The 56,245-nt window shown below is 65.5% G+C and carries 55 protein-coding genes (2 of these 55 only partly in view); 29 read left to right on the plus strand and 26 right to left on the minus strand.

Annotation, left to right across the window (positions count from 1 at the left end; translation table 11 throughout):
- The 11 genes from secY to MRBLAR12_RS09710 all read left to right on the plus strand — a co-directional run.
- Positions 1 to 1,118: the 3' portion of a preprotein translocase subunit SecY gene (secY, locus tag MRBLAR12_RS09660; RefSeq protein WP_229992790.1), read on the plus strand. 193 nt of this gene lie to the left of the window's left edge; only the last 1,118 of its 1,311 coding nucleotides appear in the window; its start codon lies off the left edge, out of view; it ends in the stop codon at positions 1,116 to 1,118.
- A gap of 5 nt (positions 1,119 to 1,123) precedes the next feature.
- Positions 1,124 to 1,693, plus strand: coding sequence for an adenylate kinase (locus MRBLAR12_RS09665; RefSeq protein WP_229992791.1), 570 nt, complete (start codon positions 1,124 to 1,126; stop codon positions 1,691 to 1,693).
- A 220-nt stretch (positions 1,694 to 1,913) separates the two neighbouring features.
- Positions 1,914 to 2,741: a type I methionyl aminopeptidase gene (gene map / locus MRBLAR12_RS09670; protein ID WP_229992792.1), complete on the plus strand. Its 828-nt coding sequence runs from the start codon at positions 1,914 to 1,916 to the stop codon at positions 2,739 to 2,741.
- A 187-nt stretch (positions 2,742 to 2,928) separates the two neighbouring features.
- Positions 2,929 to 3,894, plus strand: coding sequence for a P1 family peptidase (locus MRBLAR12_RS09675; protein ID WP_364745523.1), 966 nt, complete (start codon positions 2,929 to 2,931; stop codon positions 3,892 to 3,894).
- A 188-nt stretch (positions 3,895 to 4,082) separates the two neighbouring features.
- The gene (gene infA, locus MRBLAR12_RS09680; RefSeq protein WP_009358723.1) at positions 4,083 to 4,304 is read left to right on the plus strand and encodes a translation initiation factor IF-1; all 222 of its coding nucleotides are present in this window, start codon (positions 4,083 to 4,085) and stop codon (positions 4,302 to 4,304) included.
- A gap of 69 nt (positions 4,305 to 4,373) precedes the next feature.
- The gene (gene rpmJ / locus MRBLAR12_RS09685) at positions 4,374 to 4,487 is read left to right on the plus strand and encodes a 50S ribosomal protein L36 (protein WP_009358722.1); all 114 of its coding nucleotides are present in this window, start codon (positions 4,374 to 4,376) and stop codon (positions 4,485 to 4,487) included.
- A 174-nt stretch (positions 4,488 to 4,661) separates the two neighbouring features.
- Positions 4,662 to 5,036 carry a 30S ribosomal protein S13 gene (gene rpsM, locus MRBLAR12_RS09690; RefSeq protein WP_229992794.1) on the plus strand — a complete coding sequence of 125 codons (375 nt, stop codon included), beginning with the start codon at positions 4,662 to 4,664 and terminating at the stop codon, positions 5,034 to 5,036.
- Positions 5,037 to 5,088: 52 nt separating this feature from the next.
- Positions 5,089 to 5,490, plus strand: a complete 402-nt coding sequence (gene rpsK / locus MRBLAR12_RS09695) for a 30S ribosomal protein S11 (protein ID WP_018773682.1) — start codon at positions 5,089 to 5,091, stop codon at positions 5,488 to 5,490.
- A 133-nt stretch (positions 5,491 to 5,623) separates the two neighbouring features.
- Positions 5,624 to 6,634, plus strand: coding sequence for a DNA-directed RNA polymerase subunit alpha (locus tag MRBLAR12_RS09700; protein WP_018773683.1), 1,011 nt, complete (start codon positions 5,624 to 5,626; stop codon positions 6,632 to 6,634).
- Positions 6,635 to 6,711: 77 nt separating this feature from the next.
- Entirely contained in the window at positions 6,712 to 7,278 is a 567-nt protein-coding gene (gene rplQ, locus MRBLAR12_RS09705) for a 50S ribosomal protein L17 (RefSeq protein WP_229992795.1), read from the plus strand.
- A gap of 31 nt (positions 7,279 to 7,309) precedes the next feature.
- Positions 7,310 to 8,200 (plus strand): tRNA pseudouridine synthase A, encoded by an 891-nt coding sequence (locus MRBLAR12_RS09710; protein ID WP_364745528.1) that lies wholly within the window; start codon positions 7,310 to 7,312, stop codon positions 8,198 to 8,200.
- 19 nt (positions 8,201 to 8,219) lie between these two features.
- Here the strand turns inward: MRBLAR12_RS09710 and MRBLAR12_RS09715 are convergent, their stop codons facing one another.
- Entirely contained in the window at positions 8,220 to 9,542 is a 1,323-nt protein-coding gene (locus MRBLAR12_RS09715) for a sensor histidine kinase (RefSeq protein ID WP_364745530.1), read from the minus strand.
- Positions 9,543 to 9,752: 210 nt separating this feature from the next.
- Here MRBLAR12_RS09715 and MRBLAR12_RS09720 point away from each other — a divergent pair, with 210 nt between their 5' ends.
- Positions 9,753 to 10,523, plus strand: a complete 771-nt coding sequence (locus tag MRBLAR12_RS09720) for a response regulator transcription factor (protein ID WP_364745533.1) — start codon at positions 9,753 to 9,755, stop codon at positions 10,521 to 10,523.
- Here MRBLAR12_RS09720 and MRBLAR12_RS09725 read toward each other — a convergent pair.
- The 18 genes from MRBLAR12_RS09725 to MRBLAR12_RS09810 form a co-directional block, all read right to left on the minus strand.
- Complete coding sequence (locus tag MRBLAR12_RS09725; protein WP_229992799.1) at positions 10,520 to 10,981, minus strand: Hpt domain-containing protein; 462 nt, start codon at positions 10,979 to 10,981, stop codon at positions 10,520 to 10,522. The two genes, MRBLAR12_RS09720 and MRBLAR12_RS09725, sit on opposite strands and share 4 nt — an antisense overlap.
- Positions 10,982 to 11,099: 118 nt before the next feature.
- Positions 11,100 to 11,984, minus strand: coding sequence for a type II secretion system F family protein (locus tag MRBLAR12_RS09730; protein WP_364745536.1), 885 nt, complete (start codon positions 11,982 to 11,984; stop codon positions 11,100 to 11,102).
- A gap of 6 nt (positions 11,985 to 11,990) precedes the next feature.
- Positions 11,991 to 12,923 carry a type II secretion system F family protein gene (locus tag MRBLAR12_RS09735; RefSeq protein WP_229992801.1) on the minus strand — a complete coding sequence of 311 codons (933 nt, stop codon included), beginning with the start codon at positions 12,921 to 12,923 and terminating at the stop codon, positions 11,991 to 11,993.
- A 5-nt stretch (positions 12,924 to 12,928) separates the two neighbouring features.
- Positions 12,929 to 14,455, minus strand: coding sequence for a CpaF family protein (locus MRBLAR12_RS09740; RefSeq protein WP_364745979.1), 1,527 nt, complete (start codon positions 14,453 to 14,455; stop codon positions 12,929 to 12,931).
- The gene (locus MRBLAR12_RS09745; protein ID WP_229992802.1) at positions 14,456 to 15,649 is read right to left on the minus strand and encodes an AAA family ATPase; all 1,194 of its coding nucleotides are present in this window, start codon (positions 15,647 to 15,649) and stop codon (positions 14,456 to 14,458) included.
- The gene (gene cpaB, locus MRBLAR12_RS09750; RefSeq protein WP_364745540.1) at positions 15,646 to 16,419 is read right to left on the minus strand and encodes a Flp pilus assembly protein CpaB; all 774 of its coding nucleotides are present in this window, start codon (positions 16,417 to 16,419) and stop codon (positions 15,646 to 15,648) included. Before cpaB (MRBLAR12_RS09750) ends, MRBLAR12_RS09745 begins: the two co-directional genes overlap by 4 nt.
- 2 nt (positions 16,420 to 16,421) lie before the next feature.
- Entirely contained in the window at positions 16,422 to 17,390 is a 969-nt protein-coding gene (locus MRBLAR12_RS09755; RefSeq protein WP_364745543.1) for a pilus assembly protein TadG-related protein, read from the minus strand.
- Positions 17,378 to 17,797 carry a TadE/TadG family type IV pilus assembly protein gene (locus tag MRBLAR12_RS09760; RefSeq protein ID WP_414645481.1) on the minus strand — a complete coding sequence of 140 codons (420 nt, stop codon included), beginning with the start codon at positions 17,795 to 17,797 and terminating at the stop codon, positions 17,378 to 17,380. The genes MRBLAR12_RS09755 and MRBLAR12_RS09760 overlap by 13 nt, the downstream gene beginning before the upstream one ends.
- Before the next feature lie 103 nt (positions 17,798 to 17,900).
- Complete coding sequence (locus MRBLAR12_RS09765; RefSeq protein WP_364745549.1) at positions 17,901 to 18,137, minus strand: Flp family type IVb pilin; 237 nt, start codon at positions 18,135 to 18,137, stop codon at positions 17,901 to 17,903.
- 281 nt (positions 18,138 to 18,418) lie between these two features.
- Positions 18,419 to 19,297 carry a type II secretion system F family protein gene (locus MRBLAR12_RS09770; RefSeq protein WP_364745551.1) on the minus strand — a complete coding sequence of 293 codons (879 nt, stop codon included), beginning with the start codon at positions 19,295 to 19,297 and terminating at the stop codon, positions 18,419 to 18,421.
- Between the two features lie 12 nt (positions 19,298 to 19,309).
- Complete coding sequence (locus MRBLAR12_RS09775) at positions 19,310 to 20,263, minus strand: type II secretion system F family protein (RefSeq protein ID WP_364745554.1); 954 nt, start codon at positions 20,261 to 20,263, stop codon at positions 19,310 to 19,312.
- Positions 20,260 to 21,732, minus strand: a complete 1,473-nt coding sequence (locus tag MRBLAR12_RS09780) for a CpaF family protein (protein ID WP_414645482.1) — start codon at positions 21,730 to 21,732, stop codon at positions 20,260 to 20,262. Before MRBLAR12_RS09780 ends, MRBLAR12_RS09775 begins: the two co-directional genes overlap by 4 nt.
- Complete coding sequence (locus tag MRBLAR12_RS09785; protein WP_364745557.1) at positions 21,729 to 22,934, minus strand: AAA family ATPase; 1,206 nt, start codon at positions 22,932 to 22,934, stop codon at positions 21,729 to 21,731. Before MRBLAR12_RS09785 ends, MRBLAR12_RS09780 begins: the two co-directional genes overlap by 4 nt.
- Positions 22,931 to 23,713 (minus strand): Flp pilus assembly protein CpaB, encoded by a 783-nt coding sequence (cpaB, locus tag MRBLAR12_RS09790; protein WP_364745560.1) that lies wholly within the window; start codon positions 23,711 to 23,713, stop codon positions 22,931 to 22,933. Before cpaB (MRBLAR12_RS09790) ends, MRBLAR12_RS09785 begins: the two co-directional genes overlap by 4 nt.
- Before the next feature lie 30 nt (positions 23,714 to 23,743).
- A complete protein-coding gene (locus MRBLAR12_RS09795; protein ID WP_364745563.1) occupies positions 23,744 to 24,745 on the minus strand; it encodes a Tad domain-containing protein in 1,002 nt (333 codons plus the stop codon).
- Positions 24,724 to 25,116 carry a TadE family protein gene (locus MRBLAR12_RS09800; RefSeq protein ID WP_229992813.1) on the minus strand — a complete coding sequence of 131 codons (393 nt, stop codon included), beginning with the start codon at positions 25,114 to 25,116 and terminating at the stop codon, positions 24,724 to 24,726. The genes MRBLAR12_RS09795 and MRBLAR12_RS09800 overlap by 22 nt, the downstream gene beginning before the upstream one ends.
- A 103-nt stretch (positions 25,117 to 25,219) precedes the next feature.
- The gene (locus tag MRBLAR12_RS09805; protein ID WP_364745566.1) at positions 25,220 to 25,420 is read right to left on the minus strand and encodes a Flp family type IVb pilin; all 201 of its coding nucleotides are present in this window, start codon (positions 25,418 to 25,420) and stop codon (positions 25,220 to 25,222) included.
- Between the two features lie 270 nt (positions 25,421 to 25,690).
- Complete coding sequence (locus MRBLAR12_RS09810; RefSeq protein ID WP_364745568.1) at positions 25,691 to 26,392, minus strand: prepilin peptidase; 702 nt, start codon at positions 26,390 to 26,392, stop codon at positions 25,691 to 25,693.
- Between the two features lie 319 nt (positions 26,393 to 26,711).
- Here MRBLAR12_RS09810 and rplM point away from each other — a divergent pair, with 319 nt between their 5' ends.
- The 3 genes from rplM (at position 26,712) to glmM (ending at position 29,263) form a co-directional block, all read left to right on the plus strand.
- On the plus strand, positions 26,712 to 27,155 hold the full coding sequence (gene rplM, locus MRBLAR12_RS09815) for a 50S ribosomal protein L13 (protein WP_015937805.1): 444 nt from the start codon (positions 26,712 to 26,714) through the stop codon (positions 27,153 to 27,155).
- A 36-nt stretch (positions 27,156 to 27,191) separates the two neighbouring features.
- Complete coding sequence (rpsI, locus tag MRBLAR12_RS09820) at positions 27,192 to 27,701, plus strand: 30S ribosomal protein S9 (protein WP_018773707.1); 510 nt, start codon at positions 27,192 to 27,194, stop codon at positions 27,699 to 27,701.
- Between the two features lie 200 nt (positions 27,702 to 27,901).
- The gene (gene glmM, locus MRBLAR12_RS09825) at positions 27,902 to 29,263 is read left to right on the plus strand and encodes a phosphoglucosamine mutase (protein WP_364745572.1); all 1,362 of its coding nucleotides are present in this window, start codon (positions 27,902 to 27,904) and stop codon (positions 29,261 to 29,263) included.
- A gap of 156 nt (positions 29,264 to 29,419) precedes the next feature.
- Here glmM and MRBLAR12_RS09830 read toward each other — a convergent pair whose 3' ends face one another.
- Positions 29,420 to 30,358: a M15 family metallopeptidase gene (locus tag MRBLAR12_RS09830; RefSeq protein ID WP_364745575.1), complete on the minus strand. Its 939-nt coding sequence runs from the start codon at positions 30,356 to 30,358 to the stop codon at positions 29,420 to 29,422.
- Positions 30,359 to 30,363: 5 nt separating this feature from the next.
- Complete coding sequence (coaA, locus tag MRBLAR12_RS09835; RefSeq protein WP_229992818.1) at positions 30,364 to 31,329, minus strand: type I pantothenate kinase; 966 nt, start codon at positions 31,327 to 31,329, stop codon at positions 30,364 to 30,366.
- A gap of 146 nt (positions 31,330 to 31,475) precedes the next feature.
- Here coaA and glmS point away from each other — a divergent pair, with 146 nt between their 5' ends.
- From glmS to MRBLAR12_RS09875, 8 genes are all read left to right on the plus strand, one after another.
- A complete protein-coding gene (gene glmS / locus MRBLAR12_RS09840) occupies positions 31,476 to 33,368 on the plus strand; it encodes a glutamine--fructose-6-phosphate transaminase (isomerizing) (RefSeq protein ID WP_364745578.1) in 1,893 nt (630 codons plus the stop codon).
- Positions 33,369 to 33,372: 4 nt separating this feature from the next.
- Positions 33,373 to 33,720, plus strand: a complete 348-nt coding sequence (locus tag MRBLAR12_RS09845; RefSeq protein WP_364745581.1) for a holo-ACP synthase — start codon at positions 33,373 to 33,375, stop codon at positions 33,718 to 33,720.
- A 68-nt stretch (positions 33,721 to 33,788) separates the two neighbouring features.
- On the plus strand, positions 33,789 to 35,315 hold the full coding sequence (locus tag MRBLAR12_RS09850) for an NAD(P)H-hydrate epimerase (RefSeq protein WP_364745584.1): 1,527 nt from the start codon (positions 33,789 to 33,791) through the stop codon (positions 35,313 to 35,315).
- A gap of 92 nt (positions 35,316 to 35,407) precedes the next feature.
- Entirely contained in the window at positions 35,408 to 37,822 is a 2,415-nt protein-coding gene (gene glgX / locus MRBLAR12_RS09855) for a glycogen debranching protein GlgX (RefSeq protein WP_364745587.1), read from the plus strand.
- Positions 37,819 to 40,143 (plus strand): malto-oligosyltrehalose synthase, encoded by a 2,325-nt coding sequence (gene treY / locus MRBLAR12_RS09860; protein WP_364745590.1) that lies wholly within the window; start codon positions 37,819 to 37,821, stop codon positions 40,141 to 40,143. The genes glgX and treY overlap by 4 nt, the downstream gene beginning before the upstream one ends.
- Positions 40,144 to 40,185: 42 nt before the next feature.
- The gene (gene treZ, locus MRBLAR12_RS09865; RefSeq protein ID WP_364745593.1) at positions 40,186 to 41,991 is read left to right on the plus strand and encodes a malto-oligosyltrehalose trehalohydrolase; all 1,806 of its coding nucleotides are present in this window, start codon (positions 40,186 to 40,188) and stop codon (positions 41,989 to 41,991) included.
- 15 nt (positions 41,992 to 42,006) lie between these two features.
- Complete coding sequence (gene mgrA, locus MRBLAR12_RS09870; RefSeq protein WP_229992824.1) at positions 42,007 to 43,044, plus strand: L-glyceraldehyde 3-phosphate reductase; 1,038 nt, start codon at positions 42,007 to 42,009, stop codon at positions 43,042 to 43,044.
- A gap of 176 nt (positions 43,045 to 43,220) precedes the next feature.
- Entirely contained in the window at positions 43,221 to 44,306 is a 1,086-nt protein-coding gene (locus MRBLAR12_RS09875) for an inositol-3-phosphate synthase (protein WP_090575433.1), read from the plus strand.
- A gap of 85 nt (positions 44,307 to 44,391) precedes the next feature.
- Here the strand turns inward: MRBLAR12_RS09875 and MRBLAR12_RS09880 are convergent, their stop codons facing one another.
- The 3 genes from MRBLAR12_RS09880 to mshA all read right to left on the minus strand — a co-directional run bounded on the left by MRBLAR12_RS09880 (position 44,392) and on the right by mshA (position 48,509).
- Positions 44,392 to 45,309 carry a DUF559 domain-containing protein gene (locus MRBLAR12_RS09880; RefSeq protein WP_229992825.1) on the minus strand — a complete coding sequence of 306 codons (918 nt, stop codon included), beginning with the start codon at positions 45,307 to 45,309 and terminating at the stop codon, positions 44,392 to 44,394.
- 145 nt (positions 45,310 to 45,454) lie between these two features.
- Positions 45,455 to 47,167 carry a formate--tetrahydrofolate ligase gene (locus MRBLAR12_RS09885; protein ID WP_364745598.1) on the minus strand — a complete coding sequence of 571 codons (1,713 nt, stop codon included), beginning with the start codon at positions 47,165 to 47,167 and terminating at the stop codon, positions 45,455 to 45,457.
- A gap of 76 nt (positions 47,168 to 47,243) precedes the next feature.
- Positions 47,244 to 48,509: a D-inositol-3-phosphate glycosyltransferase gene (gene mshA / locus MRBLAR12_RS09890; RefSeq protein ID WP_364745985.1), complete on the minus strand. Its 1,266-nt coding sequence runs from the start codon at positions 48,507 to 48,509 to the stop codon at positions 47,244 to 47,246.
- 123 nt (positions 48,510 to 48,632) lie between these two features.
- On the opposite strand from mshA, the gene MRBLAR12_RS09895 reads away from it, so the two are divergent.
- Positions 48,633 to 49,196, plus strand: a complete 564-nt coding sequence (locus MRBLAR12_RS09895; protein ID WP_414645483.1) for a GNAT family N-acetyltransferase — start codon at positions 48,633 to 48,635, stop codon at positions 49,194 to 49,196.
- A gap of 75 nt (positions 49,197 to 49,271) precedes the next feature.
- Here MRBLAR12_RS09895 and MRBLAR12_RS09900 read toward each other — a convergent pair whose 3' ends face one another.
- The gene (locus tag MRBLAR12_RS09900; protein WP_364745604.1) at positions 49,272 to 50,696 is read right to left on the minus strand and encodes a 6-phospho-beta-glucosidase; all 1,425 of its coding nucleotides are present in this window, start codon (positions 50,694 to 50,696) and stop codon (positions 49,272 to 49,274) included.
- 80 nt (positions 50,697 to 50,776) lie between these two features.
- Here MRBLAR12_RS09900 and MRBLAR12_RS09905 point away from each other — a divergent pair, with 80 nt between their 5' ends.
- Positions 50,777 to 51,868, plus strand: a complete 1,092-nt coding sequence (locus MRBLAR12_RS09905) for a carbohydrate kinase family protein (RefSeq protein ID WP_229994812.1) — start codon at positions 50,777 to 50,779, stop codon at positions 51,866 to 51,868.
- A gap of 221 nt (positions 51,869 to 52,089) precedes the next feature.
- Here MRBLAR12_RS09905 and MRBLAR12_RS09910 read toward each other — a convergent pair whose 3' ends face one another.
- Positions 52,090 to 52,431 carry a YciI family protein gene (locus MRBLAR12_RS09910; protein ID WP_364745987.1) on the minus strand — a complete coding sequence of 114 codons (342 nt, stop codon included), beginning with the start codon at positions 52,429 to 52,431 and terminating at the stop codon, positions 52,090 to 52,092.
- A gap of 311 nt (positions 52,432 to 52,742) precedes the next feature.
- On the opposite strand from MRBLAR12_RS09910, the gene MRBLAR12_RS09915 reads away from it, so the two are divergent.
- The 4 genes from MRBLAR12_RS09915 to tsaE all read left to right on the plus strand — a co-directional run.
- On the plus strand, positions 52,743 to 53,207 hold the full coding sequence (locus MRBLAR12_RS09915) for a phage tail protein (RefSeq protein WP_364745607.1): 465 nt from the start codon (positions 52,743 to 52,745) through the stop codon (positions 53,205 to 53,207).
- 236 nt (positions 53,208 to 53,443) lie between these two features.
- The gene (locus MRBLAR12_RS09920) at positions 53,444 to 53,887 is read left to right on the plus strand and encodes a VOC family protein (RefSeq protein ID WP_364745610.1); all 444 of its coding nucleotides are present in this window, start codon (positions 53,444 to 53,446) and stop codon (positions 53,885 to 53,887) included.
- 390 nt (positions 53,888 to 54,277) lie between these two features.
- A complete protein-coding gene (alr, locus tag MRBLAR12_RS09925) occupies positions 54,278 to 55,498 on the plus strand; it encodes an alanine racemase (RefSeq protein ID WP_364745612.1) in 1,221 nt (406 codons plus the stop codon).
- Positions 55,495 to 56,245, plus strand: the 5' portion of a protein-coding gene (gene tsaE / locus MRBLAR12_RS09930) for a tRNA (adenosine(37)-N6)-threonylcarbamoyltransferase complex ATPase subunit type 1 TsaE (RefSeq protein ID WP_414645484.1). Its footprint extends 23 nt past the window's final position; the window shows 751 of its 774 coding nt (coding positions 1-751); it begins with the start codon at positions 55,495 to 55,497; its stop codon lies beyond the right edge, outside the window. The genes alr and tsaE overlap by 4 nt, the downstream gene beginning before the upstream one ends.

A 56,245-nucleotide genomic window follows, 5' to 3' on the forward strand; every position in this document is an offset into this window, starting at 1 on the left:
GCGGCGGTGCATTGCTGCAGGTATCCATCTTTGCCCTGGGCATCATGCCCTACATCACCGCCAGCATCATCGTCCAGCTGCTCCGGGTGGTCATTCCCCGCTTCCAGCAGCTGTATGAGGAGGGCGCATCCGGGCAGTCGAAGCTGACCCAGTACACCCGGTACCTCACGATCGCGCTCGGCCTGCTCAACGCCACGACACTGGTGTCGCTGGCACGGTCCGGCCAGCTGCTGCCAAACTGCCAGCTGCCGATCATCCCGGACACCTCCATCGTCACCACGGTCCTGATCATCATCACGCTCACGGCCGGTACCGGCCTGATCATGTGGATGGGCGAGCTCGTGACGGAGAAGGGCGTCGGCAACGGCATGTCCCTGCTCATCTTCACGTCCATCGCGGCAGGCTTCCCGGGCTCGCTCGGTGCGATCTGGAAGGCCCAGGGCCCCGGTACCTTCTTCCTGGTCCTGGTTATCGGCCTGCTCACCGTGGCCCTCGTGGTCTTCGTGGAGCAGTCCCAGCGCCGTATCCCGGTGCAGTACGCCAAGCGCATGATCGGCCGCCGCACCGTCGGCGGGACCAGCACGTACATCCCGATCAAGGTGAACATGGCCGGCGTAGTGCCCGTCATCTTTGCCTCATCCATGCTGTACCTGCCGGGGCTGATCTCTCAGTTCAACCAGCCGAAGGCCGGCGAGCCGATGCAGCCCTGGGTTGAGTGGATCAACAACAACCTGACCAAGGGCGACCACCCGATCTATATGGCACTGTATTTCGCCATGATTGTGTTTTTCACCTACTTCTATGTTGCGATTACATTCAACCCCGAAGAGGTCTCGGACAACATGAAGAAGTACGGCGGCTTCATTCCGGGCATCCGCGCCGGCAAGCCGACCGCGGATTATCTTCAGTACGTCCTATCCCGGATCACCCTGCCCGGAGCCTTCTACCTCGGCTTCGTGGCATTGATCCCGCTGGTTGCACTTGTCCTGATCAACGCGAACCAGAACTTCCCGTTCGGCGGCACCTCGATCCTGATCATGGTGGGCGTCGGTCTGGAGACCGTGAAGCAGATTGATGCGCAACTACAGCAACGTCACTACGAAGGGCTTTTGCGATGACGAGAATGTTGATTATCGGACCTCCCGGCTCCGGCAAGGGAACGCAGGCGGAACGCATTTCGGAACGCCTCGGCGTCGTTGCGATCTCCACCGGAGATATCTTCCGCGCCAACGTCAAGGGTGAGACTCCGCTCGGCGTCGAAGCCAAGAAGTACATGGACGCGGGCGACTTCGTCCCGGACAGCGTCACCAACAAGATGGTGCGCGACCGGCTCAGCGAAGACGACGTCGAGGCAGGCTTCCTGCTGGACGGCTACCCCCGCACCACCGCACAGGTGGATTACCTCGATGAGATCCTCGCCGGCGCCGACCAGAAGCTCGACGTCGTGCTTCAGCTCACCGCGGACGACGAGGAACTGGTCACCCGCCTCCTGGGCCGTGCCAAGGAAACCGGGCGCAGCGACGACAACGAAGGCGTTATCCGTCACCGGCTGGACCTGTACCACGAGCAGACCGAACCCGTCGTGGCCAAGTATGCCGAGCGCGGCATCCTGACCCAGGTGGACGGCATCGGCGGCATCGACGAAGTCACCGAGCGTGTCATGGAAGCGATCAAGTCGGCCCAGGCCGCCTGAACCACGCTTGTGCACTGCAACTGAAGCAGTACAGAAGGGCGTGTTCCGTACCATCGTGTACGGGACGCGCCCTTCGCTGTTGGGCGGGCCCGCCCAACAGCCCGTTCCTGGCCACTGTGCCGGTGCGGGAGAATAGAGCTTGAAGACTTGGGTTGATGACCCATGGTGGAGGCCCGGGTTGAAGCGCCACCGGACCGCGAGAGAAAACATTGAGGTACAGATGGCATTCGGCCAGGCACGCATTGAATACAAGACCAACGCCCAGATGCGCACGATGCACGAGGCCGGGCTTGTCCTGAGCCGGGCACTGGACGCAGCGGTGGCCGCCGCGGCCCCGGGCGTCACCACGGCCCGGCTGGACGAGGTCTTCGCCGCCGTGCTCCAGGACGCCGGCGCCAAGTCCAACTTCCTCGGCTACCACGGATTCCCGGCCACGATCTGCACCTCGGTGAATGAAGAAGTGGTCCACGGCATCCCCGGCGGCCGGGTGCTGCAGGACGGCGACATCATCTCGATCGACGGCGGCGCGATCGTGGACGGCTGGCACTCCGATTCTGCGCGGACCGTGATTGTCGGCACCGCCGATCCCGAGGACGTGCGCCTGTCCGAGGTCACCGAGGAAGCCATGTGGCGAGGCATCGCAGCCCTGGCCACCGGAAAATTCGTGGGCGACGTCGGCAACGCGGTGGACGACTACGTCTCCTCCGTTCCCGGCAAGCCGCTGGGCATCCTGGAGGACTACGTGGGCCACGGCATCGGCTCCGAGATGCACATGGCCCCGGACGTGCTGAACTACCGCACCAGCCACCGCGGACCGAAAATCCGCCCGGGGCTGTGCCTTGCAATCGAGCCCATGCTGGTCCGCGGGAGCATCGACACCGCCGTCCTCGACGACGACTGGACCGTTGTCACCACTGACGGCAAGCGCTCCTGCCAGTGGGAGCACTCCGTCGCCGTGCACGAGAAGGGGATCTGGGTCCTCTCGGCGCCGGACGGGGGAGCGGCGAAACTGGCGCCCCTCGGCGTCGTGCCCGTCCCGATCCCCTAGGCCCATTGCACACGGCGACTCGCAAGTTTTCTGGAGACACGAAAAATCCCTGGCGACACCGGAATACCGGTAGCGCCAGGGATTTTGCGTGTCGCCAGCAAAGCTCAGGAACGTGGCGGCTGCGAGCTGGACTTCCTTGCTGACAGGGATGCGGGCAGTGGCCCGCACCCGGGCGCACAATAGAGCCATGGGAGCAACAGGAGCGATCACCGACGTCGCCGGGATCCGGATAGGACATGTCCAGAAATCCGGCGACGGCTGGCTGAGCGGCGTGACGGTGGTCCTCCCGCCGCCGGGCACGGTGGGCTCGGTCGACGTCCGGGGCGGCGGGCCCGCGACGCATGAGACGGACGCGCTGGATCCCACCACGCTGTCCTCGAGAGTGGACGCCGTCGTCCTGACCGGGGGCAGCGCCTTTGGCCTCGCCGCGGCGCACGGTGCCCAGCGCTGGTGCGAGGAGAACGGCCGCGGCTTTCCCGTCCCCGGCGGGCTCGTTCCGATCGTGCCGGCGGCCGCAATTTTCGATCTGGGCCGCGGCGGTGATTTCTCCGCCCGCCCCGACGAGGCGATGGGCTACGCGGCGACCGCCGCCGCCGCCGCGCAGCCGGAAGGGCACGACGTCGAACGCGGCAATGTCGGCGCCGGCACGGGAGCAGCAATCGGCCGGGGAACCTACAAAGGGGGAGTAGGCACCGCAGCCATCACCCTGGAAAACGGGGTGACCGTTGGCGCCATTGCGGTAGTCAATGCGCTGGGACTCCCATTTGGCACTTCGCCTGATGCGGCGAAAGCCGCGCAAGTCTCCGAGCCGGCGCCGTCGCAAGCACCGCCCCCGCTCAACACCACCCTCGTCGTCGTCGCCACCGATGCCGTCCTGGACAAGGCGGACTGTAAGCGGACGGCCTCGGCGGCCCATGCCGGACTGGCCCGGGCGCTGGCGCCTAGCCACACCCTCGCCGACGGCGACACCGTGTTCGCCCTGGCGACGGGCGCCGTCGCGCTGGACCGCAGCACCCAGACGGCCCGGCAGATCAGCCTCATTACACTGCAGAGCGCGGCCGCCGACGTCGTCCGGCTTGCCATCCTTGACGGGATCTCGCGGGCGGAGGCAGTGACGACGGCGGCCGGGACGTTAGGTGCGTACGGGCGCTGAGTGCGCTACGATAGGCGGATTTAACTCCGGATTTAACAATCGGACCGCAATGGCGTAGTGTTGTCTGTTGGTTGTCTGCCCCGTTGTGCCCTTTTGTGGTCGGGTGGCACCAACCAACCAATCAAAAACGTCCGCGGTCATGACCGGTGCAAACCGGGAGGCTGCGGCAACAACAGTTAGCGGAGGGTATGGCCAAGAAGGACGGGGTCATTGAGATCGAGGGCGTTGTGACCGAGGCGCTGCCTAACGCGATGTTTCGCGTTGAGCTCACCAACAAGCACATCGTTCTGGCACACATCTCTGGAAAGATGCGCCAGCACTACATCAGGATCCTCCCCGAGGACCGCGTAGTGGTGGAGCTGAGCCCTTACGACCTGACACGTGGTCGTATCGTCTACCGCTACAAATAAACACTGGGCGGCCAGAGCAACAGCCGAGGGCCGGTCCAGCTGACCAACTGCAACACGCAAAGGAACGCCATGAAGGTCAAGCCGAGCGTCAAGCAGATCTGCGAAAAGTGCAAAGTGATCCGCCGTAATGGCCGGGTCATGGTGATCTGCGAGAACCCGCGCCACAAGCAACGCCAGGGCTAATTTCCCTCACGGGAAACCCTGGGTTGCTAACCCACGCAAGTAAATAAAGGCAGCACAAGCTGAACTGGGACGTATTGAGCCCGGACAGCTAACCCCCGGTCGGAGGCTGGGGCCGCAGTGAAACTGCGGGTGTACTGCCTACGACCTCCGGTTTATACAAGGAGTACTGCCAATATGGCTCGTCTCGCTGGCGTAGACATTCCCCGCGAAAAGCGGTTGGAAATTGCGCTTACTTACATCTACGGCGTGGGCAAGACCCGTGCACACGAAACCCTGACTGCCACCGGCATCAGTGCTGACGTTCGGGTCAAGGACCTGACCGACGCACAGCTGGTTGAGCTGCGTGACTACATTGAAGGCAACTACAAGGTTGAGGGTGACCTTCGCCGCGAAGTGGCCGCTGATATCCGCCGCAAGGTTGAAATCGGCAGCTACGAAGGTATTCGCCACCGCAAGGGCCTGCCAGTGCGCGGACAGCGTACGAAGACGAACGCACGTACCCGCAAGGGTCCGAAGCGCACCGTCGCAGGCAAGAAGAAGGCCCGTTAATCCCTGAGGGATTAACGAGGCTTTCCCCCAATAACTTTCTGTAGGAGAAAAAATGCCCCCGAAGACTCGTGGCGCGGTTCGCAAGCCGCGTAAGAAGGACAAGAAGAATATCGCGCTGGGCCAGGCGCACATCAAGAGCACCTTTAACAACACCATCGTGTCCATCACGGACCCGAACGGTGCTGTCATCTCCTGGGCTTCGTCCGGTGAGGTTGGCTTCAAGGGCTCGCGTAAGTCCACCCCGTTCGCTGCCCAGATGGCCGCCGAAGCCGCCGCAAAGCGTGCACAGGAGCACGGCATGCGCAAGGTTGACGTGTTCGTCAAGGGACCGGGTTCCGGACGCGAAACCGCCATCCGCTCGCTGCAGGCCGCTGGCCTCGAGGTTGGCTCCATCCAGGACGTCACCCCCAGCGCCCACAACGGCTGCCGTCCGCCGAAGCGCCGCCGCGTCTAAGGCTTTCCAGCGCCCAGGAGCTTGCCCGGACCCTCACCGGTCCGGGCAAGCCCGGCCGCGTTAAGTCTTCAGACCGATCTTTCCACCACCTGTGTTGCGTCATATAGCGGATGCTCGCCGAAAGGAAACCTAAGTGCTCATTGCACAGCGCCCCACCCTCTCCGAAGAGGTCGTCTCCGAAAACCGCTCCCGGTTCATCATCGAACCGCTGGAGCCGGGCTTTGGTTACACCCTCGGAAACTCCCTCCGCCGTACCCTGCTCTCCTCCATCCCCGGTGCCTCTGTAACGAGCATCCGGATCGATGGCGTGCTGCACGAGTTCACCACGGTTCCGGGTGTCAAGGAAGATGTCACCGAGATCATCCTGAACATCAAGAACCTGTCGGTTTCCTCCGAGCACGACGAGCCGGTTGTTGCTTACCTGCGCAAGCAGGGCCCGGGAGTCGTCACCGCCGCGGACATCGCTCCGCCGGCCGGCGTCGAATTCCACAACCCGGATCTGCACATTGCCACGCTGAACTCGAAGGGCAAGTTCGAACTCGAACTGACCATCGAGCGCGGTCGCGGCTACGTTTCGGCAGCTCAGAACAAGTCCGGCGACTCCGAGATCGGCCGCATCCCGGTCGACTCGATCTACTCGCCGGTCCTGAAGGTTACTTTCCGCGTGGAAGCTACCCGTGTTGAGCAGCGCACTGACTTCGACAAGCTCATTGTCGACGTCGAGACCAAGCAGGCAATCGCCCCGCGCGACGCCGTTGCTTCGGCAGGTACCACCCTGGTGGAACTGTTCGGTCTGGCCCGCGAGCTGAACACCGCAGCTGAAGGTATCGAGATCGGCCCGTCGCCGACGGACGCTGCCCTGGCAGCCGACATGGCCCTGCCGATCGAGGATCTGGACCTGACGGTCCGTTCCTACAACTGCCTCAAGCGTGAGGGCATCCACACCGTGGGTGAACTCGTTGCCCGCTCCGAGGCTGACCTCATGGACATCCGCAACTTCGGTGCGAAGTCCATCGATGAGGTCAAGGCCAAGCTGGTCGAACTGGGCCTGTCCCTCAAGGACTCCCCTCCCGGTTTCGACCTCGCAGCACGTGCCGCAGCCATCGAAGAGGACGACGCCGCGTTCAGCGACGACGAGCTCTAACCAACAGATCTTGGCCGGCTGGCTGGATGCACCCTGGTGTGCGCAGCCCAACGGCTTCCATATGAGGAGAAACTATAATGCCTACCCCCGCTAAGGGTCCGCGCCTCGGAGGCGGAGCGGCTCACGAGCGTCTTATGCTCGCGAACCTGTCCGCCGCACTTTTCGAGCACAAGCGGATCACCACCACGGTGACCAAGGCCAAGCGCCTGAAGCCGTACGCCGAGCGCCTGGTGACTTTCGCCAAGCGTGGCGACCTCGCTTCCCGCCGTCGTGTACTCGGCCTGATCAGCAACAAGGGCGTCGTCCACGAGCTGTTCACCGACATTGCACAGGCAGTGGAGAACCGCGATGGCGGCTACACCCGCATCACCAAGATCGGCAACCGCAAGGGCGACAACGCTCCCATGGCCGTCATCGAACTGGTTCTCGAGCCGGTTTCCGCCAAGCAGGCAGTCGTAGCCGAGGCTACCTCCGCCGCCAAGCGCGACGCTGACAAGAAGGACGCCGAGAAGGCCGAAGCAGCTCCGGTTGCCGAGACCGAAGAGGCTCCCGAGGCTGAGGTCACTGAGACTGAAGCTGCAGCTACCGAAGAGGCTCCGGCCGCTGAGGAAGCAGCCGCTGAGTCCGAGAAGGACGCGAAGTAATTCGCTAAAACCTTCTTATAGACTTAAGTCTATGAACGAGCTCAAACCCGCTGCCCCCGTCTTGGGGGGCGGCGGGTTTTTGCGTATCCGGATGGATGTGGCCTACGACGGCGGACCGTTTAGCGGGTGGGCTGTCCAGCCGGGACTGCGCACCGTCCAGGGCGTCCTGGAGGAGGCCCTGGAACTGCTGATCCGCCGCCCCATCCGAGTCACGGTCGCCGGCCGCACCGATGCCGGCGTGCATGCCCGCGGCCAGGTGGTCCACCTCGACCTCCGCGAGGCGGAGTGGCTGGGCTTGAACCGGGGCGCTGAATTGGATCCCGCCGTTGCCCTGCTGCGCCGCATCCGTGGCGCCTTGAGCCGGGGCCTGGGCGAGCTAAGCGGGGCGATCGAGGTGCACAGCGTGAGTGTGGCCCCCGTTGGCTTCGACGCCCGCTTCTCCGCTCTCTGGCGCCGATATTCCTACCGGATCGCGGACGGCCCGGCGTTGTGGGATCCGCTGGGACGCGCCTCGACCTTGTGGCATAAGGAACGGCTCGATGTCGGGCTCCTCAACGAGGGCGCGGCACCGTTGCTCGGGCTGCAGGATTTCCGCTCGTACTGCAAGCCACGCGAGGGCGCCACGACCATCCGCGAACTGCAGCGCTTCGAATTCGCCCGCGGCAGCGATGGGGTAATTGTCGCCACCGTCCAGGCCGACGCGTTCTGCCACAACATGGTCCGCTCCCTGGTGGGCTCGGCGTTGTACGTGGGGGAGGGCGTGGAGGCCCCGGGCTGGCTCTATGAGCGGCTCCTCGCCCGGCAGCGCGACGCCCGCTCCGTGCTGGCAGCCCCGCATCCGCTGGTGCTTGAGGAAGTGGCTTACCCAACTGAGAGCGGCATGCTGGCCAGGGCCGAACTGACCCGGGCCATGCGCGCGTAGATCCAGAGCGGGAGTGCGGCTACGGGAATGCCTGCTGCGAGTAAGCCGGCGCGGCGCCTTCCGCGGGGAGCTCCAGCGTGAAGGTGCTTCCGGATCCCAGGTGCGTGTTGCAAGAGATGGAGCCGCCATGGCGCTCCACGATCGCCTTCGTGATCGACAACCCGAGCCCGGCCCCCGGGATGGAACCGTCCCGCACCGCCGGGCTTCGGAAGAACCGCGTGAAGACTTGTTCGGCGTCGGTGGCTGTCATCCCCAATCCGTCATCTTCCACGTGCAGCAGCACCCGGTCTCCCTCCGTGCTGGCGGAGACGCGCACACTGCCCCCGTTGGGGGAATATTTGATGGCGTTGGAAATGAGGTTATCCAGTGCCTGGCTGATCCGGAGCGGGTCCACGTGCGCCCATAGCGGCGCCGGCACTTCCATCGAGAGCGTGACCTGGGAAGCCTCGGCGTGGGCGTGGGCCGAACCGAGGCTCGCCTCCACAAGGCTCGCCAGATCGGTCCTCAGCGGATGGATGTGGACAGCCGAGTTGGCGGACATCAGCAGATCCGAGACAAGGGCGAGGAGCCGTTCGGCGTTTCGTTGCGCAACCTCGAGGCGGCGGAGGGCCTGGGCGGACAACTGTTCCGAGTCGCTGAGGGCTAGATCCAGATTGCCGATGATCGATGTGAGGGGGGTCCGGAACTCATGGGAGACGGTGGAGACCACGTCGTCCTTGGCCGCCAGGGCATCGATCAGACCGGACACCTCGTCATTGAGCAGCCGTTCGCGTTCACGGCCGGCGTGGAGCTGGGTTGCCAAGGGCCCAGCCAACTCCTGCCGCGCGAATCGCAGGACAACGGAGACGGCCAATGTGATGAACGGCAGGAGGACGGCGGCCGCGATTCGGTCCGGGGGGGAGCCGGCGTGGAGCAGCCACGGCAGGCCGGTCAGCAACGGCCCGAAGAAGCTGATCGAGAGGATGGCCGGACCGGACAAACGTGAGACTGTGATCCAGAGGACCGGAAGAACGGCCAGGATGCCGAGGTCCGGCAGGCCTTCGACGCTGTCAGTGCGGATGAGGCAGATCGCGGCCAAGTCGAGCACGGGGATTGCTAGCGGAGCGAGCAGCCCGAATCGCTGCCAGGGCAACAGAAGGCAGGCGATAAAGAGTGCCAGTTGGAGCGCCAAGGCAGCCCGCCACAGGCCGCTCTCGAAGAGGCCGGGCCAGCCCCAGGGCGCAGCAAGCACCACAGCAGTCATCGCCAGCGTGAGCGGGAGCTGGCATAGGGCCACCCGCACACGCCGCGGGAACCCCGCAAAGGTACCTTCCTGGTTCCGGACCAGTTGCTGTTTACTCAATGCAGCCGCGCCCCTTCCTCACTGCTCCAATTTAACGGCATTCGTCACGCTAACTTGACAAGTTACGAAATTATATTGCGGTGGCTGTGCCTAAACGGTCATTGGCGCTATAGCGTAGGTAATCTAGCAATGCTGGCGAATCATCATTGCACAGCAGTACCGACGCGGCAGCTATGGGGGTAGGTGCCGCATCAGATGTGAGGGGGGGCCATGACTGACTTGGGAGTCGCCGTCGTTGTGGAAGACGACGACGATGTGCGTCATCTCGTCGAAGCCGTGTTGAGCCAGGCGGGATTTGACGTCCACGGCGCAGCGAGCGGTCGCGAGGGGGTCGAGGTCGTACGGAATGAGAAGGCCAATGTTGTCACCTTGGACGTTGGCCTCAACGATATTGACGGCTTTGAAGTCCTGCGTCGAATTCGGCAGTTCAGCGATGCCTACGTGGTCATGCTGACGGCGAGGACGGACGAGTTGGACACATTGACCGCACTGCATACCGGTGCCGACGATTTCATGACCAAACCGTTCCGGCCGCGCGAGCTCCGAGCCCGGGTCTCTGCGATGATGCGCCGGCCCCGGCAGGACGGCCCCGATGCCACGTCCGTGGACCCGGGAACGGCTCCGTCGAAGGCCGTTGTCCTGTCCCACGATTCGGAATTCCGGCACAACGGCCTGGTATTGAACCCGCACACCCGTTCGGTCACCGTTGACGGCATTGCTGCCAGTCTCACGCGCAGTGAGTTCGATCTCCTGCATGCCCTGTTGAAAGGGGCAGGTGCCGTCCGGTCGAAGACCGATCTGGTGCGGGTGGTGCGGGGTGAGCACTACAGCGCGGATGCCTACATCAGTGAATCCGACGAGCGTGCCGTCGAAGTGCACATCGGCAACATGCGTCGCAAGCTGCGGGAGGATCCGCTGCACCCTCGTTGGCTCCAGACCGTCCGTGGCGTTGGGTACCGGCTCACGCCGGCCTCGGACTAGCTGTCCCCGAGGTTATGCCTGAGCTGCAGTTCGTCCACTGTGTCGTTTCCACTCTCTGCAACTTCACGCAGGAGCAACCGCGCCAGGCGAGCGTCGCGGACGCGGATGGCGTCCTCAAGCTCTCTGGCGAGCTCGGCCAGACGGACGCCGCCGACCATCGCTGAGGACGTCTTCAGGCTCAGGACTGCGTCCAGCGCGGCCGTCTCGTCACCGCTATCAAGGGACGTCGCGAGGGATTGATAGCGATGGTCCCACATCCTTGCATAGTCCCTCGCGAATACTTTGGCCACTGCAGGGCTGTCCAGCTGTGATCCGAGTTCCTTGAGGGCGGAGGGGTCCACGATCGGGCTCGCGACGTCTTCGGCCGCCGTTGCGGCCACGCCTGGACCGGACGGGGAGCTGTCGGCGGAGGAGCCAGTGTTTGCATCGCCGTCGTCTGGCGCACCTTGGAAGGACATGTGCCCACGCTACTGCCTGGTCTGGCCGATGCCCGGCGCACCGTGTGATCCTGCGGAAACCTTTCGGCTATCCCGATGGCTTCCTGAGGGTTTGCCGTGAAGGCGCCATGGGCCGGCGTTACTGGCCGCTGAACGTCTCGATCGTGTTGATGACGGCGGGACCCAGGATGGCAATGAAGAGGACCGGAAAGATGAAGAATAGGAGCGGAAACAGGATCATCACGGGCAGCTTCATGGCCTTCTCTTCTGCCCGCTGCCGGCGCTTGACGCGCATCACCTTGGCCTGGACGCGCAGGACGCGGCTAATGGCGATGCCGTACGTATCCGCCTGCACCACTGCCTGGACGAAGCTCCGGAGTTCGGGGATGTTGGTGCGTTCTGCGAGGGCGAGGTAGGACTCGCGGCGGCTGCGTCCCACCTGCATGTCCTGCAGGGTGCGCACGAGTTCCTCCGCCAGCGGCCCTTTGCCGTTCTCGCCGGCGCGGGCCATGGCACCCTCGAAGCCGAGGCCGGCTTCCACAGAGATCAGCATCTGGTCCAGGGTGTTGGCGAGCTCCAGCTGCATGGCCTTCTGCCGTTCCTGCCCCTTGCTGTAGAGCATCAGATCGGGGATGAAGTAGCCCAGGAACACTACGAACACCCCGACCAGCTTGATGATCGGCGTCGACCCAATGGAACTGAGGAACAATCCGAGCAATCCGCCCACAACACCCAGGGCAGGTTTGGCTGCCAGCAGCCGGCCCAGGGGCATGTTTGCAGGGCGGCCAGCCAGGGACAGCAGATGATCGAGTTTGAGCACGTAGGCGGCTGGCGTGAGGCGGTAGCCGATCTTCTCGACGAAGCCTGTACTGGACTTCTTCTCCTCCTCCGCACGGTGGGTTCCCCTGGACAGGATGTCCCGGGCCACCCTCTCGCCCTTCCTGTCGGCGGACAGCAGGGTCCACACCAGGTAGCCGAGCGGCAGACAGATCAGGAGGAGGGCGAGGACAATCAAGGGATCCATGGCCGGTCAGAACTTCAGGTCGATAATCTTGCGCATCCAGAGACCGCCAATGGTCATCAGGATGACGGACGCCACAACCATGATTCCGCCAAGAAGTGTGGTGAACATCTTGTCCATGTACCCGGGGCTGACCAACATCAGCATGGCCACAATGCCGAGCGGGAGGGCCATCAGGATGTAGGCAGAGAACTTGCCCTCCGCGGCCAGGGACTTGATGTGGCCCTTGATCTCGCTGCGTTCGCGGATGGTTTCGTTCACCTGGTCCATCACCTCGGCCAGGTTGCCGCCCACTTCGCGGTTGATCTGGATGGCCTGGGAGATCCAGACGAAGTCCTCGTTCTTCATCCGCTCCGCCGTGTCGTTGAGCGAGGCCAGCAGGTCACGCCCCAGGCTCGTCTCCGAGATGACCCGGCGCATCTCCTCGGAGGTGGGGGCCTGGGATTCATTGGCGGCGGCGTCGATGGCGCGAAGAATACTGTGCCCGGCGCGGAGGCTGCCGGAGAGCAGCTGCAAAGTATCGCCCAGCTGGGCATCGAATTTGGCGCGCCTCTTACCCGCCAGGAAACCCAGGACGAGGTGCCCCAGGAAAGGCGCAGCGAGCATCAGGAGTATCGCCAGAAGGGGGCCTGCCACCACGAGGCCCACGAGTCCGCCCACGAAGGAACCGATGATCACCAGGAACAGGAAATCCGCCTGGCTCAGGCGCAGGCCTGCGTTCTCGAGGGCTTCCCGGTTGAAGAACCGGACGTTCCGCTTTGCCAGGAAGCGCTCGATCAGCTCGACGGCGGAACCCGCGAAACGGGTCAGTTGCGAGTCCGATTCGGTCCGGTAGGGCCGACGGCGATCCAGCGGTACGGTGGGGGTGCGGGGGATGAGTACTGTCGCTCCGGCCAGGGCGGCTGCCGCGACCACGAGTATGACGCTTATTATCAGGACCATGAGCGTCAGTGCCTTCCGCTGGAGGCCACGGGCGCCCCGAAGACGCCGGCCGAAACGTGGATGCCCAGATCTTCGAAGCGGTCGATAAACCGTGGACGGATTCCGGTGGGAACCGGAGTCCCAAGGAAACGTCCGTGCTGGTCAACACCTGCGGAATAGTCGAAGACAAAGGCATCCTGGAGGGTGACGATGTCACCTTCCATGCCCTGGACTTCCGTGACGTGCGTGATGCGGCGGGTGCCGTCCCGGAGCCGGGAAATCTGGATGATCAGGTTGACGGCGGACGCGATCTGTTCGCGGATGGCCCGCAGCGGCAGATCCATGCCCGCCATGAGCACCAGCGTTTCCAGACGGGCGACGGCGTCGCGCGGCGAGTTGGAGTGGACCGTGGAGAGCGAACCGTCGTGGCCGGTGTTCATGGCCTGGAGCATGTCCAACGATTCGCCGCCGCGGACCTCACCCACCACGATGCGGTCCGGACGCATGCGCAGGGAGTTGCGCAGCAGCTCGCGGATGGTGACTTCGCCCTTGCCCTCAGTGTTTGGCGGCCGGCTTTCCAACCGCACCACATGGGCCTGCTGGATCTGGAGTTCAACGGCATCCTCGATGGTCACGATGCGCTCGTTGGCCGGAAGGAAAGACGAAAGCACATTGAGAAGCGTGGTCTTGCCTGTGCCCGTACCGCCGGAAACGATGATGTTCAGCTTGGCCTTGACGCAGGCGTTGAGCAGCTCGGCCATCTCCGGGGTGAGGGTGCCGAATTCGATCAGGTTCCGGACGGTCAGCGGCACCTTGCTGAACTTACGGATGGTCAGCGATGAGCCGCCGACGGCGAGCGGGGGGATCACAGCGTTGACGCGGGAGCCGTCTTCCAGTCGCGCGTCGACCAGAGGCGAGGATTCATCGATACGACGGCCCACCTTGGACACGATGCGTTCGATGACTTTGCGCAGGTGGTCCTCGGAGCTGAACATCGATTCGGTGAGCGTCAGCTGGCCCTTGCGTTCCACATAGATCTGGTCCATCCGGTTCACCATGATTTCCGTGACGTCCGGATCGTCGAGGAGCCGCTGCAGCGGTCCGTAGCCGAGCACGTCGTCGGCCACGTCCCGGACCAACCGGGAGCGCTCATCCGCCGTCAGCGGGACCTGCTCCGAATCGATGATGCGGGTGAGCTCCTCCCGGGCCGTGCTGCGCAGCTCGGCCTCCGTGATGGCAGAGTCGTTGAACCGGGCCCCCATCTTTTCGAACAGGGCGGTCGCGGCGCGCTGCTTGATCGCGGCAAAAGCGTCCACGGGCTGGTGGCCTTTGGCCTGGAAACCTTCGTGCTGGACGGACGCGCCCGGCGACTGTACCGGCTTGGCGGGCGCCGCCGGCCGTTCCCGGCGTGTTGCAGCTACGGAAGTGGGGACCGGCGGGCGCGGAACCGGCGGGGGAGCGGTGTTGGCGGCAACGGAAGCCACAGCCATGGCCGGCGTGGCGGCAGGCTGGGTCTTCTCCTGCGCGGCCTGGATGCGTTCTGAAAGTTTCAGCTAGACCACAACCCGCCGGTGACTCTTACGCTGGGATTTCGTCCGCCCGGCCGGGCTGAACCGTTCCACGAGCTGGTTGAGGCCTTTGACGGCAGGGTCTTTTCGGGCTTCCTGTAGGACGGGAACGCCACGGTTGGTGGAGAACGCGACAGCACGGGAACGCGGGACACTGACATCCACGGGGGCGCCCAGGGTGGATTCGACATCCTGGACCGAGAGACCGCACTTGGGATCGGCCATGTTGAGCACCACGTGCCGGCTTTCCGGCATGATGTCCAGCTGACGGAGAATGTCCAGTCCGGAGCGGAGGCCGCGGACGCTGGGGATGTCCATAGCGCTCACCCAGACCACGTCGGTGCAGGCCTCCATGGCGGCCAACCCGATTTCAGGCAATCCGGGTGCGGTGTCCACCACCACGTATTGGAACTCGTCCGCCAACTGCTCCAACAGACGGGTGATCTGCTCGGGGGTGATGTAATCGGCCTCAACCGGGCTGACGGGGGCGCAGAGGGCGTAGATGCTGGACGGGTGAACGGTGAGAAAAGCCTTCAGCACTAGCGTGTCCTGGCTAGCAGCAGGGGAGACGGCATCCGTGACTGTGTGCTCGGGATTCAGGTACAGCCCGGAGGCGACGTCGCCGAACTGCAGGTCCAGATCCACGATCACCACGCTCATGGGTGCAATTTTCCCCAGCCCCACGGCGATGTTGGTGGCGATGGTGGTCTTGCCGACGCCACCTTTGGGAGAGAACACGCCGATGACTGTGCCCTTGCCTCCTTCCGCCTGCTGAGGCTGATCCGTCCGGTGACGACTGGCGAAGGACTGGCACGCCCGCTCCAAAAGCACCCGCATCTGCGCCGGATCGGCCGAAGGGCTGAGGATATCCCGGACGCCGGCCCGCATGGCCTGCAGGATGAAAGCGGGATCCGGCTCGCTGACCAGGAGAACCGTCAGGTCAGGGACTTGGACGTCAAGCACGGTGGCGAGGCGCAGGGCCTCGTCGATCGGCACGTCGGGCCCCAGCACAAGAACCTCCGGCTGCTCCTGGTTCAGCTGGGCGAACAGGTCGTAGGGACCGGCGGGCAAAACGTGGGTCAGGAATGTCTGCACGCCGCCCTGAAGCCCGCCGGCAACCGCCTGCCGCAAACGGTTGTCAAAGTCCGCGTTCGGTGTGATCAGGACGAAGCGGCTCATTTGTAGACCTCAGGTTTCGTCATGATCCCGGGCTTTCCGCTCTCTGTGGCGTTGAGTGGTTCTTTGCTCAACCAGAGGCTGGCGAAGTCCTTGAACTCCGAGGCATAGATAATCTTTGTGGCGTCGACATCGTTGACGGCAACCGTCAAGAGCAGTAGGCCGGTGGGGAGCGACGTATCCTCGGCTGGAGCCGAACCCTCCGCTGACGGCTGCGGCGAGGGAGTGGCCACCGGAGCCCGCTGTACGGCCGTGACCAAGACTTTGTGTATTGACAGCTGAGTCGTCTGCTTTTCCGGTTTGGCCTCGATGCCGCCATCTTTCAGGTTAATGAAGATTCCGACGTGGTCACCCGGAGCGATACGTCCGCCGACTACGCGCTGAGGTTCCAGCTGGAAGGAGACTTCCTGCAGGCCGGCCGGGATGTCTACCGACCCTTGGATTTTGAGGTTTTCGGGTTCGACCAGGCGTTCTGTCACAAGCTGCTCGCCGGGAATGAGGTCGACGGCGGCAACCTTGCCCTTGGACTCGTCCAGGGACTTGAGGGAGGAAGCGGGCACGGCCGCTGCAGGGAGCTGTTCAGTAGCGAGGGAAGCGCTCATGGCTTCCACCGGCGTTCCCGCGGGGATCGCCGTCTTCACGACCAGCACGCTTACAGGTTCAAGGTTCTTGACAGCCCGCTGGTCCGCGCCCTGGGCGTAGGAAATCACGAGCATGGCACCCACGATGGCGAGGACGACCGCTGCTATTCCGGCCAGAAGTCGTGACTTCACAGTTATGGGGCTCCAATTGTGAGACGGACAACGGAAGTACCGTAGTCTGATGCGCTGCCGAGTTCGAGGGCTTGAGACAGGGAAACAAACTTGACGAAAGAGCCTCGGATCGTCTTGTTGGCAAGCTTGTCGGACTTTGGCCATTCTTCATCGGAGAAGTGGTACCCGGTGACGTGAAAGGCGGCAAACCCTTTGACGTAATACTTGCCGCCGGAGCCTGTGCCGGTGGCGACAGCGTATAGCGGAAGCAGGACCGTTTGATCTTGGATGGCGCTAATGTCCGCGGAAGAGCAGACGGTCGGGGCACTGGCGCCCGTATCGCTACTGAACCAGATTCCTGAATCACTCGATGCGCCGGCGCTCATCTTAACGCTGCATTTGCTGTCAGTTGTATCAGGATCGGTGATCCAGCCAAATCCACCAGGAATCCCGCCACATCCCCCGGCGTCTATATAAAGGACTTGAACGACTGTGGGGTCCGAGGAAAATTTGCACTCAGCGATTGTCAACGGCACAATCACAGTGCCCTTGGATGGTGTCCCCCACTGGACATTCGAGATGGCCGTGACTTCAGAACCGGGAAAACCAAGTGCGCGCGCGAAAAAGTTCGACACGGAGTTGGGCGCGCCGCCCGTTTCTTTGGCACCTATGGTTACCGTGGCCTTGCGGTTCACCTTGTCCAGGCCAATGGACTTCACGTTGCTTTGTCCGTCCACGGCGTTCTTATTTGCGAGATCACCGGCCAACGCAGAAGTGGAAGAACAGTCCGAATCGTTTACATTCTTGGCACACTTCTGGGCCAGCATAAGGGCCACCGAATCAGAGCCGTTCTGCAGCTGCGCCCGCTCGGAGTAGAGCTTTCCGACATCGATGGCGATGGCCGCGAACCCGAGCAGAACCACCATGAGAAGGGCAACAATAACCGCGATTCCGCCTCGTTCACTGTCAGCCGGTGCTGCTATCCGCCGCATTGCATCGTCCCTACGCCTTTCATGGCAAACGGGCCGGCGATTCCGGTCATTGTTTTGAGGGTGTAGTCAATCGTCACTTTGACCTGGACGTTCGCTGCGCAGGCTGTCGGGATGGGCGTAGCAGCCGGCGTCGCTTGATAAGTGAAAACTATCTTGTCGTCTTGGAGGACGGGGTTGAGTGTCGTGGCCGCGTTCTTCGCCGCAGCTTTGGCTGTGGCAGTGGCTGCCGCTGTGGCACTGTTGTTGATGGCCATCACCCTCACACCTTCACGGGCGGCGTTGGAGAGGGTAATTTGCGCGCTGTAGGCACGGCCGAACTCCATGATGCCGAGCAACAGCATGATCAGGACGGGAGCCAGTATCGCGAACTCAACTGCCACGGCGCCACGTTCGGATGCCTTAGCCAATGAATGCCTTTCGTGCAACAGACGCGTGGTAGATCAGCGCTTAATTGTGACAGCGAAGCCGGGCAGCTCAGGAAATTTCCCCGCTACCCGGCTTCGCGACCGGTTACTTTGTGCAGGTGGCGGCGGTGCCGGCCGGTGAACCCGCGGCCACTGCCATCGATCCACCCTTTACTGTGCAGCCCACACCCTCGAACGTGGAAGCCAGGGTGCCACCAAGAGCAGTAACGGCAATGATGATCGCGACGGCGATAAGGGCGACCATAATGCCGTATTCAACGGCTGTGGCGCCCTTCTCGTTGCGACGAATGCGAGCAACGATGTTTGAGAAGAAGGCATTCATTTGAGACTCCTGAGCGAGCGAAGGGAAGCTGGTCAGATGCCAGCTCTGCCAGAAAGCTAGCAACGCGATTCGTCAGAAGTTACGCTGCTTGCCACATCCTGCGGTAAGACTTCCCTAACTGCACATTTCCTGAGGATTTCCTGCGCGTAATCTGTGCTCAAACTGCTCCGGGACTCAGAGGGATGGCACACGAAAGGACCCCCTAGGCTCTGGGGTCCAAGGGGGTCCGGTCCATTTAGGCGTGGTTGTGAGCCTCACCGATACTTCCTGCCTGCGGTGTCCTAGGAGAACGCAGCGATGATGCCCATTACAGCCGGCCCCATCAGGATGATGAAGAGCGTCGGGAATATGCAGAAGATTAGCGGGAAGAGAATCTTCACGGGAATCTTCATCGCATGTTCCTCGGCGAGTTGGCGACGCTTTGTCCGCAGTTCCTGGGCTTGCGCTTTGAGAACCTTTGCGATTGCGATGCCGTACGTATCGGCCTGGACGACGGCCCGGATGAAGCTGCGAAGGTCAGGTGAATCGACTCGTCCTGCGAACGCCAGGTAGGCATCCTTTCGGCTGCGGCCCACTTGCATGTCTTGCAGGGTGCGAGTGAATTCGTCCGCAAGTGGGCCAGTGCCGTTCTGAGCGCTCCGTGCCATAGCTGCTTCAAAGCCGAGTCCAGCCTGAACGGAGATAAGCATCTGGTCTAGTGCGTTAGGAAGCTCAAGCCGGATGGCTTCGCGTCGCTTCTCCGCCTTCGTCCGAATCAGTAAGTCGGGAGCAAAGTAGAGGAAAACCACGAAGGCCAAGGCGATGAGAATACGCTGCGGAGAGGGCTCGCCAAGGAAGCCTGCAAGTCCCAAGCCGGCGCCGGCCAGCGCCAACAGTGGCTTGACCATGAGCAGCCGCCCAAGCGGAAATTCTTTGGGTCGTCCCGCCCCGGCCAACTGCTTATCCAGCCAGGCAACGTAACCAACCGGGGCCAGCTTCTTGCTGAGAGCTGCAAGTTGCTCTCCTGCGACTGATCGCCCGGCGGCGGCCCCCGAAGATTTCGCCCCAAGGTTGGTTCGGATATTCCGCAGCCCGCTGCGATCACCGGTGAAAGCCAGCCAGACCATGCCAGAGATGGGTCCAATGATGGCCAAAACGGCGGCCATTGCGATGGGTTGCATGATGGTGACTCCTTAATACTTCGGTTTGATGAGACGGCTGAGCCAAAAGGCCCCGACACTGAGCATGAGGGCGGCGGCCGCCATCATGAAGTAGCCGGGAACCGTTGAGGAAAACGTCTTGGCATAGACCGGATTGATGAACTGCAGGGCGATGAACAACAAGATCGGTAATGCGATCAGGACCATGGCTGACACGCGTCCTTCGGCGCTGAGTGCCCTCACTTGGCGCCTGACCTGGTTCCGATCGCGGATCGTCTCGCCCACGTGGTCGAGGACCTCGGCCAGATCCCCGCCAACCTCGCGGTGGATTTCTATGGCCTGGGCGATCCAAGCGAAATCCTCGTTCTTGGTCCGGTCGGCGACATCGAGGAGGGACTCGCCCAGGTCGCGGCCGATACGCGTCTCATTGACAACGCGGCTTAGTTCATCCGCCATTGGAGCGTCGTTTTCCTGGCCTGCAGCATCAAGCGAGCGAAGCAGGCTATGCCCGGCTCGCATGCCGCCGGAGAGCATCCGGAGCGTGTCCGGAACCTGGTCATCGAACTTTGCCCGGCGGCGCGAGACGAGCAAATTCAAACTCAACGCGAGCCCAATTGGCGCGGCAATGATCAGGAAAATCGCCGGGAACATACCTCCCAGCAGAAATCCGACGACCCCTGCCAGCACGGTGATGATGCCAGCCAGGAGCAAGTAGTCCGCGGGCTGTTTCTTGAGGCCGGCGCTGTCCAGCCGGCGCCGGGACAGGATGCCCGAAGGCTGGGGCTTGAGTCGGGCATCGATCACGCCCAGCGTCGCGTCTGTCAGCTTTGACAGGGTGGATGAGTGAGCGACGCTGTCCGGCCGGCGCCGTTCCGCCGAAATGACGTTTCGAGACTTCAGGATGACCCAGAAAACGATAACGAGGGCCAAATAGACCAGCGCCAGGCCCAGCACCATGACCACAGGAGAAGCATCGTCGGGGATCATCGGACACTCCCAACATTCGCCCCGAAAACGGCAGGCGAGATTTGAATGCCGAGTTCCACGAACCTGTCGGTGAACCGCGGACGGACGCCGGTGGGTATCGGCTTGCCGAGGAACCTGCCATTGGCGTCCACGCCGGCGGAATAGTCGAAGACAAAGGCGTCCTGGAGGGTGACAATGTCGCCTTCCATGCCTTGCACCTCGGTGATGTGCGTGACACGGCGGCTACCGTCACGGAGCCTTGTGATGTGCACGATGAGGTTCACCGCAGAGGCGACTTGTTCGCGAATGGCCCGCAGCGGCAGGTCCATCCCCGCCATTAGCACCAGCGTTTCCAGCCGGGCCACTGCATCCCTGGGGGAGTTGGCGTGAACGGTGGAGATTGACCCGTCATGACCGGTGTTCATGGCCTGGAGCATGTCCAACGATTCGCCGCCGCGGACCTCGCCGACGACGATGCGATCCGGCCGCATGCGGAGCGAGTTGCGGACGAGTTCGCGAATTGAAACCTCGCCGCGGCCCTCGATGTTGGCCGGCCGACTTTCCAGCCGCACTACATGTTCCTGCTGCAACTGGAGCTCCACGGCGTCCTCGATAGTCACAATGCGGTCTGTCTCCGGGATGAAGGAAGACAGGACATTGAGCAAGGTGGTCTTGCCGGTGCCGGTACCACCGGAGACGATGATGTTCATTCGCGCCAGGACACATGCCTGCAGGAGTTCAGCCATTTCCGGGGAGAGGCTGCCGAACTCGATGAGCTTGTTCACGGTGAGGGCTTCGCGGGCAAACTTTCGGATGGTCAGCGAAGGACCATTGACGGCCAAGGGCGGAATGATGGCGTTGACACGCGAGCCATCGGCAAGCCGCGCGTCAACCAACGGCGAGGACTCATCGATCCGTCGACCCACCCTGGAGACGATCCTTTCAATGACCCGGCGGAGCGCCTCGTCCGAACTGAACTTGGCATCTGTTTTTTGCAGGTGGCCATACCGTTCCACGTAAATGCTGTCGTGGCGGTTGACCATAACTTCCGTGACTTCAGGGTCGTCGAGGAAACGCTGGATCGGACCGTGCCCCAGGACGTCGTCGATGATTTCGCGGGTTAGTCGCTGCCGTTCGGCCGAAGTCAGCGGAACTTGCTCCGCGTCTACCACTTCCTTGAGTTCATCCTTGACATGCTGGTGCAGCTCGGTTTCATCCATCGAAGAGTCGGAGATCCTGGAGCCGAGCCGCTCGTAGAGGGCCTGGCTGGCCCGTTCCTTGAGGCCGCGGAGGGCTTCGCTGGCCATTCCGGCGTTGGGACCCACTTCCTCGACCACGAGTGCTGCGCTGGCGGCATCGGCGGCTTGGGCTTCCTGAATTCGACCCAGGGTCGAAGGGACGTCTGGGCTTGTTTGGGCTTCCGGCGGCGTGGCCGTCGCGCCATCCTGGCTGCCGTGCCGCAATTGTTCAAACCTGCGTGTGAGACTCACTGGACTACCGCCCTTCGGTGGAGCTTGCGATGTGTTCGGTCCTGCCAATTCGGCTGGAAACGGTCCACGAGTTGACGAAGACCTTTCCCTGCCACGTCCCGGCGGCCGTCCTGAAGGATGGGAACACCCTTGTTGGTCGAAAACGGCAGGGTCCGGGAGCGCGGTATGGCGACGTCGACCGGCACACCGATCGTTGCCTCCACATCGGGGACAGAGAGCCCGCTCCTTCCGTCAGCCATGTTCAGCACAACGTGCCGGCTTTCCGGCATGAGGCCGAGCTCGTTGAGGATGTGGAAACCGGTGCGGAGTCCGCGGATGCTCGGCACGTCCATGCCGCACACCCAAACAGCATCCGTTGCCTGCTCCAGAGCGGCAAGGACATGCTCGCCGAGTCCTGGAGCGGTGTCGATGACCACGTACTGGAACTCATGCCGCAACTGCTTCAGCAGATTGGTGACATGGGCGGCGGTAATCATCTCCGATTCCACGGGATTCCTCGGCCCACACAACGCGTAGATATTGGCCGAGTGCAGCGCCAGGTACGTCTTGAGCACCATAGAGTCCTGGCTGGCCGCACCCGTAACCGCGTCCGTGATCGTATGTTCCGGGTCCAGCAACAGGCCACTGGCGATGTCCCCGAACTGCAGGTCCAGGTCGACGACGACGACCCCCATCGGCGCGACCTTTCCCAGTCCGACCGCGATGTTTGTCGCGATGGTTGTCTTGCCTACGCCGCCCTTCGGTGACATTACGGCGATGACCCGACCTCCGGAAGCTCCAACTGGAGACTCGGCGGCACTGGAGTTCAGGCCCCTCCGACGACCTGCTGCGGCCAGGCTGGAACGCTCGACCATCGCCCGGATGCCGTTGGTGTCCGCTGTGGGCGAAAGGATATCCCTCACACCCGAGCGCATCGCGGCCAGGACAAGCTCCGGGGTCTGCTCCGCACCCAGGAGGACGCTGATCTCCGGATACTGCAGGTCCAGGACCGCAGCGTGCTTCAGGGTGTCGTCCAAGTCCAGTCCCGGGCCCAGGATGAGGACTTCCGGCGGCTCTCCCAGCAGTTTGCTGAGGAATTCATCCGGTCCGTCCGGGAGGTGGTCTGCCTGGAACCATTGCAGACTGCCGCTCATGCCGGCCGTGGCGGAGCGGACCAGTCGTTCGAAGTCGACGCTGGGCGTGATCAGTACGAAGCGGCTCATTTGAAGACCCTGATGCGTTCCATGACTCCGGTGGTGTCCGCCGTCGAGCTTTCCGATTCCTTGCTCAGGTACACCTTGCCGAACTCGGTGGCGTGGACGATCTTTTCCACGTCAATCGAGGGCCGGGCGAGGGTGACCAAGTATCCACCGTTAGCCTGCGCGGCGCTTGACTTGGCGCTCAGGGCCCCGTCGGAGGAACTTTCCGTGGTCGTCGTCGTCGCCGACTGATCCTGTGCTACGGCGCCTGTGGAGTTCTGGACCGCCGTCACCAGCACCTTGTGGAAGACCAGCTGAGACTGGTCAGGGAGGTTCAGCTTGTCGTTCGCCGCATAGGACAGAATCACGCCGACGGTGTCGCCGGCCTTCAGGGTGCCGCCGACGATTCTGTCGATCGTGAGCTTGACCGTGACTTCCTGAAGTCCGCTGGGGACCGGCGCCCGGTTCGGGCCGAGCAACTGTGCCGGCTCCACCATTCGTGTGGCCAGGAGTTGTTCGCCGGGTACGAGTCCGACGGCAGAGACCTTCTGGCCGAGTTCAGCCAAGGTGGTGACGCTGTCACTTGCCACCGCTGACTTGGGTACAGTTTTTTTGACGACCGAATCACCGAAGTTTGCCGCGGCCGTTCCGGCTGCAATTTCTTTTTGGACGACATAGACTTCGGCGGTCTCGGTGTTTGCCAGGGCGCGCCGATCGGCGCCCTGGACGTAGGACACAAGTAGAACTGTCCCGATGATGGCCACAACGAGTGCGGCGATGCCTCCCAGTAGGCGAGCTTTCAATTCTTCCACCCCTTAGAAATGAATCAGTTGTTATTTGATGAGACCGAGAACTTTAATATTTCCGGTAGGGGTGGAAGAACCACCCGTAAATAGGTCTGGATCGGCGAAATAGCCGACAAATGTCCCGTAAAGACCCTTTTGGCTTGTGGTAAAAACGTTCGTGGGATCGTAGGAGTTACCAGGAAATTTCCAGCCCTGGACTTCGAAACCCGCCCACTTTTCGATCATGTACTTAACGTTGCTTCCGGTGCAGGGCGAGAACATGTCCTTGCAGGTGTATTTGAAGACCGGAATTGCGACCGTCTGACCGACGAGGCCGCTGCTGAACACCGCGTCACAGCCGGATGGCATAGCTGCGCCGGCGCTTGTTTTGCTCCACTGACCAACTTCCGCGGTCACCTGGCACCCCGTGGAGCCGTCCGGGTCCAGCCAGGCGAAACCACCGGGGATGATCTGGTTGGAGGGGTTTCGACCAGTGCAGTCCACTGCACCGGCACCGCCACCCTGTGTCAGGATTTTGTGCGGGAGTCCATCATCGATGAACTCGCACGGCGCAAAGGTCAGTGGAAGGATGCTGCGGCCCCGCGTCGGAAATTCCCATTTGGCGGTAGCAGTAGCGCCGACTCCGATGTCGGGCGTATCGAGGGCGTTGGCGAATAGCTTGCTCAGGAACCCTGACCCATTGGTGCCGTTCACTGTTGCCGTGCTGACGGTGACTTCGAAGGGAACGCTAAGGTCAACGAACCGGACCCTGGAGACTCCGTCCTTCGAGTTCTGATTCGCCAGGAGTGCTGCGACGGCGTTGGCGTCTGCTTGGGTGCATCCTGCTGTTTCGGAGCAGATCTGTGCGCCCGCCAGCGCTCCGGCGTCGGCGGCGTTTTGGAGTTCCGCGCGTTCTGCGTAGATCTGGCCGACATCGACGGCGATGGCGCCGACGCCGATGAGGACAAGCATCATCACGGCGACCAGTACGCCGGCGGCGCCCCGCTCAGAGTTCTCCGTAACTGAAGTTAGTCGGGCAAACGTTCGCATCGCATGGCTCCTTCTCCGGTTACCGTGACAGTCGGACTGAAAAATCCGGTGAGGGCCGGCCGTGTGAAGGTGACGGTGGCCGTGACCGTGGCGCCCGGCGTGCAGGCCCCAGAGAAGGCGAAATTCCCCGGGGCAATGGCGACTCCCGGAGCTCCAGCCACGCCAGCGGCGGCGGCCAGGCCGACATCGTTGCTGACTGCCATCTCACGGGCCGCTTCGCGGGCTGCCTGGGTCACCGAGATCTGGAGATTGTAGAAGTTCGAGAACTCCAGGATCCCGACGACGATTAGCAGGAGCACGGGCGCGATAAGGGCGAACTCGACGGCGACCGCGCCGCGCTCCCGCCCCGGCATAACTTTGCTGCGTTTCACAGGTTCCCCCCGAGGAATGTGACGCTGGATCTAATGGAGAGTGCCGCGTCCGCGCTAGGCGGACGCGGCACCTTTGGTGTTGAGACCTGATACGGAGAGCTTTTTACCAGCCGCCAACCTGAAGGGCGAGCCGGTCGAAGAATGCATCCAGGGCGCCGCCGAAAGCGGTGACGCCGCCGACGATGATGAGGGCGATGAGGCCAACGAGCAGACCATACTCAGTCGCGGTCGCGCCCTTTTCAGATTCGAACTTGTCCTTGACGCCGGCAACAAAAGCGAGCATTGAGACCATGAGACCAGTCATTTTAGTTTTTCCTTTTCCAGAGATTGAGTAATGAACGAATTTCCGGCAAATCCCCGATTGCTTATTTGCTGGAGCTTCGTTGGGACAACATTTGCACGGCCACAAACGGCGCGGCAATGATGTTCGATACTCGACTTTTGGAGGGAAAAATTGGGTATCACCTGCCCTCAAACGGGGGTGTACTCAGTTTCTAAGTTGGGGTGGGGCTTCCACTACTTGGTTTGATAAGCCGTCTTACTTAATGCGCGCCCGGGTGAAGGCGGAGACCACTTAGGGGAGCAACAGGATGATGGCCAGGCCGGCAGCAAGCATCGAGGGGCCGTAGGGCACTTCTTTCGGCTTGTTTCCGCGGTTTTTGAGGACCAGGAGCAGGGAGGCGACACCACCTGCGACGAACCCCAGGGCACCGCCGTAGAACAAGTGGGACCAGCCTAAGTAGCCCAAGTACAGGCCAAGTGGTGCCGCGAGCTTCACATCGCCCATTCCGAGACCGTTTCGGCTGGTCAGGGCGAGAAAAAGGTACAAAACGAACATTATTGAGGCGCCGGCGACCCCGCGTAGCAGGCTACCTGCCTCGCCGGACACTCCTGCTGCGGCCCCGAGTAGCACAATTCCGGCCCCTAGCAGGGGGAGGACCATCCGGTTAGGCAGCAAGTGGTGCTGCAGGTCGATCCGCGCCAGCTGCACGCCGGCCACGGCCAGCAGGACGTACGCGGGGAGTTCGGGGGAGAGCCCAAAGCGCCAGGCCAGCAGGGCGGACAACGCGAAGGTGGCCGCCGCCGTCGTAAGTCTCATGCGTACTGTCAGTGGTCCGCCCAGGCGGGGGAGTGCGCGCCGGATGAGGAGCTCGGCCAACAGGGACAGGCATGCGCCCGCGAGGCCAACGCCGGCTATGAACAGAACCCCGGTCAGTGACCCGGCCGGCTGCGCAAGCAGCAGGGAGATGGGGCCGGCGGCGGCGGGATCGGGCACTGTTCCTCCAGGGATGCGACGGGCCGGCACGGGGCGGTCTGCGAAACAGAGAGCAGACAGGATGCATCCGGACACCCCATTTTGACCCAAGAGGCCGCGATCGGCTATTCTTGGTAGTCGTTGTGCGTGTCCTATCTCGATGGTGCGTGCCCGCTTGAGAATCCGGTTGCAGGATAGCTACTCAACGTGCACATTCGAGACTTCAGGATGACTGGTTACATAGAGCCCTCACCTCTGTTCCGGTAGCGCATAGATAGTAGGTGCACCGTAAGAGTGACGCCTAAAACAAGAACGCCAGAACAAGAACGAGGCAAACACCGTGCGTACGTACACCCCGAAGCCCGGCGATATCAACCGCCAGTGGCACGTCATTGACGCCACCGACGTTGTCCTTGGTCGTCTTGCCAGCCAGACCGCAATCCTGCTGCGCGGCAAGCACAAGGCCACCTTTGCGTCCCACATGGACATGGGCGACTTCGTCATCATCATCAACGCTGAAAAGGTTGCCCTCACCGGCGCCAAGCTGGAGCAGAAGCGCGCATACCGCCACTCCGGTTACCCGGGCGGCCTGACCTCCGTCAACTACGCGGAGCTGCTTGAGTCCAACCCGGTTCGCGCCGTGGAGAAGGCTATCAAAGGCATGCTCCCGAAGAACTCCCTCGCTGCACAGCAGCTGGGCAAGCTGAAGGTGTACCGCGGTGCAGAGCACCCCCACGCCGCCCAGCAGCCCAAGACTTTCGAAATCACCCAGGTCGCCCAGTAGTCCTGGCCACCAACCAACTTTTTATCAAGGAGAATCGTGGCTCAGAACGAAGAACTGACCACCGAAGCCGTTGAGGCTGAGGAAAACCTGACCAGCTACACCTCGGAGAGCGGTGCTGCGGAAGCAGCTGCGCCGAAGAAGGAACGCCCGGCACTGACCGTTGCCGGCGCTGCAGTTGGCCGTCGTAAGGAAGCCGTTGCACGCGTTCGCGTTGTGCCGGGCTCCGGCAAGTGGACCATCAACGGCCGCGAGCTGGCGAACTACTTCCCGAACAAGCTGCACCAGCAGGACGTCAACGAGCCCTTCAAGATCCTCGATCTTGACGGCGCCTACGACGTCATCGCCCGCATCCACGGTGGCGGCATCTCCGGCCAGGCCGGTGCCCTGCGCCTCGGCATCGCCCGTTCACTGAACGAGATCGACACCGAGAACAACCGCGCCACCCTGAAGAAGGCCGGTTACCTGCGCCGTGACGCCCGCGTCATCGAGCGTAAGAAGGCCGGTCTCAAGAAGGCCCGTAAGGCTCAGCAGTACTCCAAGCGCTAAAAATGCGCCTACCCAATCGTCGGCCGCTGGCGCGACCGGCGATTGGGGCCCTTGGCGCTTTTTAGCGCTCGGATCCAGAAGCGTTAATCCCGCTTCCAAGCGCTTTTGGCGCTTGCACGAAAGCCCGTTCCGCCACTCGGCGGGGCGGGCTTTCGCCGTTAAGGCCGGACTTGCTCCGGCCATCGACTAAACTTGGTCCGATGTCTAGATTATTTGGAACCGATGGAGTCCGCGGCCTGGCGAACGGGTTGCTGACCGCCGAGCTCGCGTTGCAGCTGGCCCAGGCCGCCGCCGTCGTGCTTGGCCATGAGCGCAACACGACCGGGAAGCGGCCGATCGCCGTGGTTGCACGCGACCCGAGGGCCAGTGGCGAGTTCCTCGCGGCCGCCGTGGAGGCCGGCCTCTCAAGCTCGGGAATCGACGTCTACGACGCCGGAGTTCTCCCCACCCCGGCTGCCGCCTACCTCGTGGCGGACCTCGGCGCCGACTTCGGCGTCATGATCTCGGCCTCCCACAACCCTGCGCCTGACAACGGCATCAAATTCTTCGCCCGTGGCGGCCAGAAGCTGCCCGACGACGTCGAGGACGCCATCGAAGTGCAGCTCGCCAAGGAGCCCTTCCGACCAGTGGGCGGTGAGGTAGGACGGATCCAGCGCTTCTCCGACGCCGAGGACCGCTACATCGTGCACCTGCTCGGCACGCTCCCGCACCGTCTGGACGGCCTGAAAGTGGTGCTCGACTGCGCCCACGGCGCAGCCAGCGGCTGTTCCCCGCAGGTGTTCAAGGACGCCGGCGCCAACGTGATCGTCATTGGCGCCGAACCGGACGGACTCAACATCAACGAGGGGGTGGGCTCCACCCACCTTGGCCCGCTCAAGCGGGCCGTGCTGGACCACGGGGCGGACCTCGGTATCGCCCACGACGGCGACGCCGACCGTTGCCTCGCGGTGGACCACGAAGGCAACGAGGTGGACGGCGACCAGATCATGGCCATCCTGGCCGTAGCCCTCAAGGCCTCCGGAAAGCTCAAGGACGATGTCCTGGTGGCCACAGTCATGAGCAACCTCGGCCTGAAGCTCGCCCTGCGCGACGCCGGGATCAGCCTGCGTGAAACCGGAGTGGGGGACCGCTACGTCCTCGAGGAAATGCGCAACGGAGGCTTCAGCCTTGGCGGCGAGCAGTCCGGGCATGTGATTTTTGCCGACCACGCCACCACCGGCGACGGCGTGCTGACCGGGCTGCAGATTGCGGCCCAGGTGGCCCTCACCGGGCGCCCCCTCAAGGAACTGTCCACGGTGATGACCAAGCTGCCCCAGGTCCTCATCAACGTCAAGGGCGTGGACCGTAGCCGGGTGAAGGGCGATGAAGTGGTGGCTGCGGCCGTGTCGATCGCCGAAGCCGAACTCGGCGACACCGGACGCGTCCTGTTGCGTCCCTCCGGCACCGAGCCAGTGGTACGTGTGATGGTGGAGGCCGGAGACCACAAGACCGCCCAGGGCGTCGCCGAGCGGCTGGCTCAAGTGGTACGGACCGAACTGGCCCTGGAGCTTGTGGCCGAATAGCCAGACTCAAACGGTTCCGTCGGCCGGTCCCTGTGGCCGGCGCCGCCGGTTTTCCCCACCTACGAGGGCGCCCGACGGCGTGTCGGCCGATTGCGCCGGGGTGTCCCGTCGTCGTGGTGGCAAAGGTGGGGAAAATCCGCGCAGGCCGCTGACGCCTTACAAGTACGCCGGCGCCGGCTCCAGACCGAAGTACTGTTCCAGCGTGCCGATCCCGCGGGCGGACATGTCCGTGGCCGCCGCGGTACCGATGTAGCGCAGATGCCATGGCTCGTAGAAATAGCCGGTGATTTCGTGCAGCATCCACGGGTAGCGGACCACGAAGCCGAAGCGGTGGGCGTTCGCCTTCGCCCAGATTGCCGCCGGCCGGTCCTTGAACTGTGGGGTAAAAGCGTCTGCGCCGCTGCCATCGCCAATGTCGAACGCCCAGCCCGTCTGGTGCTCGGAATAGCCCGGCCGTGCGGAGGCAGTGTCGGCCCCGGCCTGCCCTTGCGCGCGAACCCAACTGCCGTAGGTCGCCGTCTGCGTCGCGAATGAACGGTAACCGCTGGCCAGCGTGATGATGACGCCCTCCGCTGCCGCCGCCGCGAACATCTTCTCCGCCGCGGCCGCCGTCGTGCTGTTCAGCAGTGCCGCCTCGCCGGAGGTGGCCAGGCGGACGGCCGGCCGGACCAGATCCGGCGGCACAAAGGTGGCGGGGGCCAGCGGCCGGTGCTTGTTGACGATCACCCAGGCACTGGTGGGGTCCGTGAGTGAATGCTGCGGCCCCGGCGCCGCGGCCGAGGGAGGGGGAGGGGGCGCCGCGGCCGACGGCGGGACAGCCGCCGCCGCCGCGGGCGCCGGGGTCGCAGATGGTGAGCTGGCCGGCGGGCTAGACGCCGCGGCGGCTGCGGTCGGCGTCGCACTGCCCATGCCCGGGGTCGGGTCCGGCGTCGGCCCCGGCGTGCCGGACGGCGTGAAGGACTGGGCCGGGGTGCAGGCTGAGAGCGCCGCGAGGCCGGTGCCTGCCAGCAGGAGGCGGCTGAAGGCCCGGCGGCTCGGCGAATCCGGGCTGGCAGGCTGCCGCCCGAACGCTCCGTCCGCGTTGTCGTAGCACATCTGTGCTAGACCTTCCTCAGCAGCATCCGGCGGATGGAGTGGTCGGCGTCCTTGGTCAGGACCAGTTGCGCGCGGCCCCGGGTCGGGAGGACGTTCTCCTCGAGGTTGGGCTCGTTGATGCGCTTCCAGATCTCACGCGCGGTTTGTTCGGCCTCGGTATCGGAGAGTGTTGCGTAGCGGTGGAAGTACGATTCCGGCTGGGCGAAGGCCGTGGTCCGCAGTTTGCGGAACCGGTCCACGTACCACTCCTCGATATATGAGGTTTTCGCGTCGACGTAGATGGAGAAGTCGAAGAAGTCGCTCAGGGCCAGGCCCTGCCTGCCGTCCTGCCGCGGCCGGGCCGGCGCCAGGACGTTCAGTCCCTCGACGATCAGCACGTCCGGCCGGCGCACCACCACTTCCTTGCCGGGGACGATGTCGTAGGTGACGTGGGAATACCAGGGGGCACGGACTTCCTCGGCGCCGCCCTTGATCTCGCTCACAAAGCGCAGCAGGGCGCGGCGGTCGTACGACTCCGGGAAACCCTTGCGTTCCAGCAGTTGCCGGCGCTTGAGCTCGGCGAGCGGGTAGAGGAATCCATCCGTGGTGATGAGCTCCACGTTGGGGGTGCCCGGCCAGCGGCGGAGCATCTCCCGCAGGACGCGGGCGATGGTGGACTTGCCCACGGCCACCGAACCGGCCACGCCGATGACGAAGGGCGTGCGCTGGGTGGTTTCGCCGAGGAAGGTAGTGGTGGCCGAGTGAAGCTGGCCCGCGGCTTCCACGTAAAGGTGCAGGAGCCGGGACAGCGGCAGATAGACCTCGCGCACTTCCTTGATGTCGAGGGGGTCCCCGAGGCCGCGAAGGCGGAACACATCCTCTTCATTAAGGGGCTGTTCCATCTGGGCAGCGAGCCGGGACCAGGTCTGCCGGTCCAGCTCCACGAATGGGGAGACACCTTCCCCGTTCGCTTCATTGCGTTGCAAAGTCACCCTAGAGATTCTGCCCTTCCCAGCGCCGAGAGCGAAATGGACCGGCCGGTGGGAGGCCGGGCAGGCCCTCACCAGCACCCGCGCCGGGGCGCCCGCGCGCCGCTGGCCCACGTCCTCCCTCCCGGAAACCCGCTAGGCTTATGACCATGTGTGGAATCGTTGGATATGTGGGCCACTCAGATGGCCGGGTAAATGCTGGACACAATGCCCTGGACGTTGTCCTTGAAGGATTGCGGCGTTTGGAGTACCGGGGCTACGACTCCGCGGGCATTGCGGTGGTTGCCGACGGCACCATTTCGTCCCGGAAGAAGTCGGGCAAACTGAGCAACCTCATCGCGGAACTGGACACCCGCCCGCTGCCGGAATCTCTCACGGGAATCGGCCACACGCGCTGGGCCACGCACGGCGGCCCGACGGACCAGAACGCGCACCCGCACCTGTCCGACGGCGGCAAGCTGGCCCTGATCCACAACGGCATCATCGAGAACTTCGCCGAGCTCAAACTGGAACTCCAGCGCAAGGGCGTCATATTCGAGTCCGAGACCGACACCGAAGTAGCGGCTGCCCTGCTCGGGGACATCTACCGGAACCAGCTGGGCGGTGACGCCACCAATGGCGGCCTCACCCTGGCCATGCAGCTCGCCTGCCAGCGGCTCGAGGGCGCGTTCACGCTCCTCGCCGTCCATGCCGACCAGCCTGACGTGGTGGTCGCGGCCCGCCGGAACTCCCCGCTCGTCGTCGGCCTCGGCGAAGGCGAGAACTTCCTCGGCTCCGACGTCTCCGGCTTTATCGACTACACCAGGCGCGCCGTGGAACTCGGCCAGGACCAGATCGTCACGATCACCGCCGACTCCGTGGACATCACGGACTTCTACGGCGCCCCCGCCGAGGGTAAGGAATACCACGTCAACTGGGACCCTGCCTCTGCCGAGAAGGGCGGCTTCCCGTCCTTCATGGAAAAGGAAATCCACGACCAGCCGGACGCCGTGCTGCAGACCTTGCTGGGGCGCTCCGACATCCACGGCAAGCTGACGCTTGATGAGCTCCGTGTCGATCCGCAGCTGCTCAAGAACGTCGACAAAATCATCGTCCTGGCCTGCGGCACCTCCGCCTACGCCGGCCAGGTTGCGAAATACGCCATTGAGCACTGGTGCCGGATCCCCACCGAGGTCGAACTCTCGCACGAATTCCGCTACCGGGATCCGATCGTGGACGAGAACACCCTGATTGTCTCCATCTCCCAGTCCGGCGAGACCATGGACACCCTCATGGCGGTCCGCTACGCCAAGGAGCAGGGCGCCAAGACGGTCTCCATCTGCAACACCAACGGGTCCACCATCCCGCGGGAATCGGACGCCGTGCTCTACACGCACGCCGGACCGGAGATCGCCGTGGCCTCGACCAAGGCGTTCCTGGCCCAGATCACGGCTGCCTACCTGCTGGGCCTTTATTTGGCACAGCTGCGCGGCAACAAGTTCCAGGGAGAGATCAAGGACATCCTGGCTGACCTGGGCAAGATTCCCGCCAAGATCCAGCGCATCCTCGACAACGAGGCCGAGATCAAGGAACTCGGCCGGTCCATGGCTGACGCCAAGTCCGTGCTGTTCCTGGGCCGCCACGTCGGGTTCCCGGTGGCGATGGAAGGTGCGCTGAAGCTCAAGGAGCTCGCGTACATCCACGCCGAGGGCTTCGCCGCCGGCGAGCTCAAGCACGGCCCGATCGCCCTGATCGAGGAAGGCCAGCCCGTCTTCGTGGTGGTCCCGTCTCCGCGTGGCCGCGACTCGCTGCACGCCAAGGTGGTCTCCAACATCCAGGAAGTCCGCGCCCGCGGCGCCCGGACCATCGTGATCGCGGAGGAAGGGGACGAGGCTGTGAAGGCCTACGCCGAGCACGTCTTCTACATCCCGGAGACCCCCACGCTCCTGGCGCCGCTGCTCGCAACGGTTCCGCTGCAGATCTTCGCCCTCGCACTCGCCTCGGCCAAGGGCTATGACGTGGACCAGCCGCGCAACCTGGCCAAGAGCGTGACCGTAGAATAACGCCATGATCGTTGGCATAGGCGTAGACGTCGTAGACATTGAGCGGTTCGGCCGGCAGCTCGAGCGCACCCCCGGGCTGCGCGACAGGCTGTTCGTCCCCGCCGAACGGGAACTGAACACACGCTCCCTCGCCGCGCGGTTTGCGGCCAAGGAGGCCGTGGCCAAGGTGCTGGGGGCGCCGGCCGGCATGAACTGGCAGGACTGCTGGATCGGGCTGGACCAGAACGGTCCCACCGTGCAGGTCAAAGGCACCGTGCTGGCTGTGGCGGAGTCGAAGGGCGTCAGGCGCTGGCACTTGTCCATGAGCCACGACGGCGGGATTGCCACCGCGACAGTTGTCGCCGAAGGCTGAGAGAGCCGTCCAGGCCGAACCGGCCTGAGCGCCAGGCATTTCCCAGCGACCGCGAATGGACTGAAACCATGATCAGCGCCTACACCGGAACCCAGGTACGAGACGCCGAGAAGCCATTTCTCGACGACACCTTGGGCTCCGGTGCGGGCGCTGTTCTCATGCAGCGGGCCGCCTACGGCCTCGCCAACGCTGTCATCAGCGGCCTGCAAGGGGGCGGGAAGCGGCTGTACGGCTCCAGCGTGGCCGTGCTGGCGGGCAAGGGCAACAACGGCGGGGACGGGCTCTTCGCCGCAGCGCTGCTGGCCCGCCGCGGCATGCGGACGACGGCGGTGCTCACCGCCGGCGCGGCCCACGACGCCGGGCTGGCGGCGTTCCGGAAAGCGGGCGGGCATGCCGTGGCCCTCACCGGGGACAACGTGGCCGAACTCGCCGCGATGGCCGGCGACGCCGACGTCGTGATCGACGCGGTCCTCGGGACCGGAGCGCAGGGTGGGCTGCGGGGACCGGCCGCAGAACTGGTCGCGGCGCTGGAGCGGTCCCGGCCGGCCCTCGTGGTGGCCTGCGACATCCCCAGCGGCGTCGACGCGGACACCGGGGAGGCGCACGCGCCGGTGCTGACCGCGGATATGACGGTGACCTTTGGTGCCGCCAAGGCAGGCCTGCTGGCAGACCCCGGGGCCGACTTCGCGGGCCGCGTGCAGATCATTCCGATTGGCATCGAAGGAGCGCTGCCATGGCCGGCCCTGCGACGGCTTGAGGCCGGAGACCTTTCCGCACTGCTGCCACGCCCGGAGCGGCGGGCGCACAAATACTCCAGGGGGGTGCTTGGGGTGGTCGCAGGCTCCGGCGCATATCCCGGCGCCGCCGTGCTGGCCTGCAAGGGTGCCCTGGCCGCCGGCGTCGGCATGGTGCGTTACCTTGGGCCGCCGGACGTCGCCGACCTCGTCCGGCAGGCCTGCCCCGAAGTCGTGTGCAGCGACGGCACCGTGGCCGAGACGCACGTTCAGGCCTGGCTCGTGGGCTGCGGGCTGGATGACTCCAATGAGCAGCAGTTGCAGCGCGCCCGCGACGCCGCAGACTCGGGCCTGCCGACGATCGCCGACGCCGGCGCGCTGCCCGCCCTGCCTGACGTGCTGGCCCCGCAAGTGATCCTGACACCCCACGCTGGCGAACTGTCGGCGTTGCTTCAGCGCCTCGGGGTCGCATCAGAGCGCTCCGCGGTAGAAGCATCCACGCTCAGCGCGGTGCGGGTGGCTGCGGGCCTGACCGAAGCCACGGTGCTGCTCAAGGGCGCCACGACCCTCGTAGCCTCCCCCTTCCAGGACTTCTTCAGCCAGGCCGAGGGCACGCCCTGGCTCGCCACAGCAGGCAGCGGCGATGTCCTGGCAGGAGTTATCGGTGGGCTGCTGGCCCAGGTGGGTGCCGACGTCGGGCGCTTCGGTGGACACGACATCGATCCCGACGCCAGATGGGCGGCGATCGCGGCGATGGCAGCCAGCATCCACGGCCGCGCCGGAGTCCTGGCCTCCCAAGGGGGACCGGTGACCGCAACGGCCATCGCCGGTGCCGTTCCGGAGGTGATGCGGGAACTGTAATAAACGGCCGCGCTCAGTGCGCCCGAACAAATGCTAACCCTACTTACAAGTAGTCTGTCTAGAGAATAATTCGTCACGCACGAGGAGTACACATGGAAGTCTGGCCCGGAACGGCTTACCCGCTGGGAGCCACTTTTGACGGCACTGGCACCAACTTTGCCCTGTTCAGCGAACGCGCCGAGCGTGTGGAACTGTGCCTCCTGGCTGACGACCTGTCCGAAACCCGGATCGAACTGACCGAGGTGGACGGCTATGTCTGGCACTGCTACCTGCCGCAGGTCCAGCCCGGCCAGAAGTACGGCTACCGTGTCCACGGACCCTACGCGCCGGACAAAGGCAACCGGTTCAATGCGAACAAGCTGCTGATGGACCCGTATGCCAAAGCTATCCAGGGCCAGATCGACTGGGACCCCGCGCTCTTCTCCTATAACTTCGGAGACCCCGCGTCCCGCAATGACGCCGATTCAGCTCCGCACACCATGCACGGCGTGGTCATCAACCCGTTCTTTGACTGGGACGGCGACCGCCAGCTGCGCATCCCGTACCACGAGTCCGTCATCTATGAAGCCCATGTCAAGGGCCTGACCGAGCTGCACCCGGAGGTCCCGGAGGAGCAGCGCGGCACCTACGCGGGCGTGTCACACCCCGCCGTCGTGGAGCACCTCAAGAAACTCGGCGTTACCGCTGTGGAACTGATGCCCGTGCACCAGTTCGTCAACGACGGCACCCTCGTGGAGAAGGGCCTCAACAACTACTGGGGCTACAACACCATCGGCTTCTTCGCCCCACAGAACACCTACAGCTCCTCCGGAGACGTCGGGCACCAGGTCCAGGAATTCAAGGCCATGGTCCGCGAGCTGCACAAGGCCGGCATGGAAGTGATCCTGGACGTGGTCTACAACCACACGGCCGAGGGCAACCACCTGGGCCCCACCCTTTCCTTCAAGGGCATCGACAACGCCGCCTACTACCGGCTTGTGGACGATGACCTGAAGCACTACATGGACTACACCGGCACCGGCAACTCGCTGAACGTCCGGCACCCGCACTCCCTCCAACTGCTCATGGATTCCCTGCGCTACTGGGTGACGGAAATGCACGTGGACGGGTTCCGCTTCGACCTCGCCTCCACCCTGGCGCGGGAGTTTTACGACGTCGACAAGCTCTCTACCTTCTTCGAACTGATCCAGCAGGACCCGATCGTCTCCCAGGTCAAGCTGATTGCCGAGCCGTGGGACGTGGGTCCCGGCGGCTACCAGGTGGGCAACTTCCCGCCGCAGTGGACCGAGTGGAACGGCAAGTACCGCGACACCGTCCGTGACTTCTGGCGCGGCGAACCGTCCACGCTCGGCGAATTCGCCTCGCGCCTGACCGGATCGGCCGACCTCTACGAGAGCTCTGCCCGGCGTCCGGTGGCATCCATCAACTTCGTCACCGCCCACGACGGCTTCACCATGCGCGACCTCGTGTCTTACAACGAGAAGCACAACGACGCCAACGGTGAAGGCAACAACGACGGCGAATCGCACAACCGCTCCTGGAACTGCGGCGCGGAAGGCGATACCGAGGACGACGCCGTGCTGACGCTGCGCGCCCGCCAGCAGCGGAACTTCATTGCCACCCTGCTGCTTTCGCAGGGCGTTCCGATGCTGCTGCACGGCGACGAGCTGGGCCGCACCCAGCAGGGCAACAACAACACGTACTGCCAGGACTCCGAACTCAGCTGGGTGCACTGGGACGCCATAGACCAGCCGCTCGTGGAGTTCACAGCGGTGGTCAACAAGATCCGCCGCGACCACCCCACCTTCCGGCGCAGCCGCTTCTTCGACGGCCGCCCGGTACGCCGCGGCGAGGGCGAGAAGCTGCCGGATATCGTCTGGCTCAATACCGACGGCAAGGAAATGCTGCCGGAGGACTGGGGCAGCGGATTCGGCCGGACCATCGGCGTGTTCTATAACGGCCACGGCATCCAGGAACAGGATTCGCGCGGACGCCGTATCACCGACGACAGTTTTCTGCTGGCGTTCAACGCCCATGACGACAGCGTCGATTTCCTGCTCCCGGCCGAGGAATATACGCCGTTTTGGGATCTCCTCGTGGACACCGCCGACTCGGCGGACACCGGCCAGCCGCTCAAGGCCGGGAGTGTCCTGAAGCTGGCGGCAAAGTCCCTCGTGGTGCTGCGCGCCTACTCGGGCCCGGAGGTGGAGGTGGACTACTCCGCCGCAGCCTCCCTGGCGGCCCGGGCCGAAGCTCCCGCGGAAGCGGTCACCGCTGCGCCGGCTGAGCAGGTTGCCAAGGTTACCGAGGTTCCTGCCGCTCCGGCCGAGCCGGCGGAGGAGGCTCCGGCGGAGGAGGCTCCCGCGGAGGCAGCCCCTGCGGAGGCAGCCCCTGCGGCTGAGCCTCAGACTGAGCCTGAGCCCGCTCCGGCGAAGCGCGCCCCGGGCAAACGCGCCCCGGCCAAGGCTGGCAAGAAGCCGCGGTCCAAAAAGGGCCCCGCCTCATGAGGACCCCCGTTTCGACGTACCGGCTGCAGATCCGTCCCGGCTTTACGCTGCAGGACGCCGCGCAGACCGTTCCGTACCTGAAGTCGCTGGGCGTGGACTGGATCTATCTTTCGCCGATCCTGACGGCGGAGCGGGGTTCGGACCACGGTTACGACGTCACCGATCCCTCTGTCATTGATCCGGACCGGGGCGGCGCGGAAGGCCTGCTGGCGGTGTCGACGGCCGCGCGGGAAGCCGGCATGGGCGTGCTCGTTGACATCGTGCCCAACCATGTCGGCGTCGCTTCCCCGGTCCAGAATCCGTGGTGGTGGTCGCTCCTGAAGGAGGGGCGGCAGTCCCGCTACGCGCAGGCGTTCGACGTCGACTGGGACTTCGGCGGCGGCCGCGTGCGGATCCCCGTGCTGGGCGCAGACACGGACGTGGACGCGCTTGAGATCCGTGACGGGGAACTGCGCTACTACGACCACCGCTTTCCGCTTGCAGAGGGCACATATACCGCCGGTGACTCCACTGCCGATGACCCCCGTGAGGTCCACGACCGGCAGCACTACGAGCTGATCGGCTGGCGCCGGGCGGACACGGACCTGAACTACCGCCGGTTCTTTGCCGTCAACAGCCTGGCCGGAATCCGGGTGGAGCTTCCCGAGGTCTTCGATGAAGCCCACGCAGAGGTTGTGCGGTGGTTCCGGGAAGAACTCGTCGACGGGCTACGGATCGACCACCCGGACGGCCTCGCCGATCCGGAGGGATACCTGCACCGGCTGCGCGAGGTCACGGGCGGCAGTTACCTGCTCATCGAGAAGATCCTGGAACCGGGTGAGACCCTGCCCGCCGGCTTCGAGTGCGAGGGCACCACCGGCTACGACGCGCTCGCGGACGTGGACAGGGTGTTCGTCGACGCCGCCGGCCAGGGCTCGCTCGACGCGCTCGACGCCGAACTGCGCGGCGGCGCGGCAGATTACGACGACATGATCCGCGGCACCAAACGACGGATCACGGACGGAATCCTGCACTCGGAAATGCTTCGCCTGGCACGGCTGGTCCCGGCCGGGGCAGGGCTGGCTGAGGGCGCCGCGGCGGACGCGCTGTCTGAGATCATCGCCGCGTTCCCGGTCTACCGCAGCTACCTGCCGGAGGGTGCAGACGTCCTCAAGGAAGCCTGCGAACTCGCTGTCCGCCGCCGCCCCGAACTCGAAGGCGCCGTCGGCGTGCTCCTGCCGCTCCTGCTCGACGCGGAGGCCGAACTGGGCATCCGCTTCCAGCAGACCTCCGGGATGGTCATGGCCAAGGGCGTGGAAGACACCGCGTTCTTCCGCTACACCCGGCTGGGCACCCTGACTGAAGTCGGCGCCGATCCCACCGAGTTTGCCGTGGCGCCGGAGGAATTCCACACCCGGATGGCCCGCCGCCAGGCCGGTCTGCCATTGTCCATGACGACCCTCAGCACCCACGACACCAAGCGCAGCGAGGACACCCGCGCCCGGATCTCGGTCCTCGCGGAGCTCGCGCCGGAATGGCAGGCCTCCCTGCAGCGGCTGCAGAAGCTGGCGCCCCTGCCGGACGGACCGCTGGCCAACCTGCTGTGGCAGGCCATCGCGGGCGCCTGGCCCGCGGACCGCGACCGGCTGCAGTCCTATGCACAAAAAGCCGCCCGGGAGGCCGGGAACTCGACCAACTGGATCGATCCGGACGAGGCTTTCGAGGCGAAACTTTCATCCGCCGTCGACGCCGCCTTCGACACCCCGGAGGTGACGGCAGAGCTCGAGTCCCTCGTGGCTCTGCTGGAGCCATACGGGGCCGTCAACTCACTCGGCGCCAAGCTCGTGCAGCTCACCATGCCCGGCGTGCCGGACGTTTACCAGGGCACCGAATTCTGGGACCGCTCGCTGACCGACCCGGACAACCGGCGGCCGTTCGACTTCGGCGCCCGACGGCGCGCCCTCGCCGCGCTCGACGCCGGTGAGCGTCCGGCGTCGTTCCTGGACGAGGCAGCGAAACTCCTCGTCACCTCGCGGGCCCTGCGCCTGCGGCGGGACCGGCCGGAGCTGTTCACCGGGTACACGCCGGTCCCGGCCACGGGCAGCGCCGCCGCGCACGTGCTCGCCTTTGACCGCGGAACCCCCTCAGCCCCGGGCGCGCTGACGCTCGCCACCCGGCTGCCCCGCGGCCTGGAGCAGCGCGGCGGATGGCAGGACACGACCGTAGTGCTGGCCGCGGCCATGTCCGATGAACTGACCGGCTCCACGCACGGTCCGGGCACCGTAGCCGTGGGGGAGATCCTGCGGGACTATCCGGTGGCCCTTCTGGTGCCCACCGCCTAAGCAGTCCTTGACGTACCGACATTTGGGGAACGGAAGAATGCCATGACCTTGCCTGCACACGGAAACGACCGCTTCGATCTCTGGGCTCCCGAAGCGCAGGCGGTCACGCTCCTCGCTGACGGCCGGAAGTATGACATGACCCGCCGCGGCGGGGAGGCGCCCGGCTGGTGGACTGCCCCCGGGGCGCCCGCCTCCGGGGAGGCGGACTACGGCTACCTGGTGGACGGGGACCCCACCCCGCTGCCGGACCCGCGGTCCCGGCGCCAGCCCGCGGGCGTCCACGCCCTCTCCCGCACGTTCGACGAGGGACGCCACCAGTGGGCTGACGGCCAGTGGGCGGGACGGGAGCTCAAGGGCGCCGTCATCTACGAACTCCACGTGGGCACCTTCACGCCGGAGGGAACCCTGGACGCCGCGGCAGGGAAGCTGCAGTACCTGGCGGAGCTGGGCATCGACTTCGTGGAGCTGCTGCCGGTCAACGGGTTCAACGGCACGCACAACTGGGGATACGACGGCGTCCTCTGGTACGCCGTCCACGAAGGCTACGGCGGGCCCGCCGCATACCAGCGCTTCGTCGATGCCGCCCACGCCGCCGGCCTTGGCGTCATCCAGGACGTGGTCTACAATCACCTCGGCCCCAGCGGCAACTACCTTCCGCGGTTCGGGCCCTACCTGAAATCGGGGGAGGGCAACACCTGGGGCGACTCCGTCAACCTGGACGGACCGGAGTCGGACGAGGTGCGCCGCTACATCCTGGACAACGCCGCCATGTGGCTGCGGGACTACCACGTGGACGGCCTGCGGCTGGACGCCGTGCACGCCTTCAAGGACGAGCGCGCCGTGCACCTGCTGGAAGACTTCGGCGCCCTCGCGGACGCCGTCTCGGCGGAAACGGGCCGCCCGGCGACCATGATCGCCGAATCGGACCTAAACAACCCGCGCCTGCTCTACCCGCGGGACACCAACGGCTACGGGCTGGCCGGGCAGTGGAGCGATGACTTCCACCACGCCGTCCACGTCAACGTCAGCGGCGAAACCACCGGCTACTACGCCGACTTCGACTCGCTCGGGGCCCTCGCCAAGGTCCTGGAGCGCGGGTTCTTCCACGACGGCAGCTACTCCAGCTTCCGCGCCCGCCACCACGGCCGGCCCATCAACCCGGCCCAGGTCCACCCCGCCGCGCTGGTGGTGTGCAGCCAGAACCACGACCAGATCGGCAACCGGGCCACCGGGGACAGGCTGTCGCAGTCCCTGGGCTACGGGCAGCTCGCGCTCGCCGCCGTCGCCACCCTGACCGCGCCGTTCACGCCCATGCTGTTCATGGGCGAGGAATACGGGGCCACCACCCCGTGGCAGTTCTTCACCTCCCACCCGGAACCGGAGCTGGGCAGGGCGACGGCCGAGGGCCGGATCAGGGAGTTCGAGCGCATGGGCTGGGACCCCGCCGTCGTGCCCGATCCGCAGGACCCGGCGACCTTCACCCGGTCCAAGCTCGACTGGGCCGAGGCCTCCGGAGGGGACCACGCCCGCCTCCTGGAGCTGTACCGGGCGCTGATCGCGCTGCGCCGCAGCACGCCGGACCTGACGGAACCCGGCTTCGAGGACACCGTCGTCGACGTCAGCGAGGACGAGGGCTGGCTGCTGCTGCGCCGCGGCCGCACCGAGGTGGCGATGAACTTTTCCGCCGGGGAGCGGCGGCTCCCGGTCCGCGGCGCCACTCTCGCCCTGGCCACGGACGACGCCGTCCGGCTGCACCTGACTACCGGCGCGGAGCCGGTCCCCACCGGTGAGCCGTCCGCCAACCGGCTCGAGCTCCCCGGTCACAGCGCCGCGATTCTCACCAACTAAGGCAGGATATGACGTATGACATATTTGGCATCTGATACCCGCTACGACTCCATGCCCTACCGCCGCGTGGGGCGCAGCGGCCTGAACCTCCCGGCCATCTCGCTGGGCCTGTGGCATAACTTCGGCGACGACAAGCCGTTCGAGATCCAGCGCGCCATCCTGCGCCGCGCCTTCGACCTGGGCGTCACCCACTTCGACCTCGCCAACAACTACGGCCCGCCCTACGGCAGCGCCGAGACCAACTTTGGCCGTCACTTCAAGGACGACTTCGCCCCGTACCGCGACGAACTGATCATCTCCACCAAGGCCGGCTACGACATGTGGCCGGGCCCCTACGGCAACTTTGGCTCCCGCAAGTACCTGCTGGCCAGCCTGGACCAGTCGCTGGGCCGGATGGGCCTGGACTACGTGGACATCTTCTACAGCCACCGCCCCGACCCCGAGACGCCGATGGAAGAGACCATGGGAGCCCTGGACCAGGCCGTGCGCTCCGGCAAGGCGCTGTACGCCGGCATCTCGTCCTACACCCCGGAACAGACCCTCGAGGCGGCCCGGATCCTCAAGGAACTCGGCACGCCGCTGCTGATCCACCAGCCCAGCTACTCCATGCTCAACCGCTGGACCGAGAACGGCAGCCCCAACCTCTACGAGGCGCTGGAGCAGGTGGGCGCCGGATCCATCGCGTTCTCGCCGCTGGCGCAGGGCATGCTCACGGACCGCTACCTCAAGGGCATTCCGGCCGACTCCCGCGCCGCCCAGGACAAGTCCCTGGACGAATCCATGATCACCGAGGACAACCTGGACCGCGTACGCGGGCTCAACCGGATCGCCGAGAGCCGCGGACAGTCCCTCGCGCAGATGGCCATCGCCTGGATCCTGCGCGAGCAGGGCAAGGGCTCCTCCGTCACGTCCGCACTGGTCGGCGCCTCCAGCGTCCGGCAGCTCGAGGACACCCTGTCTGCGATCAACAACCTGGGCTTCACGGCCGACGAGGTCGACGCGATCGATGAGTTCGCCGTCGAATCCGACATCAACCTGTGGGCCCAGAAGTAGCCAGGACCCGCACTTAACCCGGACTTAACACAAGAGCCGGGGCCGCCGGGGAACAACCGCGGCCCCGGCAGTGTTGACTAGACTACTAAGGGCGCCTCACGGCGCCGTGTCCGCCTGCCGCCGCCGCACAACAGAGTGCGGCCGCGCCGGTCACCCTTGTTCTCAAAAGGAGTTCCGTGTCTTCACATCCGATTCGTGTTGCAATCGTCGGCGTAGGTAACTGCGCCACTTCGCTGGTCCAGGGCGTCCAGTACTACAAAGACGCCGACCCCAAGGCCACGATTCCGGGCCTGATGCACGTGGAGTTCGGCCAGTACCACGTCGGCGACGTCGAGTTCGTTGCCGCGTTCGACGTCGACGGCAAGAAGGTGGGCCAGGACCTGTCCGCCGCCATTCTGGCCAGCGAAAACAACACCATCAAGATCGCCGACGTCCCGCCGACCGGTGTCACCGTCCAGCGCGGCCACACCCTGGACGGCCTTGGCAAGTACTACCTCGAGACCATCGAGCAGTCCCCGGAGGAGCCGGTCGACGTCGTCCAGGCCCTTAAGGACGCCAAGGTTGACGTCATGGTCTGCTACCTGCCGGTCGGCTCCCAGCAGGCCGCCGAGTTCTACGCCCAGTGCGCGATCGATGCCGGTGTGGCATTCGTCAACGCCCTGCCGGTGTTCCTGGCCGGCACCAAGGAGTGGGCGGACAAGTTCACCGCGGCGGGCGTGCCGATCGTGGGCGATGACATCAAGAGCCAGATCGGTGCCACCATCACGCACCGCGTCATGGCCAAGCTGTTCGAGGACCGCGGCGTCACCCTGGACCGCACGTACCAGCTGAACGTCGGCGGCAACATGGACTTCAAGAACATGCTCGAGCGCGACCGCCTGGAGTCCAAGAAGATTTCCAAGACCCAGGCCGTGACCTCCAACGTCGAGGCCGAGCTCGCCGCCAAGGACGTCCACATCGGCCCGTCAGACTACGTCCAGTGGCTCGATGACCGGAAATGGGCGTTCGTCCGCCTCGAGGGCCGCAACTTCGGCGATGCCCCGGTGTCCCTCGAATACAAGCTCGAAGTCTGGGACTCGCCCAACTCCGCCGGCGTAATCATCGACGCCATCCGCGCCGCCAAGATCGGCCTGGACCGCGGCATCGGCGGCCCGCTGGTGTCGGCGTCGAGCTACTTCATGAAGTCCCCGCCGGAGCAGTTCAACGACGACCTCGCCCGTGAAAAGGTCGAGGCCTTCATCCGCGGCGACCTGGAGCGCTAACCGCCTCTCCTCTCCCCGGTTGCCCTATCACTTACGGTCCCTAAACCTCTGGTTTGGCCGCTGTAAGTGATAGGGCAACCGGCGTTTAACGGGGACGAAGGGCGGACCGGACTCTTTGGGCCGCGCCGCGGAAGTCATCTGCCAGATCGTCGGCGTTGAATTTGAAATAGCGCCAGCCGGCCGCGTTGAACGATTCGTCGCGTCGGTTGTCCCGGGACTGCTGCTCGCGTGTCAGGTGGTGGCCGCCGTCGTACTGGATGGCCACCCGCTGCGCGCGGTAGCCGAGGTCCGCGGCGGGGGAGTAGGGGTCTTCCGGCACAATCCGGAGCTGCAACTCCGGCTCCGGCAACCCCGCTGCGGTCAGCGCTAGGCGCAGGAATGTCTCGGGGGCCGAGTCGGCACCGGGCCGGATCAGTGCCGTCGCCTCGCGCGCTTTCACGATTCCCTTCAGCTTTGGGTGGCGCTTCAACATTGTGTTCAGCTCGGGAAGGGTGGTCCATGGCTCCGTGCGGCTCTCCAGTCCAGGGCGGGGCCGCCGCACGAGCTGGTCGCCCATCGCCACGAGATCGTCCAGCGGCAGGATACGGGCTAGGTCCAGCCAGGTCCGGGCAGGTGTTGACATCCGGATTCCGTCCAGGACCATGAGCTCGTCGTCGAACGCGAGGACGGTATGCCCCACCACGCCCTCTCGCCGGACCGGCGGCAGGGTCCGGCGCTTGCTGAGATGCAGTTCGCGGCAGCCGCGATACCACGTCGGGAGCCACAGCCCCAGCAGCACGGCGGCCGTGAGGTGCGAAATCCACGCGCCCGGCGTCGCGGCCGACAGGGCACGGGCCAGGCTCCGGATTTCAAACTCCCAGCCCACAGGCACATGGATCAGCCGGCCCGCCGAGGCGAGGTCGGAGGAACGGAGCCGGGCACTGCCCAGGCTCGCAGCCCGCGCCTCGTAGACCGTGAACGGGGCCGCGGAAAGGTGAGCCGGCAGGGGTGCTGGTGGGTGCATGCGGACCATTCTTGTCCGAACGCATGGTCCCCGCTCCGGTTATCCACAGGCCCCTGGTTGCGCTATCACTTGGAGCGGTCAAAGGACCGGAATGGCAACCAAAAGTGATAGCGCAACGGGAGGGGACAGGGGGCGGGGGCGGGAGTTAGAAGAGGCCGACGGGGTTGCCGGCGTCGTCCACGTCCATCCGCATCGCTGCGGGAACCTTGGGCAGGCCGGGCATGGTCATGACCGCGCCGGTGAGGGCCACGATAAAGCCCGCGCCGGTCTTAGGGATCAGGTCCCGGACGTGGATGGTGAAGCCCTTGGGGGCGCCGAGCCGGGCGGCGTCGTCGCTGAAGGAGTACTGGGTCTTCGCCATGCACACGGGCATCCCGGACCAGCCGTTCTTCTCGATCTCCGCCAGCCGTTTGAGCGCGGGCACCGAGAAGTCCACGCCGTCGGCGCCGTAGACCTCCTGCACAATGGTCCGGATCTTGTCCTCGACGGACATGTCCAGCGGGTACAGGTGCCGGAAGCTGTGCGGGGTGTCGATCGCGGCCGCAACCTTCGCCGCGAGCTCGTCCCCGCCGTCGCCGCCACCGCCGCGGCCCCAGACATCGGCCACCGCAGCCTGGACCCCCTCCGCGGCGCACCACTGAAGCAGCCAGTCCAGCTCCTCGGCGGTGTCCGTGGCGAATTTGTTGACCGCCACAACCGGGATGATGCCGAACTTCTCGACGTTGCGGATGTGGCGCTGGAGATTGGCGACGCCGGCGGCCAGCGCCCCCACGTTGGGCTCCGTGAGCCGGTCTTTCGGCACGCCGCCGTGCATCTTGAGCGCCCGGACGGTGGCCACGAGGACGACGGCGGACGGGGCGACGTCGGCCATCCGCGACTTGATGTCCATGTACTTTTCGGCACCGAGGTCCGCGCCGAAGCCGGCCTCGGTGACCACGATGTCCGCGAGGCTGCGGGCCGTCTGCGTGGCGATCAGGGAGTTGCAGCCGTGGGCGATGTTGGCGAAGGGCCCGCCGTGCACCAGCGCCGGGGTGCCGGCGATGGTCTGTACGAGGTTCGGCTTGATCGCGTCTTTGAGCAGCATGGTCAGGGCGCCCTGGACGCCGAGGTCGGCCACCGTGACGGGCTGCCGGTCGTAGGTGTAGCCGAACGTGATCCGGCCCAGCCGTTCGCGCAAATCGTTCAGGTCCGTGGCGAGGCAGAACACGGCCATGATCTCCGATGCCACCGTGATGTCAAAGCCGTCCTGCCGCGGGGTGCCCTGGGCCGGCCCGCCCAGGCCGATCACCACCTCCCGGAGGGACCGGTCGTTCATGTCCAGGACCCGCTTGAACGTCATCCGGCGCGGATCGATGTTGAGCTCGTTGCCCTGGAAGATGTGGTTGTCCACGAGGGCCATGAGGGCGTTGTTCGCCGAGGTGATGGCGTGGAAGTCGCCGGTGAAGTGCAGGTTGATCTGGTCCATCGGCAGCACCTGGGAGTAGCCGCCGCCGGTGGCGCCGCCCTTCATGCCCAGGATGGGGCCGAGCGAGGGTTCGCGCAGCGCGATCATCACGCGGTGCCCGGCACGGGCCAGGGAATCAGCGAGCCCCACCGTGGTGGTGGACTTGCCCTCGCCGGCGGGGGTGGGCGACATCGCGGAGACCAGCACCACCTTGCCGGGGGCCCGCATGGGGGCGCCTGCCGGAACGGTCAGCTTCGCCGGATCGATCTTGGCCTTGTAGGGTCCGTACAGTTCCAGCGCGTCCGGGTTGATGCCGGCGGCCGCCGCAATCTCCCCGATCGGCTTCATGACAGCCCGCTGGGCAATCTCCAGGTCGCTGGGTACGTTGTTCCCGGCAGTGGTGGTCTCAGACATCGTTGTCCTTCGGCTCGTGGCGTCGGCGGGTTGGTCCCGGTCCGGTGTTGCCGGGCGGGGGCGGGGCGGATCCGGTTCAGGGCGTGTGGCCCACCGGGATGGTCAGGCTTCCAAAATATTGGCTCACGGCGGTGTGGTAGCTGTCCAGCGTGATGGCGGCGGTGTGCTGCCAGCCGAAATCCTCCGCGTGGAGCGCCGCGGTGTGCCCCATGTCGGTGCGCGTTTGGGGGTCGTCGAAGAGCTCTTCGAGGGCGTCCGCCCAGTCGCTGGCCTTGTGGCCCTCGATCAGCATTCCCGTCCGGCCGTCCTGGACGGCGCGGGAGAGGCCGCCCACTTTCGTGGCGAGGACGGGCGTCCCGCAGGCCTGCGCCTCCAAGGCCACCAGACCGAAGGATTCGCTGTAGGAGGGCATCACCACGACGTCGGCCGACCGGTACCAGCCAGCCAGCTCCGGGGCGTTCACCGGCGGATGGTGGGTGGCGACGTCGTCCATTCCGGCGGCGGTGATCAGCGCCTTGAGATTGAAGTCCTTGGCGCCGCTGACGGCCCCCAGGATGGTCAGCTGCAGGTCGATGTCCGGACGCCGGGAACGCAGGAGCGCGGCCGCCTTGATCAGGATCTGCGGGCCCTTGAGCCGCTGGATCCGGCCCGCGAAGAGCAGATGGAACTTGCCCGGGGCGACGCCGTGCTGGGCCCGGGCGCGGTTCCTGAAGGACGGCGTGAAGACCGCCAGGTCCACCCCCGGCGGCGCGACGTCGATGCGGTCGATGTCGGCGTTATAGTGCGAGACCAGCTCGGCCGCTTCGGTGCCGGTATTGGCGATCAGCCGGGTTGCGCCGTCGACAATCCGGTGCTCGCCGTCCTCACGCCGCCGCGGTTCGGGCTGCTCGCCGGACTCGAGGAGCTGGTTCTTGACCTTCGCCATCGTGTGCATGGTGTGGACGAGAGGCAGCCGCCACAGCTCTGCGAGCTCCAGCCCGGCCACCCCGGACACCCAGTAGTGGGAATGGATGACGTCATACCGGCCGTGCGGCTGGAGCTGGCGGATCCGGTCGATCTCGGCGACCATGCTGTGCAGCAGCTCTGGGAGCTCCTCCTTGGGCAGCTTCCGTGGCGGGCCAGCGAGGACGTTGTGTACGCACACGCCCGGGGACGGGTGTTCGACGGCGGGCTGCGTGGCCGAGGTGGATCGGGTGAAGATCTCCACTTCCACGCCGGTCTCGGCCAGGGCCGCGGCCAGTGCCCGGACGTACACGTTCATTCCGCCGGCGTCGCCTGAGCCGGGCTGCTCCATGGGCGAGGTGTGCAGGGAGAGGAAAGCGACGCGGCGGATCAGCGACACGGTTCCCCTTTCCTCTGCAGACTGCATGTCGATAAAACATTACTCCTGAAGTGCCGGCTGGTTCACGGCTCCGTTCCCGGATCGCGCCACGGGTCCGTTCCCGGACCGGGGCTTACTGCTAACGTGGCCGCTGTGAGCGCAACGACAGAACCTGAACGTGCAGCCGGCTGGACAATCCGGGAGGCCCGCGCGGAGGACTGGCCGGGGATCTGGGCGATTCTGGAACCTGTCATCCGGGCCGGGGAGACTTTTACCTGGGACCGGGACACCGCCGAGGACGAGGCCCGCGGGCGCTGGTTCAAGCAGGCGCCGGGCCAGACGTTCGTCGCTGTCGCCGACGGGCCCGGCGACAGCGACAGTGACCGGGCTGCGGGTGCCATCCTTGGCACCGGCGAGCTGCACCCCAACCAGGGCGGCGGCGGCAGCCATGTCGCCAACGCGGGCTACATGGTCCATCCCGCCCAGGCCGGCCGCGGACTGGCCCGGGCCCTCTGCGCCTATTCGCTCGAGGCCGCGCGCGACGCCGGCTTCCGGGCCATGCAGTTCAACGCCGTGGTGGAGAGCAATGTCCGGGCCGTTGCCGCCTGGAAATCCATGGGTTTCGAAGTGCTCGCGACCATTCCCGAGGCGTTCAACCACCCGGAACTGGGCTATGTGGGCCTGCATGTGATGTACCGAAAGCTGTAGGGGTTCTGGCCCGCTGGCCGCGGATCGTTACCGCCGCGGGTCGTTACTGGCCGCGAGCGTTCCTGCCCCGGGCCGTTACTGGCCGCCGTGCCAGAGACGGCCCAGCTCCGGGAACGCGGCTTCATAACCGGCCAGCAGTTTGCCGGCGAGGACCTCCGAATCCACCAGCGGATGCCTGGCGAACGCGGCGAGGGCTGCCTCCCGCCGTCCGGCCGTCGCCGCCTCCACCACGAGCCGTTCGACTTCCTTGACGCGCCGCATCAGCTCCAGTTGTGCCGGTGCGGGACGATCCTGCGGGACCGGCACAGCGCCGTCGGGCGTCACCGTGCACGGAACTTCGACGACGGCGTCGGCCGGCAATCCCGGCACCGCCGGCACCGCCTGCGCCGCTGACCCGGCGGCGCCCGCTTCCGGTGCCGCGGACCCGGCGGCGTTGACAGTGTTGCGCGTGTTGAGGATCAGGTCCGCCGCGCCGCCTCCGGAGAGGGCGCGCATGGCCGCCAGGGCCACCCGCTCGTAGCCGCCGCCCGCGAGGTCGGTCTCGTCACGGCGTTCCCCGGAGGCGCGGGCTTCAGCGAGATAGCCTTCCTCGCGTGAGAGCCGGGCGGCGTCCCAAAGTGCAAAAGCATCCGGTCCGGCGGCAGCCAGCCGGGGATAGAGCTCGGCCTGCTGCCGGGCGATGGATTCCCCTCGGGTCTGCTCTGCTGCGCGCATGCCGGCCACCGCTCGAGCGGTGTCGTAGTAGTAGAAGAGGTATTCGTTCGGCAGGCAGCCGAGCTCGGCCAGCAACCCGGGCGGGAACAACCGGCCTTCCTCGAATCCTGACAGCGCTGCAGGGTCCGCGAGCAGCTCCGGGAGGGCGTCCCGGCCTCCGTCCTCCAGCCGGTATAGCCAGCCGAGGTGGTTCAGGCCGTAGTAGCCCACGCCGTCGAGCGTTCCTTCCGGCAGGGCGACGCCGGCAGCCCGCGCCGCGCGGTGCACCAGGCCGCTGGCGGAGTCGCAAATTCCGATCACCTTGGGCCCGAGCACCGGGGCCAGGGCCTCGGTGACCATGCCGGCGGGGTTGGTGAAATTGAGCAGCCACGCCGCGGGGCAGCGGCTCCGCATTTCCTCCGCGAGCCGCAGCATCGGCGGAATGGACCGCAGAGCGTAAGAGATGCCGCCGGGGCCTGTGGTTTCCTGGCCCAGGAGTCCGAGGTCCAGGGCGATCCGCTCGTCGGCGGTCCGCCCGGCCGTGCCGCCGGGCCGGATGGCGGCGAAGACCATGTCTGCGCCGTCGAGGGCCTCGGGGAGCGAGGACACGGCACGGACCTGAGGGCCGGAACCCGGCGGACCCTGCTGGGCCAGGGAGGCCAGGACCGCCTCGATGGCCGCCAGCCTGGCGGGATCGACGTCGTAGAGCACCAGCTCCCGCACCAGCCCCGCGAAAGGGCCGGTAGAGAGCGCCCGGTAAACCAGGGGGACCCGGAACCCGCCCCCGCCGGCGATCGTGAGCCGCATGCGGACAGTCTATTCCCCGCAGGCCAGGGCCCCGGTTCCTGCGGTTTCCCTCGACGGCGGTACAGCGTAGTGTGCCGTATATGGACGCGACCCCGGCGCGGCGCTTTGATCCGCTCTCTGCCGTCCGCAGCCCGGCCGCGGACGGGTTCGACCTGCTCCTGACCGGGACGGTGTTCCAGGACATTATCTTCACCGGGCTGCCCCACGCGCCGCAGCCCGGAACGGAAATCTGGAGCGACGGGATGGGCAGCTGCCCCGGGGGTGTCGCCAACCAGGCGATCGCCGCGTCCCGGCTGGGACTGCGGACCGGTCTTGCCGCCGCGTTCGGCGATGACGGCTACGGCGACTACAACTGGAAGATCCTCGCCGCCCAGGAACATGTGGACCTGTCCCTGTCGCGGCGTGTGCCGGGCTGGCATTCGCCCGTCACGGTGTCCTTGAGCGTGGAGAAGGACCGGTCCATGGTGACGCACGGGCACCCGGCACCGGTGACCTCCACCGAGCTGGTCGGATGCCCGCCGCCGGCGCTCGCAGCCGTTGCGGAGCTGGGGGAGGAACTCGAACCGTGGGCTGTCGACGCGCACAAGAACGGCGTCCTGCTGTTTGGCGATGTCGGCTGGGACCCCACCGGCGCGTGGTCCTCGACCCGGCTGGACAACCTGAAGTACTTCCACGCCTTCATGCCGAACCAGCATGAGGCTATGAACTTCACCGGCCGCGACGACCCCTGGTCCGCGCTGTACTCGCTCGCAGAGAGGGTTCCGGTGGCGGTGGTCACCCTCGGCGCCCAGGGGTCCATGGCCGTGGATTCGGAAACGGGGGAGGAAGAGTGGGTCCCGTCCCTGCCTGTCCGGGCCTACGATCCCACCGGTGCCGGTGACTGCTTCGGTGCGGCATTCATTGTCGGTTCCCTGGCCCGCTGGCCGCTGGGAGACCGGCTCCGCTTCGCCAATCTGTGCGCCGCCCTGGCCGTCCAGGAGGTTGGCGGCTCACTTGCCGCACCCGGCTGGGGGGACATTGCCGACTGGTGGCAGCGGGCCAACGCCCGGAAGGAACGGCAGGGCAGCCAATGGCTTCGCCGCTACCGCTTCCTGGAAGAGATCGTGCGCGATGTCCCGCCCGAGGCGCAGCGGCGGGCGACGGCGACCATCGCCCACCTGTCCGACGCGTAGACGGGCCGGGGGCGCCTGGGCGGGGCCGTTGCTGTTGCCTCTGGGTTACCACTGGACATGTCCTCCTGAGCCTTCCTGTTGCCAATGGACATGTCCTCCGTTCAAGCCAATGCGTGGACCCGTGCCCGTTGTGCGCATTCGTGGGTCGTCGAGCGCGACAAATCCGTGCGATCGCGAATATGTCGACCGCGAGTCCAGCGACGAGGAGACCCGGCCGAGACCTAGCTGGCGGGGTCGTATTGGAAAGCGCGCACTTCCTGCGCGCAACGGCAGGCGACCGCGATCTTCGCGGCCCACTCCAAGGCCGCATCGTACGAGGGCAGCTCCAGCACCGAGTAGCCGCCTTCGAGCTGTGTCGTCTGCGGGTAGGTGCCCTCGCTCACCGTCCCATCGCCGTCGACCATGACGGGCGGGATGCTCTCATCGATGCCGCCGCCGAACACCCAGACGCCGGCGTCCTTCGCCTCCTGAACGACCGCATGCGCCGCATCCGAAACGGCCTGCAGGTCTTCGTCAGGAAAGACCATGGCGGCACTCGGAAACGAGATCAGATACTTGGTCATCGCGTCGACTCCTTCTTCACAGCACGGGCGATCACATTCATCCTCGCCGATGCCATCGTGCCGCGCAAAGATCTCGGCGGTCCCGCGGATGCCGGTGCCCACTCACGGATCCGCCTCAACATCGGACGTTTCTAACGATCCGAATCGTGTGCTTATAGGGCCCCTTCACCGGCTGCTGGACCGGAACCCAGCTTTGCGCCTATCCGCGTCGGCCGTCACGGGGATCGGCGCGCTACGCACGTGCGTTCTGACGTCCGGGCAGCACGTCGTCGCGTTAGATTGGTCCCAGCACATCTGACCAGGAGGCCCGCATGCCGTACATCGTTGACTTCGAGAACGTTTCTACTGTCGGCTTGGAATCGTCTCCGGTCGCCGAGGCACTTGCCGGGTTGCGCGCCAACGAGGGCCGCTATTACCGGAACAAGTATGACCACGCCTTCACAGTGAGCCCTGCAGGCGAGGTTCCGGAGGTGGTCGACAGGGTGAGCCGCATCCTCAGGGACGAGCGGGACATCGTCATCGGCTCCCGCCCGCTCGAAGCGACCGCCTTCGAAGTGGACGGTTTGCGGATGGCTTATGTGTTCTACGAGTCGGGGCTGTCGATCAACGTCATGTACAGCATCGAGGAAGGCGGGAAGCGAGCGGTCGGATTCAAACTCGCCGAGGGCATGGAGATTCCGGAGGAACTGGCCTCCCGCTTCAAGTTCGCTCGCCAGAAGTCGAAGCTGGCGGGCGTTATCCGCGGCTCTTACTTCGTGATTAAGGGCGAGTACTGACCGGGCTCACCGCCGCGTCTTGGGCGACGCCGCGACCGCTGCGGGCCTGAGTCCCGCGCCGGCGCGGGGGACTCAGGCCCGCAGCGCGGTGCTTGTCGGAGAAGGGGCAGTCTGCCAATCCTTCGGATTGTTCAATCAGGGCGCCGGAAGGATTTCGCCGATGGTTGTGTTGGGAATCTCCGTCGGCTCCGTCCCTTCGGACGGATCGAGAAGATGAGCACCGGAGGATGGACCTCATGTCACATGTACGACGTTTCGATCATGTCGGTATCACTGTTGCCGATCTCAACGCGGTGACGGCGTTCTTCGTCGGGCTGGGTCTCGAGGTCGAGGGCACGCGGATGTTCGTGGAGGGCGAGTTCCTCGACACGGTCATCGGCATCCCCGACTCCCGCACCGAGATCGTCATGCTGCGGCCGCCCGACGGAGGTACCCGGGTGGAGCTCTCGAGCTTTGTCCGGCCCGACCACCAGCCCGGATCGCCCGCGGCGATGGCCAATGAGTTGGGGCTGCGCAACGTGGCCTTCGAGGTCGACGACCTCCAGGGGACCGTCGACCGGCTGGCCGCGGACGGCTACGGGCTGGTCGGCGGCATCGGCCAGTACGAGCACATCTGGCGCATGGCCTACGTGCGCGGTCCTGAGGGGATTATCGTGTCCCTGGCCGAGCGGATCGGCTGAACGCTGTCCACCAAACCAGCGATGCAGCACAAAGGGGCGCTGCAAGCCCTGCGAATCTTAATTCAGCCAGTCACGCAATCGTTCGTTCGCCGTGAACGTCCCACAATCAACACCACGTTCAGGTAGGTGTTGCGACGCTCACGAGAGAGCGCTCTGTAGCCGTTGTGCATTCGTGGGCGTGAAGAATGGGCATGTCCCGCGGTGGGTGCCGGTCCGGGTTGCTGCCACCTGTGGGCATGTCCTCTGCTGGGGCCGAGGCGTGGGCCTGTTCCCGTTGTGCGCATTCGTGGGCGTGAAGAATGGGCATGTCCCGCGGGGAGGAAGGGCATGTCCAGTGGTGGCCGGGGCCTCCGATTATTTGGCCCGCGGCGCCGCGCCTAGAATCGTTAAGTGACTTACCAAGCAGCAACAGGCGATCTCCTGCCCGGATCGGCGGCAGTGCCGGCCCACGCTGAGGAGCGCTCGGCCGTAATCGACCTCGACGCCATCCGGCACAACGTCCGCCGCCTCGCAGCCGTGGCCTCACCCGCGCAGGTCATGGCCGTGGTCAAGGCCGACGCCTACGGGCACGGTGCCGTCCAGGTGGCCCGGGCGGCCCTCGGTGCGGGGGCCAGTTGGCTGGGCGTGGCCCACATCTCCGAGGCCCTCGCCCTGCGCGCCGCCGGGATCGAGGCGCCGCTGCTGGCCTGGCTGCACACCCCGGACAGCAACTTCGCCGCCGCAGTGGCCGCCGGAATCGACATCGGCTGCTCGGGCTGGGAACTGGACCGGATCGTGGCCGCCGCCCGCGAACAGGAACGGCCCGCCCGCGTTCATCTGAAGGTCGACACCGGGCTCGGCCGCAACGGCGCCACCCTCGACGCCTGGGACAGCCTGGTGGGTGAAGCCATGGAACACCAGGACCAGGGCCTGCTCCGGGTCGTGGGGATCTTCTCCCATCTGGCCGTCGCCGACGAACCCGAACGGCCCGAAACCGACGAGCAGCTCGCCGCGTTCCGTCAGGTCCTCGCAGTTGCCCAGGACGCCGGCGTGGACCCCGAGGTCCGCCACCTGGCCAACACCCCGGCCGCCCTCTCCCGGCCGGACACCCACTTTGACCTGGTCCGCGTGGGCCTGGGCCTGTACGGGCTGTCCCCGTTCGAAGGACAAACCCCGGCCGAGCTCGGTCTGCGCCCGGCCATGACGGTCCGCACTGTGGTTTCGCACTGCAAGGACGTGCCCGCCGGGCAGGGCGTTTCCTACGGCCTGAATTACCGCACGGACGGCGTCAGCACCCTCGGGCTCATCCCGCTGGGCTACGCCGACGGCGTGCCGCGCATTGCCACCGGCGGTCCGGTCCGGGTCGAGGGCGTGAACTATCCGGTCGTAGGGCGCATCGCGATGGACCAGATGGTGATCGACCTCGGCCCCCGCCATGTGGCGGCCGGAGGCCCGAGCATCCTCGGGGCCGAGGCGGTGCTGTTCGGCGACGGCGCCGACGGCGGACCCACGGCCGATGACTGGGCCAGGGCTGCCGGCACCAACAACTACGAGATCGTCACCAGGATCAGCCCCCGGGTGCCGCGCCGCTACCTCAACGAAGAACCCTCCGCCGGCGAAGAGCGGCCGTGAGCGGGCCCGCGTGGGAACGGAGCCTTGAGGTCCGGACGGCGGCGCAGACGCACGCGCTCGCCGCGGCCCTCGGCGCCGTGCTGGAAACGGGCGACCTGCTGGTCCTGACCGGCGAACTGGGTGCGGGCAAGACCACCTTCACGCAGGGGCTGGGGGAAGGACTGGGCGTGCGGGCAGGCATCATTTCGCCGACCTTTGTCCTGGTGCGGATCCACCCCAATCTGCCCGGAGGACCCCGGCCGGGCGGGCCGGACCTGGTGCATGTGGACGCCTACCGGCTGGAGTCGGCCGCCGAAATCGATGACATCGATCTCGAAAACACCATGGACAGCGCCGTGACGGTGGTCGAATGGGGCCGCGGCCGGGTTGAGCACCTGAGCGACAGCCGGCTTGAGGTGGAACTCCACCGGCCGCGCGGGGGCGCCGCGGGCATAGGCGCCGCGGGCATGCCCGCCGTGGCCCAGCCCGCCGGGGCACCGCGCGCGGCGGCCGATTCCGCTGCCGATCCCGGCGTGCTGGATTTCGACACGGACGACGACGACGAGCCGCGGTCCGTGGTGATCCGCGGCTTCGGCCCGCGCTGGGCCGAAGCGCCGGCGCTGCCCGGCGTCGTCGAGCCCGTGCCCGCCAGCGGATCCGGGCCCGCCACCGCACCCGTGCCCGTCACCGCACCCGGACCCGTCACCGCACCCGGGCCCGCCACCGCACCCGGGCCCGCCACCGAGCCCGTGCCCGAGACCACGCCCC

It is taken from the genome of Arthrobacter sp. LAR12-1-1.1 (assembly GCF_040676555.1).
Classification (GTDB): domain Bacteria; phylum Actinomycetota; class Actinomycetes; order Actinomycetales; family Micrococcaceae; genus Arthrobacter.

Excerpts from the sequence above, each read along its gene's own strand:
- infA (WP_009358723.1), top strand. The coding sequence starts at position 4,083 with ATGGCCAAGAAGGACGGGGTCATTGAGATCGAGGGCGTTGTGACCGAG.
- rpmJ (WP_009358722.1), top strand. The coding sequence starts at position 4,374 with ATGAAGGTCAAGCCGAGCGTCAAGCAGATCTGCGAAAAGTGCAAAGTG.
- rplQ (WP_229992795.1), top strand. The coding sequence starts at position 6,712 with ATGCCTACCCCCGCTAAGGGTCCGCGCCTCGGAGGCGGAGCGGCTCAC.
- MRBLAR12_RS09785 (WP_364745557.1), bottom strand. The coding sequence starts at position 22,934 with ATGAGCCGCTTCGTACTGATCACGCCCAGCGTCGACTTCGAACGACTG.
- MRBLAR12_RS09770 (WP_364745551.1), bottom strand. The coding sequence starts at position 19,297 with ATGCAACCCATCGCAATGGCCGCCGTTTTGGCCATCATTGGACCCATC.
- MRBLAR12_RS09900 (WP_364745604.1), bottom strand. The coding sequence starts at position 50,696 with ATGCGGCTCACGATCGCCGGCGGGGGCGGGTTCCGGGTCCCCCTGGTT.
- MRBLAR12_RS09880 (WP_229992825.1), bottom strand. The coding sequence starts at position 45,309 with ATGCACCCACCAGCACCCCTGCCGGCTCACCTTTCCGCGGCCCCGTTC.
- MRBLAR12_RS09850 (WP_364745584.1), top strand. The coding sequence starts at position 33,789 with ATGATCAGCGCCTACACCGGAACCCAGGTACGAGACGCCGAGAAGCCA.
- map (WP_229992792.1), top strand. The coding sequence starts at position 1,914 with ATGGCATTCGGCCAGGCACGCATTGAATACAAGACCAACGCCCAGATG.
- MRBLAR12_RS09905 (WP_229994812.1), top strand. The coding sequence starts at position 50,777 with ATGGACGCGACCCCGGCGCGGCGCTTTGATCCGCTCTCTGCCGTCCGC.
- MRBLAR12_RS09885 (WP_364745598.1), bottom strand. The coding sequence starts at position 47,167 with ATGTCTGAGACCACCACTGCCGGGAACAACGTACCCAGCGACCTGGAG.
- glmS (WP_364745578.1), top strand. The coding sequence starts at position 31,476 with ATGTGTGGAATCGTTGGATATGTGGGCCACTCAGATGGCCGGGTAAAT.
- MRBLAR12_RS09725 (WP_229992799.1), bottom strand. The coding sequence starts at position 10,981 with ATGTCCTTCCAAGGTGCGCCAGACGACGGCGATGCAAACACTGGCTCC.
- mgrA (WP_229992824.1), top strand. The coding sequence starts at position 42,007 with ATGACATATTTGGCATCTGATACCCGCTACGACTCCATGCCCTACCGC.
- rpsK (WP_018773682.1), top strand. The coding sequence starts at position 5,089 with ATGCCCCCGAAGACTCGTGGCGCGGTTCGCAAGCCGCGTAAGAAGGAC.
- MRBLAR12_RS09675 (WP_364745523.1), top strand. The coding sequence starts at position 2,929 with ATGGGAGCAACAGGAGCGATCACCGACGTCGCCGGGATCCGGATAGGA.
- MRBLAR12_RS09795 (WP_364745563.1), bottom strand. The coding sequence starts at position 24,745 with ATGCGAACGTTTGCCCGACTAACTTCAGTTACGGAGAACTCTGAGCGG.
- treY (WP_364745590.1), top strand. The coding sequence starts at position 37,819 with ATGAGGACCCCCGTTTCGACGTACCGGCTGCAGATCCGTCCCGGCTTT.
- MRBLAR12_RS09720 (WP_364745533.1), top strand. The coding sequence starts at position 9,753 with ATGACTGACTTGGGAGTCGCCGTCGTTGTGGAAGACGACGACGATGTG.
- MRBLAR12_RS09920 (WP_364745610.1), top strand. The coding sequence starts at position 53,444 with ATGTCACATGTACGACGTTTCGATCATGTCGGTATCACTGTTGCCGAT.
- glgX (WP_364745587.1), top strand. The coding sequence starts at position 35,408 with ATGGAAGTCTGGCCCGGAACGGCTTACCCGCTGGGAGCCACTTTTGAC.
- MRBLAR12_RS09775 (WP_364745554.1), bottom strand. The coding sequence starts at position 20,263 with ATGATCCCCGACGATGCTTCTCCTGTGGTCATGGTGCTGGGCCTGGCG.
- MRBLAR12_RS09665 (WP_229992791.1), top strand. The coding sequence starts at position 1,124 with ATGTTGATTATCGGACCTCCCGGCTCCGGCAAGGGAACGCAGGCGGAA.
- MRBLAR12_RS09915 (WP_364745607.1), top strand. The coding sequence starts at position 52,743 with ATGCCGTACATCGTTGACTTCGAGAACGTTTCTACTGTCGGCTTGGAA.
- treZ (WP_364745593.1), top strand. The coding sequence starts at position 40,186 with ATGACCTTGCCTGCACACGGAAACGACCGCTTCGATCTCTGGGCTCCC.
- MRBLAR12_RS09730 (WP_364745536.1), bottom strand. The coding sequence starts at position 11,984 with ATGGATCCCTTGATTGTCCTCGCCCTCCTCCTGATCTGTCTGCCGCTC.
- glmM (WP_364745572.1), top strand. The coding sequence starts at position 27,902 with ATGTCTAGATTATTTGGAACCGATGGAGTCCGCGGCCTGGCGAACGGG.
- MRBLAR12_RS09805 (WP_364745566.1), bottom strand. The coding sequence starts at position 25,420 with ATGACTGGTCTCATGGTCTCAATGCTCGCTTTTGTTGCCGGCGTCAAG.
- MRBLAR12_RS09755 (WP_364745543.1), bottom strand. The coding sequence starts at position 17,390 with ATGCGGCGGATAGCAGCACCGGCTGACAGTGAACGAGGCGGAATCGCG.
- MRBLAR12_RS09710 (WP_364745528.1), top strand. The coding sequence starts at position 7,310 with ATGAACGAGCTCAAACCCGCTGCCCCCGTCTTGGGGGGCGGCGGGTTT.
- MRBLAR12_RS09745 (WP_229992802.1), bottom strand. The coding sequence starts at position 15,649 with ATGAGCCGCTTCGTCCTGATCACACCGAACGCGGACTTTGACAACCGT.
- rpsM (WP_229992794.1), top strand. The coding sequence starts at position 4,662 with ATGGCTCGTCTCGCTGGCGTAGACATTCCCCGCGAAAAGCGGTTGGAA.
- MRBLAR12_RS09735 (WP_229992801.1), bottom strand. The coding sequence starts at position 12,923 with ATGGTCCTGATAATAAGCGTCATACTCGTGGTCGCGGCAGCCGCCCTG.
- MRBLAR12_RS09910 (WP_364745987.1), bottom strand. The coding sequence starts at position 52,431 with ATGACCAAGTATCTGATCTCGTTTCCGAGTGCCGCCATGGTCTTTCCT.
- MRBLAR12_RS09845 (WP_364745581.1), top strand. The coding sequence starts at position 33,373 with ATGATCGTTGGCATAGGCGTAGACGTCGTAGACATTGAGCGGTTCGGC.
- MRBLAR12_RS09765 (WP_364745549.1), bottom strand. The coding sequence starts at position 18,137 with ATGAATGCCTTCTTCTCAAACATCGTTGCTCGCATTCGTCGCAACGAG.
- MRBLAR12_RS09830 (WP_364745575.1), bottom strand. The coding sequence starts at position 30,358 with ATGTGCTACGACAACGCGGACGGAGCGTTCGGGCGGCAGCCTGCCAGC.